Below are 51878 nucleotides of genomic sequence, written 5' to 3'. Positions count from 1 at the left end.
CCTGTTCGCGCATCTATCTAATGCATTCGCACTTTAAACAAAGCCTACCATATTGGTTTGATAACTAAGATTTATTAAATCATAAATGCATACAAAATTATTTATAAACAATGGACTATTAAAATCCCGTCTACATCAACACGCACTGTAGGCGGGAATTTATTCGCGCAATGAACATACCGTCATTCCGGCATATTCTTAGCCGGAGTCCAATGAACTAAACTCCGTCATTCCCGTGGTGTTTTTATCGGGAATCCAGTTCTTTTGTCTTAGTTATACAATTATTCTGAATCTATTTACTTATAATAGTCTAAGCCGTAATACCAGGACGAACCGCATAGACATTTTTAGCCTCTCGTACCTCTGTCAACTCTTGCTGATTAAACAAAACTGGATTCTCGATTAGACACTTCGAGAATGACGACGAGAGTGTGACACCGCCCAACCAAAGTATTCCCCCCGTAGGCGGTAACTTACGCTGCATGGATGCAGCTTATTAGAGAATGCAGGACGCACATTTTCCTGACCCCATCGGCACCGTAAGTGCTTAATCAACTAGTCTTATTTATTAACAGAATGATTAAAACGTTTTATTAAATTTTGACTTGAAGCAGACAGCATTGAAGCTTCTCCACCATTCATTGCTGACAGAATACTATTTCCTAATTGTTTCCCCAATTCAACGCCCCATTGATCAAAAGAATTGATCTGCCAAATAACACCCTGCACAAAAATTTTATGCTCATAAAGCGCCAGCAAAGCGCCTAAGTTTTCGGGCGACATTTCATCAAGTAATAAAGTATTACTTGGCGTATTACCTTTCATTGTTTTATGGGGGGCAAGGCGAGAAATCACGTCACTCATAACACCTGCAGCAGCCAGTTCATCTTCAACTTCTGCCAAGGTTTTACCACGCATCAACGCTTCACTTTGTGCAAAACAATTAGCAATGAGTACTTGATGGTGCGAAGGTAAGTCGCTTGAACCTTTCAAACAAACAATAAAGTCAGTTGGAATAATATCATCACTTTGATGCATCAATTGCATAAAGGCATGTTGCCCGTTCGTTCCTTCCTGACCAAAAACGGTAGGTGCGGTTTTCCAAGCTAGCTTTTCGCCTGAATTCGATACAGATTTACCATTACTCTCCATATCCGTTTGTTGTAAATAACCGGGTAAAGCGCGTAAAGAATGGTCATAAGGTAGTATAGCTAAGCTTGAATACTGTAATGCATTACGATTCCAAATACCTAATAAAGCCATTAATACCGGCATGTTCTGTTCAAATGGTGTATTTTGAAAATGCTGGTCCATCTCATAAGCACCTTGCTTAAGCTTATTGAAATTTTCATTGCCTATGACTAATGCCAACGGTAACCCTACGGCAGACCAAAGAGAAAAGCGTCCACCTACCCAATCCCACATTGGTAGTATATTTTTTTCTAAAACACCAAACTCAGTAGCTTTCACAATATTAGTACTAACGGCAAACCACTGCTTTTCAATAACACAGGGGTCCTCAGAATGTTTAAGCATCCAATTTTTAACTGCCAATGCATTTAACAAGGTTTCTTGAGTGGTAAATGTTTTAGAGATAACAATAACAAGTGTTGTAGCTGTGTTGAGCTTTGCTAACTTATCTTCAATAGCTGCACCATCAACATTAGCAATAACATGAGCATTCAAGCCTGTAGTATGAAAAGGTTTTAAAGCAGAAAGCGCCACTTTAATTCCGTAATAAGAGCCACCAATACCAATGGCAATAATATCAGTGAACTTTTCACCTGAAGCGGACAATAACGCCCCACTACTGATGTCATCAACAATCTCAGCCATGTGTTGCTCAGTGGCGATAACTTCATCAGCGTGAGTACCGAGTATTTTTCGTTTGATTTCATTAGGGCAACGAAGAACGGTATGAAGTACTGCACGTTTTTCTGTGTTGTTAATCATCTCACCTGAGAATTGTGCTTTGATTTTATCTGTTAATTTCGACGTGTTAGCTAACTCAAAAAGCTGACTAAGTTCTTCGTTAGTAATATTTTGTTTAGAGAAATCGAGGTAAAGGCCTACTTTGCTAGTAGAGTAATTGTCAACGCGATCTACATCAGCAGAGAATAAAGAGGTTATTGAGCGAGATTTTGCAGCTTTTGAAAGTTGCGATAAAGAAGACATGTCCATATTGTTACTTTTATTAAATATTAAATAGTTAAAAGTGAAATCCACTCTCTCATAACTAACCAAAAGCTGGATTCCCGATTAACACACCTCGGGAATGACGAATCTAAGGTTATCACTTAAGCCAACGTGACATGGATGTCACTTAGTCGAGAATTCAAGAGCAATTTCCCTGAATCAACAGGCTCGCAACCAAAAACTAGATTCCCGACAAATACACCTCGGGAATGACGAGTCTGAGGTTATCACTAAAGTCTACGTGGTATGGATGTCACTTAGTCGAGAATTCAAGAGCAATTATCCTGAATCCACTTGCTCGCAACCAAAAACTGGATTCCCGATAAATACACCTCGGGAATGACGAATCTAATGTTATCACTTAAGCCAACGTGGCCTGGATGTCACTTAGGCCTTAATCCACAATTTCAGACCTAAAAGATAATAGCTAATGGCTATTAATAACTTCCTGTAAGTAAGCTTTAAAATCATCGCCTAATGCTGGATGACGTAAGCCATATTCAACATTAGCCTTCATGTAACCAAGCTTAGAACCACAATCGTGAGACTTACCAGTCATATGAAATGCTTCTACAGTTTCAAGCTTCATTAGCATAGCAATAGCATCGGTCAATTGAATTTCATCACCTGCGCCCGGAGGAGTAAACTCAAGTAAATCCCAAATTTTCTCTGACAATACATATCGTCCAACAACAGCTAAGTTAGAAGGCGCTTCATCGACTGGAGGTTTCTCCACTACAGCTGTCATCGCTTTTGATTCACCTGCAGCAAGTTGGTGGCCATCACAATCTACCACCCCGTAGTTACTCACCATTTCCATAGGAACAGGTTCAACCATAATCTGACTATGACCGGCGTCATTAAAACGAGCTAACATTGCTGCTAAGTTTTCAGTTTTTAAATTACTCGTCGCATCATCTAAAATAACATCAGGTAAAACCACGACAAACGGCGAATCACCAATAATTGGACGTGCTTTTAAAACAGCATGACCTAGGCCTTTAGCTTCACCTTGACGTACATGCAAGATAGTAACGCCTTTAGGGCAAATAGCCTGAATTTCTTCGAGTAACTGACGTTTGACACGATTTTCTAATGTAGTTTCAAGTTCGAAAGATTTATCAAAATGGTTTTCAATGGCATTTTTAGAAGAGTGCGTCACTAAAACGATTTCTTTAATGCCAGCAGCAACACATTCATTTACTATGTATTGAATCATTGGTTTATCAACAATAGGCAACATTTCTTTAGGAATCGCTTTAGTCGCAGGTAGCATACGCGTACCTAAGCCAGCAACAGGTATTACAGCTTTCATATTCTTCAACTTCCTTTGTATTTTATATTGTATTTCATACTTATGTAGTTACCTCAGGAGCTTGCTATAAACGTTCCTGAGCCATCTACACAGGCACGATTTATTTTATTTTGTAAAAGTCTTTAAACCAAGCAACTAATTCGGCAACACCCTCTTTCACTAAAATTTTAGGGGTATAATTAGTCGCCTTAAATAAATCTTGAGTATCTGCGTAGGTTTGATATACATCCCCAGCCTGCATTTCACGAAAGTTCTTTTTCGCTTCAATGCCTAACTCGTCTTCAATGGCTTTAACAAAGTCCATTAAACTAATTGGTGAGCCGTGCCCAATGTTATATACCGAATAAGGTGCTGAACTCGTTGCTGGGCTACCAGTTTCAACTTTCCATTTTTCATCACGCTCTGGAATAACATCAGCAATGCGCACAACCCCTTCAACAATATCATCTACATGAGTAAAATCACGCCACATATCACCATTATTATTTATGTCGATAGTATCGCCATTCAATATTTTCTTAGTGAAAATATGAGGAGCCATATCAGGGCGCCCCCATGAACCATAAACAGTAAAAAATCGCAAACCTGTGGTTGGAATATTATACAAATGCGAATAGCTATGCGCCATTAATTCATTAGATTTTTTAGTTGCGGCATAAAGTGACACGGGGTGATCGACAGTATCTGATGTTGCAAAAGGTACTTTATTATTTAAACCATACACAGAAGAAGATGATGCGTAGATCAAGTGCTTCACATTATTATGTCTACACCCTTCTAAAATAGTTAAGTGCCCAATCAAGTTACTATCAGCATAAGCCATCGGGTTTTCAATGGAGTAACGCACGCCAGCCTGAGCGGCCAAATGCACAACTTTATCAAACTTATGAGTGCTGAATAAATCAGCCATACCTTCGCGGTCAGCAATATCTATCTTGATAAAGGTAAAACTCGCATGCTCAATTCGACTTAAACGCGCTTGCTTTAAGGTAATCTCGTAATAATCATTTATATTATCGATACCAACGACATCGTGCCCTGCAGCACACAAACGTTCAACGACAGCACTACCAATAAAACCTGCGGCACCTGTTACTAAATACTTCATTTATCTTACCTTTACTAAAGTCTACCAAAACAAACTCCCATCTATAAAAAGTCTGCCTCTATGCATCGCCATCTTCGAAGGCTCTGATCGAAGATCCATTGTTCTACAGCTATGCGCGAATAAAATCCCGCCTACATATCACCAACACCGTAGGCGGGAATTTATTCGCGCATCGCTTATGAGTTTGTTCGAGCTGAACGTGCTAATCACTACCAAATAAATCGCGTGTATACACTTTGCCTACAACATCATTTAATTCATCAACCATGCGGTTAGAAACAATCACATCAGACAGTGCTTTAAATTCAGATAAATCTTTAATCACTTTTGAATGAAAGAATTCATCTTCTTCCATTACCGGTTCATATATTACAACGTCAATACCCTTTGCTTTAATCCGCTTCATAATACCTTGTATTGATGATGCTCTAAAATTATCAGACCCAGATTTCATAATTAAGCGATAAATACCGACAACTTTAGGGCCTTTGGCAATAATTGAGTCGGCAACAAAATCTTTACGTGTGCTATTAGCATCTACAATCGCACTAATAATATTATTTGGTACATCTTTATAGTTTGCGCGTAGTTGCTTGGTATCTTTTGGCAAGCAATAACCGCCATAACCAAATGATGGATTATTGTAATGATTGCCTATACGGGGATCTAAGCTCACGCCTTCAATAATATGGCGAGAATCTAAATCATGAACTTCAGCATAAGTATCAAGTTCATTAAAGTATGATACGCGCATCGCTAAATAGGTATTAGAGAATAATTTAACGGCTTCAGCTTCTGTAGAGCGGATAAACAAAACATCAATATCCTCTTTCCAAGCGCCCTCAACTAACAGCCCTGCAAATGTACGTGCACGATCTGAATCTTCGCCAACAATAACACGTGAAGGATAAAGGTTATCGTGAAGAGCTTTACCTTCGCGTAAAAATTCAGGGGAAAATATCAGTCCATCACACTCTAATTCTTCTCTAATACGCGCAGTATAGCCAACAGGAACTGTTGATTTAATTACCATACAAGCTGAAGGGTTGATAGCCATAACATCTTTAATAACCGATTCAACTGAAGAGGTATTAAAGTAGTTCGTTTCAGGATCGTAATCAGTAGGAGTTGCGATAATTACATAATCAGCGCCTGCGTAAGCCGCTTCTTTATTTAAAGTAGCGGTAAAGTTCAAATCACGATTTGCTAAAAAGTCAGATATCTCGGTATCTTCAATGGGAGACTTCCCTGAATTGAGTAATTCTATTTTTTCAGCAATGATATCAACAGCAACAACTTCATTATGTTGCGCTAACAACATAGCATTTGATAAACCTACGTAACCTGTACCCGCAATAGCAATTTTCATAAAGTCCGTCTCTAATTAATCTTTGGTTACTCTATTATCACTACCTGATCGGGTAATGTTTTGAAGTAACTATGTAAAATAATAGTTAATAGTTAAGTATAAATGATTTGTTCATCAATCTCATTAAGTAGTATCGATATTAATATATTTATTTGATTTGCTGGCACAAAATTTGAGATAACTAAATACATGGAGTAAATCAACTGAATAGCCAGTGAAACACCCCAGGTAACTTGATTAAATATTAGGGGAAGGCCAATTAAACTAATTTCGCATTTTTATACATCAATACTGCATAAGCCATTATGTTAATGCATTTAACCAGTCCCACCAGTCGTCATTCCGGCAAATATAAAAGCATTTGATATTAGATTAAGGACGTTTAAATTAAAAAAACAGACGATTTAATAAGGCTATGTTCCCGCTAAGTGTTGTTGAGCTTTGAACAGGTTGTTTTTATTAGGATTTTCATTTGTATCTAAAAATCTAAACCAACCTAAGTAATTTTCTAAATACTTAGTCGCCACACCATGAAATCTATCCATCCAAGCCTTTAATCGGCTGTGGTATGCATTAACATTCTGAATGTGGAATACCTTTTCAATCACCTGTACACCCGCAGCTACATCTAGCCGTTTGTGAATTAAATCATTGCCTTGTGCAAACTTGATATAAGATCTAAATCCATCAGTGCACAAGACGCTGTCTTTTAATATTTTACCTTCTAGTTCTTTATTGAGTTGCTCTGTAGAGACAGAAAGGATAATAGCCTCATAAGTATGCTTCCCCCTATCTCTTACTGTTAATACAGGCACCCAATCTTCTTTAGAACGTCCTCGTTTTTTTGCTTTCATTCCTCTTTTTCTTGGCTTTCGCTCAAGTGTGCGATTTCCTTTTTCTGAGCGTGCAAATAAGGTTTCATCAGCTTCAAGTAAAGTCGCCTTCATGGTTGCAGACAGTTGAAGAAAACGGTGTCGCCATCTAAACGAGGTTTTTAAGTTAATATCACAATCGGTTGCTGATGCTCTTAGCACCTTGCCATTGATCAAGCATTGTAAGTAATCTAACCACTTTTCTTTATGCTGTAACCGAGCCAAGGGCGTTTTAGTCACGGCATTGAAAGTTTTCGTACAATTTTTACAGCGATACCTTTGCATGGCTGCTGATTTACCATGCCGATTGATCAAACAACTATGACAATGAGGACACTCTGGCTCATCAATCATACGCTGCTCAAGCTCGGCAATGATTGGCTGAATTAAGTTATCACCTTTTAAAAACTTCTCTACATCCTTAGTTTGCTTATCTGTCAGGTGCTCTAACGCTACTAATAGTTTTTTAAATTGTGCTGGTATCATAACAAAACACTCATCAACTGATGTTATATACAGTGTAGCAACAATTTAAGGGAACATAGCCTTTAATAATTGTTCTATGTCATACAGAAAATGATTACTACGTTCTATTAAATGACAGCCTATTAACAAGAAGAAATGAGCAACGCGTGGATGTTGAATTGATGGATAATCGTGATTTATTACGTGAAGATCATAACTCAATTCACTGCCCTGGCAACGACAGTAACGCTAAAAAACTAATATTTAAAGGGGGCACTGGTCAGCAGTTAGGCTTACTAGGCAACCCTAATAATGAAAATATTGTTCCAGATGACCCAGATGGACCGGATAAAAAATAATGGCCAATAAGTGTAACAATGAATAATGAAATGACGGTTACTCTGGGCCGTAGTAGAGCCTACTACAAGGATGCAAGAAGATTTATTCGGTATCATGTGAACTATCGGTTATCCATTATTTGCGAGCTTATCGGGTAAGTGAGTAGCATTTCTGCAACTCACTTACCTAAGCATTAAATGGTGAATTAATGTCAAAGTGTCAATCAACTAAATAGTAAGTTGACGTCTAACTTAGATTCTAATACTAGGTTAACGGGCTTGATAATAAGCTTCTTTTAAACGATTAGCATTTCCATAAACATATTCACTGCTTAATCTATTGTTATTGTAATAAGCACTATCAAGGTTATAAAACCGTTGAGAGGTATCACCACTGCCTGGAGTTAACCTATTATGGCTTTTTCCTACGAGCGTATTGACTGAATACCGCCATTTAGGCTTACCTCTCACCTGGAAGTATTTATTATTATAATCTTTACGTGGGGTTAGTGGTATTGAGAAGCCAAGGCCAATGAATTGGTTAGCTTCTTCATTCTCAACTTTAGTATCTTTGTAAGTCAAGTTAAACGTAACATCGCCAAAAATTCTCTCTAACTTAACCACTACACCTTTATCTTGTTGCCAATATTGTCCTACTTGTACTTCTGCAGATGCGTCGAAGTGTGCGTTGTAATATAGGTACTTAGCAATAACAACATCTCGTTCAGTTGCTTCTGGTTCTTTCCAACAAGCTGGAAATAAAATATTGCAGCCGTCATAATATTCTCTGTCAGGTGTTTCTTGGTTTTCGTATCTTGCTGCGAATAGATTCACTTTATGGCTGCCACCATAACTTTGCCAACGAACTTCATTAGAGTAGTAATCCCAAGTTTCCCTATATCGTCCTACAGATGACATGTTCTTAACCGAATACGGTAATGAAAAGGTCTGATGGAAGCTATATTCTTTTAGTCCCGTTGTTTGTTTATCATCAGAAAAATATTCACCATCTTCGAAGTCTTTAGTTTCAGCTACTTGTTTTGTGTGTTGGGCGGTTACTGCGGCACCAGGCCATAATGGCACTTCAAGGTGGCTAATCAAAGCGGCAGATGCATCAAAAGCGCCAAACTCAGTTCCCACTCTTGTTACTAGGCCTGGCCAAAAGGTAAGACGAGGTTTAAACCAAATACTATTCGCATCATCTAGATCTACAGTGATGTCCCTTCGTTGGCTGCCAAAAGTATCGGTAGATATATCAAGTTTTAATGGCTGATTATCTCTAAGAAATGCATCATATTCGGCTAAATTACCTTTGACTACTAGAATAGGGATTTCTCGCTCTTTGAGCACAAGTTTAAAGTGAGAATAATTATGTTGAATATGTTTGCTGATAATACCCAGAGCTACACCAAGTCCATCTATTTGGTTTCGATTATAAATGTGGTTTTCTAACTCTACGTACACAGTATTATAATCAGCTTCACTTATTGTAATTGATTCAAAGCCTTCTTTAGCCAATAATTTCTGTACTCGTAATCGTTCAACTACACCAGAGTGGTCAACATCAACCGGCTCCGCCTCATCAAAATTGCTGTTTTTATCGTGATAAAGCGATAACTTATTCGTATCGTTTAGATCAAGAGGAATAGTTAACCCTAGACCATAGTAAAAATCATCTTTAAGTTCTTCGTTTGTACTTAAGATAAGCATATCTGCAGTTAATTGAATACCACTACTAAGCCAGCTTTGAGGTGATGATAAATGCAAACCTAATTGGGTGTCGGCTGCATCATATTCTGCATAAAGTTTTACCCATTGGTATGGTTGCCAGGCAATACCCGCAAAAACACCATCAAGCCGTCCTTGTTTTGAATCACTTTGACCCATGCCGAGTGAAACATTAACATCTGCAAAAATATTTTTTGATGCTACGGCATATTTAGCGTCAAAATTGTTGGCCGCACCACCTAAATCTTGAATGCCTACCGCTAGGCTAAACCAATCTTTGGGAATAAAAGGAATGCCTAATTTTATGTTTGCGGATAAATCGGTTATGCCGTTTTTACCACCAAAATTGTAATCGGCCAATCGCCCTGAAATCTCAACATACTCCCACAAACCTACGCCAAAGTTATAATTATCACCCTTGCGATAACCAGCCCATGATTCAATTTGATTACCATATTGTAGGTAAAACTTGCCTTCATCAAATAATGTGGCGGTGGGGGTATTAATTAAGCCACTATAGCCTTGAAAAGACATGGTTGCCTCGGGCTCAGCCGCAACAATAGCGGAAGGGAGTAAAGTTAAGGCAAACAGAATACGGTACTTCATTTAAATAAATCTCTAGTAAGGTAAATAATAAGAATTAAAGTGAAACATTATGAAAGTGTGGCAGAAATACCCCCCATCAATGGCCGTGTTTTATTACACTAGTGATAAATTATGTAATATCAAGTGACTTATTTCATCAATTCATACAAATAAGCTATAAAATCATCTCCTAATTCAGAGTGACGTAAACCTTACTCAACATTGGCTTTTATATAACCTAACTTAGAACCACAGTCATGAGACTTACCCGTCATATGAAATACTTCTAAGGTTTCAAGTTTCATTAACTTCGCAATAGCATCAGTTAATTGAATTTCGTCTCCAGTACCTGGCGGAGTAAACTCAAGTAAATCCCAAATTTTCTCTGATAATACATATCGACCAACAACGACTAAGTTCGAAGGCGCTTTCTCTACCGGAGGTTTTTCTACAACTGCCGTCATCGCTTTTGACTCACCTGCAGCAAGTTGATGACCTTCACAATCAGCAACACCATAATTACTCACCATACCCATTGGCACAGGTTCAACCATAATTTAACTAAAACCGACTTCATGATAGCGAGACAGCATTGCTGCCAAGTTTTCAGTTTTTAAATCACTCGTCGCCTCATCTAATATAACATCAGGTAAAACCACAACAAAAGGTGAGTCACCAATAATTGGACGTGCTTTTAAAACAGCATGTCCTAGGCCTTTCGCTTCACCTTGATGTACATGAAAAATAGTAACACCTTTAGGGAAAACAGCCTATATTTCTTCAAGTAACTGACGTTTTACACGATTTTATAACGTAGTTTCAAGTTCGAAAGATTTATCAAAATGGTTTTCAATGGCACTTTAGAAGAATGCGTCACTAAAACGATTTATTTAATGCCGGCAGTAACACATTCATTCACTATGTATTGAATCATTAGTTAATCAATAATAGGCAACATTTCTTTAGGTATCGCTTTAGTAGCGGACAGCATACCCGTACCTAAGCCTGCAACAGGTATTACAGCTTTCATATGCTGCAACTTCATCTCTATTTATATTTTATAAAAATCTTTAAACCAAGTTACTAACTCGGCAACACCCTCTTTTACTTAAATTTTAGGGGTATAATTTGTCCCCTTAAATAAATTTTGAGTATCTCGTAAGTTTGACTGGACTTAAGTCGAGCATCAGTCTGGTTGTGTCTTAAATCGATATGACATAGGTATCACACTTATTAGATAATGCAGGAGAAATTATCCTGAATCCATTTACTAAAAAAAACCCAGAATAACTCAACTATAATTTAATTAATATAGTAATTATTTAATACGCTAATAAAGTCTTCTAACTCTGTCTTTTCTAAATGATTGATTCCTGCAGCCGCAGTTCGCCCACCACCTGTTTTAAACTGTGTACATACAGCATCAGCACCTTGTTTGTTAGCCAATGGTGCACGAACGCTTACAGTGTAGCCGCCCTGTTTATTATATGAAATTACCGCATGCGCCTTATCTGGAGATTGGTTAGCTAAGTCATTACCAAATACACCGCTTACTCTACGAGACCAAGCAGCGTCTTCTAATAGAACAACTTTAGCAATATTCGAATCAAATAATACTTCTGCCGCATGAGCTAGTTCTATATCTTCGTTATAAGCACTAGCTAACTTGTGATAAACAGAATTGGTCTCATTAATCACATCAAATGGGGAAGTATGAGGAAGTAGCAATTCAAATAATTCAGCTGGAGGGTAATGTAAGTCGCTTACTTCGCTACCATAACCATTATAGTTAATATAAGTTCCTAGAGCTTTTAACTGCATTTTTTGCGCTAACGTTAAGCCTAAAACATCAGCCTCGCTATCTGCTTTTACAAACAAGTTATCGCCGTAAGCCGCTGTAATAGCCCACAAGTGAAATTCTTTATTAAGTAAGTCACTCACAATCAAACTAGTGCAAGTATTAGCATCTAAATCTATATGAGCATCTAAATTAGCCGATTGAGGAATTTCACCTGTCCTGTGATGATCCACATAAAAAACATCAGCACCTATAGCTAAAGCTTGATTCAATGCCTCAGTATTTTTTTCCATCGAAATATCTAACACTCTAACGTTATCACCAGCTTTCGCATCAACTTGCTTTAGTAAAGATATATCACGTTTAACACCCGTGATTTTTATACTTTCAATAGGGTTAGCAAGCTGTAATTGTAGCAAAGCAATAATACCGTCTGCATCACCATTGAATACATCATAATTCATCTATCATTTATCCTTTATCCTTTAAAATTATATTTTGTATTTCTGTTTTTGTTTTTGTTTTTGTTTTTGTTAGTTATGGCTGTAGCTATAGGCCTAAACTGAGCTTGGTTGAAAGCCTTCGGCGCTAATAAAACTCTGGTCAATTAAATAAGCAACAATTTGCTCTGCACATTGCGCTATTGACAGCGAGTCAGTTTTCACATGTATTTGTGGCGCAGTGGGTACGTCATAGGTTGAATCAATACCAGTGAAATCTTTTATCTCACCTGAGCGCGCTTTTTTGTATAGCCCTTTAGGGTCACGTTGCTCACAGATACTAATAGGGGTATCAATAAAGACTTCGATAAATTCACCGTCTTCAAGCTTAGCTTTGGCTAACGCTCTATCACTAGCAAAAGGCGAAATAAAAGCGGTTGAAACAACAAGGCCGGCATCAAGGAATAACTTAGCCACTTCAGAGATACGGCGAATATTTTCAATACGCGCTTCATCACTAAAACCTAAATCGCCATTAAGACCATGTCGTACATTATCACCATCGAGTAAATAACTATGACAACCTAGTTTAAATAACAAGGCATCAACCGCATTGGCAACGGTAGATTTACCTGAGCCGCTTAAACCGGTATACCAAAGTAGTGCTGGTTTTTGTTGTTTTAACTCAGCACGCTGTACCTTGCTGATTTGTTGGTTATGCCAGACAGTATTTTCTGTTTGCATATTAGCGGTTGTTATTTTAGCTTCGGTCATTCTAGATAGGCTCTATAGTGGGTGTCATCAAGGTTGCGCTCATGCTTAAAGTCAACTTATTTTAGTTAATTGAGCGTAAACTGGCACCAAGGTAACAGGAAAATTAAAACGGATAAACAATGGGAATAACCAAAATTACCGTTGTGCTATAAATCAGTGATATGGGTAAACCAAAACGGACAAAGTCTTTCAATTGGTAGTTACCGGCGTTATACACCATCACATTCGTTTGATACCCATAAGGGCTAATAAAACTGCCACTGGCAGCAAAGGCTACTGCCATAACAAACGGTGTTGGGTCAACGCCAAGGCCTAAGGCAATATTATAAGCGATGGGAAACGCTAATGCCGCTGCAGCGCTGTTAGTAATAAGCTCTGTCATTATCAGCGTTAAAACAAAGATAATGATAAAGGCAAGATAAATACTTTGGCCAAATAAATACCCTTCAATATTCTGCGCAAAGATGCCAGCAATACCGGTATTCTCGAAGGCTGAAGCCAAGGTAAGCGCACCTAATACTATCATCCAAATCTCAAGAGGAAAGCGACGTTTTATTTCATTAACTGATAAGGCACCGCTAAAAATGATAAAGGCCAAATAGATAAACAAACAACTAAGCAGTGGTAATGGCGTAAAAACTGACACTAAAATGCTGGCAATAAAGCCCCAAACGGTGGTGTTATCACGCCAACCACTGAGCATATTATCTGCCTGATGGCCTGATAAGATGTAAAAGTTTTTAGATAAGTTAGGTCGGGTGGCAAAATCTTGGCCTACCGCTAAGACGAGGAAATCACCCGGTTGTAGTACGATATCACCTAGCTTACCTGATAAGGCACACCCTTCTCGGCGTACAGCAACAACAGCGGCATCAAAGCGAGCACGAAAGCCGGCTTTCTTTAAGGTTTTGCCCGCGATGGTGGAATCCGCTTTAACCAGCACTTCCGTTAAATTATCACGTAATAAATTCTCTCGCAGTAAATTACCTTGCTCGGCATAGAGGTTTAAGCCATCAAATTGCTGCAATGTTAGTACTTTTGAGATATCTCCACTGAAAATAAGCTTGTCTTTCGCTTGGACACATTCTTCTGGGCAGACAGGGGAAATTAATCGACCTTGACGTACTATTTCAACTAAAAATAAAGAGTCTAAATTTCTCAGACCATTATCTTCAATCGTTTTACCAATTAATGCTGAAGAATGTGCTACTTCAGCTTCAAGCAAGTAGTCATTAGTCGCTAAGTCATCCTCAACTAAATTAGGTAAAGAACGACTGCGCACTAAAATAACAAATAAACATAAAACAAAAGCAGCGAGACCAATTAAGGTGAAATCAAAAAAGCCAAAACCTTGATGACCTTGTTTAATCAATAAGCTGTTTACAATAAGGTTGGTCGAGGTGCCCACTAAGGTTAGCGTCCCCCCTAAAATTGCGGCAAACGATAACGGTAACAGTAACTTTCCGGCATTAATGAGTTTGTTTTTTTTCACCGTATTGATAAGTGTTGCCACCACCGCCGTATTGCTCATTATCGCTGATGCTAACGCAGTACCGAGTAATAAACGTAAGGTGGATTTTACTTTTGAGCCGTTAAATACGCCGGCAGACAAACGCCTTAAAATACTGGTACGTTCAAAAGCGAATGAACACAATACCAGTAAAACAAGGGTAACTAGACCGGGGTTAACAGCATTCATTAAAATGTCATCAACACTGACAAACGACAGCGCTAAACACAACAATACCGTCACAGAAAAAACCCGTTCTGGTACATGGCTGTATTTAACTAAGCTGATAAAAGTGGCAATAAACACACCTATCATCAACCACTGTTCTATCGTCATATTGAATCCATACCTAAAGCTCTTAAAAGCGTGACAAATTTTTTCACAAAATAAAAAGGCTATAAAGCGCTAACTTTACAGCCTCAACGTTCCCCTTAGCGCGAACAGGAGAATGTGCGTCCTGCATTCTCTAATAAGCTGCATCCATGCAGCGTAAGTTCCCGCTTACAAATCATTTAACTCGTAGGCGGGATTTTAATCGCGCTTTGGGCTATTTCGTGATGTCGCGTGCACCCCAGTGCGGGAACTGCTTGCGAACTAGCGCATTTAATTCTAATTCAAACGTTGAATACTCTTGCGTTTGCTCATCAATAGCATGGTTTATCATGCCCGCGCCCACAGTAACATTGCTTAATCTGTCGATGATAATAAAAGCACCCGTGCCTTGATTATCCGAGTAAGCATCAAAATGTAAGGTTTCGCTGGCAACAAAATTAACAATACCAATGTCATTAACCGCTAACTGTGAGCTAGATAAACTTTCCATGGTATTAACGTCATACTTGCTGACGACTTCTTGTGCATGACCTGTGGTCATTTTGCTGCCGTGTTTGATAAAGTACTCACGACCCGGCTCAAGTTCATTTTCATGCATCCATACTACGGTTGCGCTGAACTCTTTTGCTGATACCGGTAAACTGCCTTTTTTAACGATGATTTCGCCGCGGCTGATATCAATTTCATCTTCAAGGGTTAGCGTTACTGCCATACCTTTATCAGCACGTTCTAAATTACCATCATAAGTAACGATTTCTTTTACTACACTTTCTTTGCCAGATGGCAAGGCAACAATAGTATCACCAACCAATACATGACCTGAGGCAATAGTACCGGCAAAACCACGGAAATCGAGATTAGGACGGTTAACATATTGCACTTGAAAACGCAGTTGTGTGAACGTTTCTTGTTTCTTAACATCAATAGTATTAAGCAGCTTCATTAACGTAGCGCCAGGGTACCAAGGCATGTTTTCGCTTTCTTCAACCACATTATCGCCGTTTAGTGCTGATAATGGTACAAAGCGTATGTCAGTAAATTCAAGTGACTCAGCAAAGTCACGATATTCTTTTTTGATTTCTTGGTAGCGTTCCTGAGAATAATCAACCAAATCCATCTTGTTTACTGCAACAACAATGTTCTTGATACCTAATAACGAACAAATAAACGAGTGACGACGGGTTTGTGTTTGCACGCCATAACGTGCATCAATCAAGATAATCGCAATGTCACAGGTTGAAGCACCGGTAGCCATATTACGGGTATATTGCTCATGACCAGGAGTGTCAGCAATAATAAATTTACGTTTATCCGTTGAGAAATAACGATAAGCGACATCAATAGTGATGCCTTGCTCACGCTCTGACTGTAAACCATCAACAAGTAAGGCTAAATCGATAGCTTCACCTGTGGTACCTGATTTTTTAGAGTCTTTTTCAATGGCAGCAAGTTGGTCTTCAAAGATCATCTTTGAATCATGCAATAAACGACCAATTAAGGTACTTTTGCCGTCATCTACACTACCGCACGTTAAAAAACGTACTAATTCTTTGTTTTCATGTTGCTTTAAATAAGCTTGAATATCGTCTTCAATTAACTCTGACTGGTGACTCATAAATTGTTCCTTCCAAAATTGTTCATCAAATAAAAGTGTTATAACGTAAATGTTGGCTTAGCTGTTAATGTTTAAAAGTAACCTTCCATTTTTTTCTTTTCCATTGAACCAGCGCTATCGTGATCTATCACGCGGCCTTGACGTTCAGAGGTTTTCGTTAATAACATTTCTTGAATAATTTCAGGTAAAGTATCAGCCGTTGACTCAACTGCGCCCGTTAATGGGTAACAGCCTAATGTTCTAAAGCGCACACTCTTCATTTGTACTTCTTCATCGTCGCCAATAGGCATACGATCATCATCAACCATGATTAAGGTGCCATCACGTTCAACAACAGGACGTTCTTTCGCCAAATAAAGTGGCACAATTGGAATACTTTCTAGATAGATGTACTGCCAGATATCAAGCTCAGTCCAGTTAGATAATGGAAAAACACGAATGCTTTCGCCTTTATTCACTTTACCATTGTAGATATTCCATAATTCTGGACGCTGGTTTTTTGGATCCCAACGATGGTTTTCATCACGGAATGAATAGACACGCTCTTTGGCACGTGATTTTTCTTCATCGCGACGTGCGCCACCAAAAGCAGCATCAAAACCGTATTTATTTAGTGCTTGTTTTAAGCCCTGAGTTTTCATTACATCAGTGTGCGTCGCACTACCGTGCGTAAATGGACCCATGCCCATTTCAATGCCTTCAGGATTTTGATGTACAAGTAACTCAAAACCATACTCTTTCGCAATTTTGTCACGAAAGGCAATCATCTCTTTAAATTTCCAGTTGGTATCAACATGCAATAAAGGGAAAGGTATTTTACCTGGCGCAAAAGCTTTGCGAGCAAGATGAAGTAATACTGCAGAGTCTTTACCGACAGAATACAACATCACAGGGTTATCAAATTCAGCCGCTACCTCACGAAAAATATGGATAGATTCAGCTTCAAGTTTTTTTAAATGGGTTAAGTTAGTAGTCATTTTAATGGGTACTTTATATAATTTAAAATATGTATAATTAAAAAGTTACTAATAGAAAAATCTAGTTTGGCTAAATCCCTCTAAATAGTATCAAGTAAGGTTTACTAGAAACGACTGAACATTATCTATAATTATACCAAACGGACCTATTTTGCATAAGCGGATTTGATATTCATTAAATGCCCATGGGACATGTGCTAAAATAGTATTTTATTTAAACTAAATTATAAATATAGTTAACTAATTTATGCAAATATCTAAAAGGATATAATATTAGCCTTAAATTAATTTCTCTTTATTATTTTAATTAGAGTAAGCATTATAATATATAGATCCTTAAAAATATTCTGAGTCTCTATATACTCTAAGTAATACCTCTGTTTCATAGGTAAGATTATATCAATATAGGCTTGGTGTGGATCTTCATATTGAGCAATAATACTATTTTCGTCAATCATCATTATTGACGCAAAATCCGTTATTCCAGGCTTTATAGATAAAACTTTTTTCTTAATTTCTTCAGGGTAATAATTTATAAATTCTTGTACTTCTGGCCTTGGACCAACCAAGCTCATTTTTCCAAAAAGTACGTCAATGAGTTGAGGTAATTCATCAATTTTATATTTACGAATAAACTTTCCCGATTGAGTTATTCGTGTATCCCCAGCAATAGTCAGCCGCCCCATTCCTTCTGTACCTACATCCATCGTACGAAACTTATGAATATAAAATGCTTTTCCAAATTGTCCAACTCTTGACTGTCTAAAAAAGATCGGGCCAGGTGAATCTAACTTGATCCATATTGCAATCAAAATAAATACAGGGAATAAACAAATCAGCCCAAAAAATGACAATATACTATCTAATATACGTTTAATCACCTAGTAATACCCTTTTCACTGATTTAACAACTCTATCAACATCTTCAATTGTCATCTTAGTATAGAGAGGTAGAGATACTTCTCGCTCATAAACACCTTGAGCTGTAGGAAACATGCCAGGAGATAAATTATATGTATCACGCCAGTACGGATGTAAGTGCAGGGGGATAAAATGTACCGAACAGCCTATTTGAAGTTCTGACATTTTTTCAATGAATTCGGTTCTGGATATTTTAACCTCTTCCTTAAGGAGAATCGGGTATAAATGCCATGCATGCATATCATTTTTCTCTGGTAGTGCAGGGAGCTTAATTGGCAAACCATCTAGTTTTTGATTATAAAGCTCCGCTAACCTTTGCCGTTTCTCTTGAAATCCGGGGAGCTTTATTAATTGGTGTATCCCTATGGAAGCAGCAATGTCTGGCATGTTATATTTAAAGCCTGGAGCAACCACTTCATAAGCCCAAGAAGGTTTTTTTGAAGAGTACCGATCAAATGCATCTCTGCTAATACCATGTAACCTCATTATTCTACAGCGTTTAGCTAATTCAGGGTCACGAGTTACGAGCATTCCCCCCTCACCTGTAGTCATGGTTTTATTTGCATAGAAACTAAAGACAGTAGCATCACTGGCTAAAGTACCTATTAACTGTCCATTATGAGTTGCAGGTAATGCATGAGCAGCATCTTCAATAACTTTTATACCATATTGTTTTGCTGTAGAAATAATTAAATCCATTTCACAAGATAGGCCTGCAAAATGCACAGGGATAACAGCTTTTGTTTTTTCTGTAATAGCATTAGTAAAAGTGAGGTTCGTTATATTAAATGTATGTTTATCTACATCCACCATAACTGGTGTAGCACCTAAATACCTAACTATTTCAGCAGTAGCCGTGAAGGTATATGTAGGTATAATGACTTCATCACCGGGGCCTACACCTACAGCCTCTAAAGCTAAATGAAGCCCCGAGGTTGCTGAATTTACAGCTATCGCTTCCAGTGAGACACAGCCTAGGAATCTAACAAAGTCCTCCTCAAAACGTTTCGTCTTAGGACCTGTTGTTACCCACCCACTTATTAGGGTGTCAACCACTTCTTTAATTTCTTCCTCACCTATTTCAGGTAATGAGAAAGGTAAAAATTTATTCGACATATAACCTCTATTTAAATTATTCTTTAAAAGACACTGCACATAATTAGCTAGACACATAAAGATTGATCAAATATATGTGTACTAGTAACTTTAATATAGCCCACCTATTAGCTAAGATAATAAGCTATTACATCTACAAAATATCAATAACAAAACTGGAAAACTCATTTGATTGTTTCTTATAGTCGTAGTTCTTCCCTAAAGTGAAGCACTTATTACTCATATTCTTAAGTAATTTGGGGTCTGCTAACAAAGAATCAATTATACCTTCCAACTGGTTGATATTATTTGCATCATAATTAAAACCTACACATTTACTCTCAATAATTTCATTTACCTCTCCTTTTAAAGAGCTCAATACAATAAGTCCATTACATAAATAATCATAAAATTTGAGAGGCATAGACACTGAACTATCCGATGCATAACTGGCTAAACCTATGTGGCACATTGACAATAGGGCATCCAATTTTACAGGATGTAACGAACCATGAAACTTTAGATTACTTAGAGATAAAGATGCTTGATAGACACTCTCTTTTAGTGGCCCACCGCCGGCAATATGAAATACTACCTTTTTATTTTTAAGTTCATAAATAATGGCTAAGTCTATAATTTTTTGGATATCATAGCTTTCACCTAGAGTTCCGGCATAAACTATGTGCACCACTTCATAACATTTCTTTGTAATAGTATCTTTAGTCTCTGTGCCAATATAAGACACTAACTTTGAACTTAAAGATATTTTATTACAAATTTTTTCTTCAAAATCACGAGAGCAAAAAACTACACCATCAGCCTTAAGTAAAGTTTTATTTCTTAAATAATAAAGTGGAGAAAACAAAAAATCTGAAAATGCTTTTATAGGCTTAGGCAGCACAGTAATAAAATGTTCTGGCCATAGATCTAAGACATCTATAACTACCTTTATGTTATTCTTTTTAGCAAAATTAATAATCAAACTAGCGTAAAATAAAGATGGACTAACCAGAATAATAACTATAGGTAGCTCTAAGTTATTTTTGTTAACATACGAAATTAAATTTTTACCAAAAACATACTCGAAATAAATACGGGATAAAGAAATATTTTTCCTATATAACGGGGTTGTAATTATCTCACTTGAGAAAGAGTCAAAAACAATATTCTCGGTTCTAGCTGCTTTAGTTCTGTGCTCAAAGGATGCTATAAACCATCTTACATTGAACCCCTTATCACTAAAGGACTCTGCTAAATTTACATTCCTGTAATTTCTCCACCCCTCATTTGGAAGAGTCCCATAAGGGTTAATTAACCATACATTTTTCATCGAATTCCTCTTGTCTGTTCTTTGATAATAAAATTGCAATACCAGCCCAGAAGCCCGGTATTGTATGCGGCCAGCCCCCAATAACAATAAGTGATATACCTGTTAACATCATAGCAATAGAGAGTTGGCTATTATATTCTCTTGCTTCTACAACATACCGAAAAATTGGAAATATAAAAATTAATATAAAAATCAGTCCCCAATAGCCAAAATCTAATATAATTAAACTTAAATATGCTGATGGTTTGATATTTTCTCCCACACCAACTTTATCAAAAAAACTTGTAGTATTTATATCTACAGGGAGACAACTAACTGCATATTGGAAATTATGGCTCCAAGCACCAAAGCCCGTACTATAATCATAATAACTATCAAACAGTCTACAGTATGGTCCTAAGTTGACTCCTATACGGCTTCCTGAGATTTCATTAATAACAGAAAACATTGATGAAAAATCCAGATTAAACGAATATATTATATTTTTTATACGTTCAGGGGCTATATCATCACCAAACACAATAAATATAGATAAGATGACTCCACTAGCGACTAGAACCTTAACAACCCCTAACACACTATTTCTTTTAACAAAAGTCAAAGACCCATAAATCAATAAAAATACAAGAATAAAAAAATAAAAGGTTACTGCTTTAGTCATTACACCGATAACTAGTAAAGCAGCCATATTACAGCGATAGCTTATCAGTGAAAGTCGACCTAACTCATTAAGAACAACATTTACACACAATAAAAAGAAAAGAACAGGAACCATCATTGCCGGCTCAGGTGAAAAAGAAGTAATCCCTCGCCCCCATGCCGTAAGGGGGTCCGCAGAAATACGGGGGATAATTATTTTAATAATTTCAAATAATTGCAATTTAAAAGCTGAAGACGGGAAGAACTGTTGAAATAAAGAGAATATAAATAGAAAACCTATAGTACCGACCAAAAACCTTCCAAAATTTATTGTTGAATGTATATAGATATAATAGAAAACCATTAGAGGGCAAATAATTGAAACAAGAGATTCGAATATAGGCCCAAATTCGATATCATTAAACAGAGAAACTACAACAAACAATAAGGTAAACGGAAATAATAAAAACAAATAATTAGGTACCCGCCCCCTTAAAATAATAGAAATAAAAATAAGAAGAATATATATCGGTTGTACTTCCGATGATATAGGTAACATCTTTATGAATGGAAAGCACAAAAATAGAAATATCAGACTGTCAATATAATTTACATTTCTATAAGGCATATTTATCGGATCCAATCAAATAAAGCTTTATTTTTATATTTTTTAAAAATTATTTTTATATTCAATAACCCTGTTAAACCTAAAACAGGTATTTTAAATAAGTCTATGAAACCAAAACCTTTAATACGATACTGATTTTCTTTATACAGTTGTATTAATTTTAAGTCATCACTATAAAAGTCAGTATAAATTTTCCTTAGAGCTGTTTTTTTCACTATAAAGAAGCAAAATAAAAAAGCAATAAAAGACATTTTTTTCTGACTTTTATCCCCCCCTCTAAATTTTGGATCCCCCATAACTCCGGTTAATAGCTTTTCATTAATCTTAGCTGTATTAATATCATCATCACATACTACATTGAGGTTTAGACACTTTAATATATTAAAAAGGCACTTAGGATCTTTTTTTACATCTTCATACCTAACATATGTGGCACCATCATCAATAGCTTTTAGCAGGTTAGACGCTCCTCGATTAAAGTCGACGAGCCCATCAGAAAAATCTAATTCACCACCTCTAAATGTAGAATAATATGACCAAACAATATCGTATGGATTACGGATTAACACTAAGGATTTATTTAATTGGTAGTTACTTTTAATAAAGTCCCAATATAATAGGTTCCTCGGTGTTTTATCCAAAAAAACAGTGCCTGATGATTCATTATTTAGTTCATTGTAAATTCGACAAATCACTTCCATTGATAAACTATTAATATCCACAGAGTATTGCTCCACCCCCATCTTACTGGATAAAGTTCCCGCATGAGAAAACGTTAGATCATCACTCCACTGCAATACGAAAGGTAATACCCAAGGTTCAGGCCCAGTATTTAGCTTTAATATGTTATTAGCCATTAAATTTTGCACATAAGTTGAGCCTGAACGAGGCAAACTTAGTAAAAAAAACACATCGGGTCTCATAATACTTCTTCCAGAATACATTTATTGTCACAAATCATTGCATACAAAGGTAATAAATTATTACCTTTGGAGATTATCACTTTGGTTGTTTTACCATTCAAAACACCTATGGCTACGGCCCAGAATAGGAATGTCGAGTCATTGACATATACTACTTTGGCATTTGATAAGACTTTAAAATCTTCAACTTCAGATTTTCCTTCAGCAACAAGCCCCCTACATTCTGGATATAGTCTACCTAATGTATGAACATCATTTGTTACAATCAGCTGTTCACGTTTGTCCGACAAGAAACTATCAACAAGCTCACCACTTTGTAATAGACTATTTTCATGTAAAAAATCGCCCCCTCTAAAATGAAAGACTGAATAGTTATTTGTATCAGGCTGCCAGCTAATTTTATTTATAACTTCAATACAAACCTTCTCTATTGAAGTTATTGAAATTGATTTACTGTGTTGAAAATAACCAAATTCATAACAAAAAATAGAGTAACTACATTCAGGAATATAGTAATCATTACTTTTCTTACCCAATAAAAAAAGCAAAGGAAGACAAATAAGATCCACTACATTTTCATTCCTAATTTTTACGATTGCTTTAATACTTAATATATTTAACCAATCTTTATGCCTAGACCAACCTAATGTTAGTTCCGAAATCTTTTCGGATTTATTAGGATATATAGCAGTGTAATTATTTTCAAAGCAATACGCTAATTGAAATAATTTATTACCCACACCGCCCCCCAACCAAACTTTTTTATTTTTTAAGTTCATAGTTTAATACCCCTACAACCCTTGTTCCACAACCCTCTAAAGACCAACCATTGTTGGTATAAAAACCTGAAACATTGTCATTCGTTGCATCCAAATGACAATAAGCTCTAATACTTTGCATCTGTGTGTATTCCTTTATACTCTGTAACAACAACCCACCATAACCAAGCCCTACATTTTTTTTACAAATACAAATATAAGACAAATAAATATCCTCACCCTTTTTATTATTTGGTGAGGTACCTTTATTTTTTTTTTCTTTATTAAGGATATTAATTAAGCTTTCAAAGGCTAATCTCTTATTTCCCAATAAATCTCTTACAATTTTCAATTTACTTAATAAGTTATTCTTTTTTATATTAAAGACGCTGAATAAGCTAACCTCCTGCCCTAAAGAGGCAAAGCCGACAATCCCCCCTTTTAAACTCAAGGTAAAAACCTTTGACTTATCATGTACACTCACAGAATCCATGTACTCTATAAATACCTCAATTGGAAGCAAACCTGTAAAGTGATTATGAAAACTCTCCTTTACTAAAGTGTAAACCTCCCCTTTGTCACTTTCACTAAGTTCTCGCCAACTCTTGACATCTACTTTTTTTTCACTCATTTACTAGATCCTAAATTAATAAATTACAACGAAATAAACTACCAAGTATGCCTTTATATTAATAAGCCGCATTATTGTTGCAAGTAAAGATTATGATTCAATCAATTTTTTTAGATATATACATGATCACTAATAATGGCAAAATAATTTGCCCCAACAACTGAGCTAAAACAAACGAAAAGGCTGCGCCTTTAAGTGAATAACCATCCACAAAAAAACTCAATAAAATCAAAGCGATAATTACAGAGAATATATTCTTAAGTAAGATAATGCTATTCATTGAGCGAAGTACTAAATTCATGTTTATAAAAACGGAAACAAAGAAAAACATAACACTCATAGAATATATTCCGAAAACATCAACTATCAAATGACTATACTCAACATTACTTTGATAAAACACCCCATATATAATGTCACCATATTTATATAGGAGTAGAGATATAGAAATCCCAAAGAATGAATACAGTATAAATAATCTCTTTATATACGAATGAAAGATCAGTTTGTTTTTTAATTGTGTATTTCTTAATTGCCCTTGAACAGCTGAATTCAGTAACACAGGGATTATGGCAAAAGTATTACATAATTGAGCAATTGTTATATATAAGCCTATAGAATATAAGTTAACTTCACCCTTAATAAATAATATATCTATTTGATTAAAAACTATTACTATGCTGCTTGCTAATGCAATAGGCAGCATTTTTCTAGCTAAAGAGAAATCAAACCACGAATAAAACTGAAATTTCAACCTAGGTAACGATATATAATAGATAACTAAAATTAATATAGCTTCAATACTTGTAATTATACCTATAGCTTCCAAGCCAACGCCCAACTCTAAAGCTATAAATTTACAACCAAAACCAGAAAGTAGTAAAAGTACTTTTATTTTGACATAACTTTTTGATTTACCGTGGAAGTTTAGCCTATACTCAAAAGTTTCTGATAAAGGTAAAGCCAACAACCCTATCAAATATACTAAAAAAGGTTGTTCATACATGATCGCAATAAAAATGGTAGCGGATAAAACAAAACACAGCACCCAAAGCTTAGTTACAAATATTTTACCTATTTTTTGTTTACACGGTACTCCTCGTTTACCAATAATTTCAGAGTTTCCTGATTGTGAAAACCCAAATGACACCCCAACGCTTAATAAGTTTACGACAATTAAACTAAAAGCATATTCACCAAATTTTTCATATGAATAACTAGCAACTAATAAAACATTAATTAAGAGCATGAATAGTGCTCTTAAAAATTTTTCAATTATATTCCATATAAAATTACCTATCACAGGTTTTACAACCATCGTCCCTCCCTGTAAATCCGATATAATGTATTAATATTCTGTGAATAGTATCCAGCTATGCTTGAAAGACCATATACACATATTAGAAATAAGAATGCATATCTAACATCTATTTGTTGATTATATCCATCGAACCGACTAAGTTTACGATGGAGTATTATATAAACTGGCTTGACTTATTATTACTAGACGAGCACTAGTGTTCCACAAAACTTATTTATTTTCGTAACGATGATTGATTTAGTAAGAACCAATCATAAGTTTTTTCCAAACCTTTTGTTAAACTAATTTCATGGTACCAACCTAAGTTAGATAAACGATCTACATTCATTAATTTACGAGGCGCACCATCAGGTTTACTCGCATCAAATTTTATTTCACCATCAAAACCTACGACTTTTGCCACTGTTTGAACTAGCTCTTTAATCGTGCAATCGGTACCAGTGCCAACATTGATATGGCTTAACATGGGTTCGGTATGCGCATCATAAGTAGACTTATCTAAGTTCATTACATGTATAGAAGCGTCTGCCATATCATCGACATATAAAAACTCACGCATAGGTTTGCCACTACCCCATGCAATAACTTCTTTATCACCATTTAATTTTGCTTCATGAAAACGACGTAATAAGGCTGGAATTACATGGCTATTTTCTGGATGAAAATTATCAAAAGCACCATACAGATTGGTCGGCATCACACTGCGGTAATCTCTTCCATACTGGCGATTATAACTCTCACAAAGCTTGATTCCTGCGATTTTAGCCACCGCATACGGTTCGTTAGTTTCTTCTAACGTACCAGTCAGCAATGCAGATTCCTGCATTGGTTGCTCTGCTAATTTAGGGTAAATACATGAAGAACCTAAAAAGAGTAATTGCTGAATATTTGCTAAATGCGCACTATGGATAATATTGCATTGAATCATTAGGTTTTCATAAATAAAATCTGCAGGATAAGTATTATTAGCAACAATCCCCCCTACTTTAGCCGCGGCTAAATACACTTGTTCAATTTTTTCAGTTTGAAAAAAATCAACTACTGCTTGCTGATTAGTTAAGTCTAATTCAGCCCGTGTACGAGTAATTAACTCTACATCGTCAGCTTTACTTAGCTGACGAATGATAGCTGAACCTACCATTCCATTATGACCAGCAATGAATATTCGTTTAAGTGTATTAGTCATTCTTAACTTTCCGTTGTTACAGCAAGGTTGTAACCGTGTTCTTTTAAAATTGCATGTTGCTTGGCTTTATTTAAGTCATTTTCAACCATTTCGGCACACATCTCTTCAACTGTAATCTGTGGAACCCAACCAAGCTTCTCTTTTGCTTTAGTCGGATCACCTAATAACGTTTCAACTTCTGCAGGACGGAAGTAACGAGGGTCAACCTTAACAATCACATCACCTACGCTTAATGCTGGTGAATTATCACCCGTAATAGCAGTTACAGTGGCGATTTCATCAAGTCCGTCACCCGTAAATTCAAGTTCAATACCTGCTTCTTTTGCTGATAAGGTAACAAATTCACGAACGGAAATTTGTTTTCCCGTTGCAATTACAAAGTCATCAGCAACATCTTGTTGTAACATCATCCATTGCATACGAACGTAATCTTTAGCATGACCCCAGTCACGCAGAGCGTCCATATTACCTAGAAATAAACACCTCTCTAGTCCTTGTGAAATATTAGCAATTGCTCGGGTAATCTTACGTGTTACGAATGTTTCACCACGACGTGGTGATTCGTGATTAAATAAAATACCGTTACACGCATACATACCATATGATTCACGGTAGTTAACGACTATCCAATAGGCGTACATTTTTGCAACGGCATAAGGTGAACGTGGGTGAAATGGTGTTGTTTCTTTTTGAGGGATCTCTTGCACTTCACCATACAACTCAGAAGTAGAAGCTTGATAGAATTTTGTTTTCTTTTCTAGGCCTAAGAAGCGAATTGCTTCTAGCAAACGTAAAGTACCCATCGCATCAACATCAGCCGTATATTCTGGGCATTCAAATGAAACAGCAACATGAGATTGAGCGCCTAAGTTATATACTTCATCAGGCTGAACATCTTTGATAATACGAGTTAAATTTGACGAGTCAGTTAAATCCCCGTAATGCAGGAAAAACTTTTGATTATTTTCATGATTATCCTGGTAGATATGATCAACGCGCTCTGTATTTAATGATGAAGCACGACGTTTGATCCCATGAACTTCATAACCTTTATCTAATAATAATTCCGCAAGATAAGATCCATCTTGACCAGTTATTCCTGTAATTAATGCTACTTTATTTTTTGACATTTCTAAATTCCTTACTCAACTTTAAGATATTGCTACTTAACGGACAAAACTTAAAGTTAATGTTTAATTTTTAATTTTTAATTTTTAATTTTAGCCAATTACATTACATGCTTGAATATTCTTCAAACTTGTAATAACACATTCATTGGCCTTTAAATAAGTTTCAGCTTCAGCATAGCAGCGTAATTCTGGCGCATTACCTGATGGTCGTAGATGGACAATACGATTATCTGCTAACGTAATTCTTAATCCGTCTGTATCATCTATATTTTTAATTTCTGCATTTGAAAAGCCTATTTGAGCTAACAGTTTTTTAGGATCTTGTTTGCCCTGTGCAATTATTGTTTGGCTTTTTTCAGTAACAAAGTTTTGAATGCGATCACTGTGGGTATAACGTTTTGGCAATGCATCAACTAATGTTGAGATCAGACCTTTATTTGCGGCAGATAGTAGCATAATGGCTGGTAATATTGCATCTCGTGTTGGTAATGCCTTTAATGCTTTGCCATTGAGCTGCAGATCACTACCCAACAGAAAGCCGCCATTAGCTTCAAAGCCAGCTACGGATTTAAATTTTTTGTTTAAATTTGAAAATTCTGCAATGACATAAGGTGAGCCTATTTTTGTACGCTCGACATGGCAAAATTTGTTACTTAATTCAACTGCTGTATTACAGCTCACTGGGATTGCTAACGCTTCAATATTTAACGCTGCGCCAGTTAACAAGCCAAGAATATCACCACGAAGCCAATTGCCATTTTCGTCTGACATTAATGGGCGGTCGCCATCGCCATCCGTTGAAAATACAGCATCTAGGTTAAATTCTTTAGACCAATTAATCGCTTTTTGTTTGTCTTGCTCTGACACTGCTTCAGTATCGATAGGTACAAAGTGATCAGTACGCTCTAAAGAGATAACTTCCGCACCAAGGGTTTCAAAAATGCGGAAGTATAAATCGCGCCCTGCACTTGAATGCTCATAAATACCAATGCGTTTACCTGTTAAAAAAGGTGTGGTAAATAAAGAGGTATAACGGGTGATGTATTCTTCTGCTGCGCGGTTATTTACTATTAGTTCAGCTGATTCGGCAAGTGATGTAAATTCAACTTGCTCAGTAATAATAACGTTCTCATCAGCTTTGCTGATTTCACCATCAGGTCGGTAAAACTTAAGTCCATTACGATCAAAAGGTATATGGCTACCGGTGACCATAATGGCTGGGATTTTATCTTCTTGTGCGACATAAGCTAACGCGGGTGTTGGTACTACGCCATAATAAATAACGTTAAGGTTCAGTTGTTTTAGCCCAATAGCACAGGCTTGCGCCATCGCATAACTGCTTGGGCGATTGTCTATAGCGATAGCAACCGTTTTAAAGCTGAAGTTGCGTTTCATACCCGCAATGAATGCAACAGCAAAGGCTGAACATACATCAGGAGTAAATTGGGTCACTAATCCGCGAGCACCACTTGTGCCAAAAGAAACACCGCTTTGTGCGATAACCGTAGCGCTTACTAAATTTGACTTGTTTGACATAATCAATGCTTATACTCGACCATAACGGTCTTCAAAACGTACAATATCATCTTCGCCTAAATATGAGCCTGATTGCACTTCAATCATCTCTAGGGGTACTTTACCTGGGTTTTCTAAGGCGTGAACAATGCCTATTGGGATATAAGTTGATTCATTTTCTGTGACTAAAAATATTTTTTCGCCATTGGTAACGCTTGCTGTGCCTGATACAACAATCCAATGCTCTGCTCTGTGATGATGCATCTGACTAGATAATTTTTCACCTGGGTTTACGGTTATACGTTTCACTTGATAGCGTTCGCCATTATCAATGGAATCGTATTTACCCCATGGGCGGTACACTTCTCGGTGAACTTTAAATTCACTGCGTTTTTCAGCTTTGAGTTTTTCAACGATTTTCTTAACATCTTGTACTTTATCTTTACACGCCACCAACAAAGCATCTTTGGTATCAACGATAACCACATTATCTAATCCGACAGTGGCTATAAGTCGCTCGCCACCATGAATTAAGCTGTTGGTTGTGTCTTGTAAAATGGTATCACCGAAGGTTGCATTACCCTCTTCATCTTTCTCATTGACTTCCCATAAAGCAGACCAAGCGCCAATATCATTCCAGCCGGCATCTAATGGCACGACTACCGCATCGGTGGTATTTTCCATTACAGCATAATCAACAGACTCATCAGGACATAGTGCAAACGCTTCGGCGTCTAATCGAACAAAATCGTTATCATGCGTGGTATGCTCTAATGCTTTTTTACATGCGTTAAATATTTCAGGACGATATTTTTGTAGCTCTTGTAAGTAACGGCTTGCTTTGATTAAAAACATGCCGCTATTCCAGTAATACTCACCACTTTCTACATAGTTTGCCGCTGTCTGCGGATCAGGCTTTTCTACAAAGGCGTTTACATCATAGCCACTTGAGTCTGACACTGAGTTGCCACGCTTAATATAACCGTAACCAGTATGGGCTTGTGTCGGTACAATACCGAACGTTACCAGTTTACCTGCTTGGGCAAGAGGGAGCGCATTTTTAACCGCATCAGTAAAGGCGTCGGTATTTTGAATAACGTGATCTGCAGCTAACACAAGTAATAATGGATCATTGTCATCTACAGTTACTTCAGCTGCCAACGCAATGGCAGGGGCCGTATTGCGACCTACTGGCTCTAGGATTATTGAGCCCGTTATATCCAACTCGCGTAACTGCTCGGCAACGATAAAGCGATGTTCTTCGTTACAAATAACCAAAGGTGCATTCACTTCAAGGTTAGACAAACGTTGTATCGTTGTCTGCAGCATGGTTAGCTCACCGGTTAAGGCAAGAAACTGCTTGGGGTATAACGAGCGACTAAGTGGCCACAAGCGAGAGCCTGAGCCACCGGCCATAATAACAGGAGTGATCATCTATATTCCTAACTTTAAATTTGTAATCAAGTTATCAGCTTGCTTATCTTTTTGAAAATACCACTTGGTATGAATATGGACATCGTCATGAGCTAACAACGCCATTTCAGAAAACCAGCGATAGTCGTTATGTTGCGCTACGGGTAATAAAGCGATATCACCAGCAAAAATGACTTCATAGGCTAACACTACGTAATGCGTTGTGAAAGGCTCTTCAGAAAAGTTATCTTCATAAAAATGCTGATAGACGCCTTTAAAGCAGCTAGACGTTTTATCCATGCCTAACTCTATTTTGAGTAAACGCGTATAGGCTTGTTCAATGGGTTCATCTTTTAAGACTCTACCACCAGGCACAAACCATGCACCTTGTGCAGGTCGATTTAGGCGTTTTCCTAATAAAATGTTACCTTGGGTATCTCGCACCAGTAAATCGATCGAGACTAATGGCGTTGACGCAACAATGGTTTTAAAGGTATTTTCGGCTAACATCCGTATTATTTCATTCCTATTCATCAATAAAATATTGAATTAATTCAACATCTAAACTATTGTTTAATTTATGCCTGAGACAAAAACCGTCATCATTGAGACGCTATTTTATGTTCGAAACTCATCCGTATTTATTTAATAATCGACTACTTACAAGGACTTAAGCCGAAACTCTCTTTCCCTGCCAATAGGTCCGCATATTAAGTTTTATCGTTTTAAAAAGCGCGAATAAATTCCCGCCTACAAAACAATTCGGAAATGACATCAGTGACTTCCTGGATTCTCGATCAGACACTTCGGTAATGACAATATAAAACAAACAGGAATGACATAAGGTCTTCCTGGATTCTCGATCTGACACTTCGAGAATGACGGACTCAGCCCCAAGCGCGAATAAATTCCCGCCTACAGGTTACTTATCTGATTTATATTCGTAGTTGTAGTAACCGTAATAGCCGTAGGCGTTGCTGGCTTTTTTGACCACACCATTAAATACCACACCTTTTACATCTATGCCATTTTGTTCAAAGCGTTGACGGGCGTAATCAATTTCTTTTATATCATTTTGGCCAAAGCGGGTAACCAATAACATAGTACCTGCATGACCACCGACAATAGCAGGATCGGTTACCGCTAAAATTGGTGGCGTATCGATGATGATGATATCGTATTTAGCTTTTATTGCTGTAATTAAGTTACTGAAATTTGCATGCATAAGTAACTCTGAAGGGTTTGGTGGTACTTGCCCGCGAGTGATAATCTCTAAACCGTCAACCGTGCTTTTTTTGGTTACTTCTTCAAGTGTTTTTTGTCCTGATAAGTAATCGGATAAACCATTCTCTGCCGTTAAGCCAAACTTCTTTTGTAAATAGCCTTTACGCATATCCGCATCAATGACTAATACTTTCTGGCCACTTTGCGCTAATACAGCACCTAAGTTAGCTGAAACAAAGGATTTACCAACTCCGGGTGATGGGCCTGAAATGGCGATAACATTATTTTTTGCTTCCATCATGGCAAAATGTAAGCTGGTTCGTAAACTACGTAGGGCTTCTATAGAAAGATCTGCTGGGTTGTCTACCGCCAATACATCAACACTATGTTGTGCTTTACGCTTTTTACTCTGAAGAATGCCGGTTAGTTTATCTTGATGCATAGAGTGTGGCACGCTAGCATAAACAGGTAAACCTATCGCTTCTATCTCACTTGGGTCTTCAACGCCTTTATGTAGCGCTTTTTGCACGAGTACAATGGCTATCGCTAACATGCCACCTAGCATAGTTGCCATGACTACAATGAGTGCTTTTTTTGGTTTTACCGGTTTGGTCGTATTAACCTCAGCAACATCAATGATACGTACATTACCGACCGTACCGGCACGGACGATATCTAATTCTTGTACTTTACCTAACAACATCATGTAGATTTCATTACCCACTTCAACGTCACGGGTTAAGCCTAATAATTTTTGCTGCGTTTCAGGTAAGTTAGTAATTTTTGTCGCTAAGGCATCACGTTGTTTTTGCACTGCAGATATTTGTTCGACAATACCTTGGTAATTAGGATGGTTACGTTTGAATTTGCGTGACATGGCTAATCGCGTTAAGTCTAATTCTTGTAACTTGGTATCAAGCTCTACGATTTGCTCTAATACGCCTTGTGTTTCTAAGGTAATGTTGACTGATTGTTGATTTTTTTGGTATTCATTAAATAGCGCTTCAGAGTGCTCTAGTTGTTTTTTTATTGCTGGCAGTTGTACTTCTAAAAAATCGAGTGATTTTTTAGCTTCTGCTGAATTTCGATCAACATTTCTACGGACATATATTTCAGCGGCTTTGTTTAATACGTTTTCAGCATAAGCAGGCGTTTGATGTTGTAAGCTTAAATTAACAATACCCGAATCTTTACCTTTTTCACTAGCACCAATGGCTGCTTGTAAATCAACAATGGTATTTAAACGATCTTTACGCATAACCGTAAATTCAGTGCCTGCTCTTGCCGTTAATTCTTTAAGGGTAATACTGAAAATGCCATTAGTGAGTTCTTCGCCTACTTTACCTTCTAAAATCACTACGTCATCAGCCGATATAAGTTTGAAAGCGTTATTTTCACCCGTTCGAACTATGTATTCTTGGTTAATAGCGTATTTAGGTACATCAAAACGGAAGACATCAATTTTTTCACCACCCCAAGCGTAACTTGATGCACCAAAACTGGCTTGGGCCACATCACCTGTTTTAATTGGGTTGAATTTTCTAAAGCTACGACCACCAATTACAGGGAATAATTTTGGCTTGGCAACAATATCTAATTTCAAGGCATCAACGGCTTCGCCAATCACTGAGCGAGATTTTAATAATTCAATTTCTGTTATTGATTTAGAGCTACTTTCAAACATGCCGGCCATGTCGTCTAAACCGGGTACTGAGCCACCACTTTCTTCAACTTGAATCATCGCCGTTGCTTTATATATCGGCGTAGAAAAAATGGCGATAGCAACACCTACTACCATAAAGACAGCGGTAACAATACAGATGAAGAATTTACGATCGAGTAATGCACCAAATAGCGCCATTAAATCAATTTCATTCGCTGGTGCAGCATTATTTGCCTGCTGATTACGTATTGTTGGTTGAGCTATCGTTTCATTCACTGACATATTTAGAGTAACTTTTAATAAATTAATTTTTGTTCAAACTTATCGTTCTTAGTTTGTTATTATTTTTTACTTTTTGGAACGATAAGCTTAAAGGTATTTTGTCCAAGCTGAACATGCTTTATCAATCAATTGATAAACATGGTCAAACGCTTCATGGCTTTGACGGTAAGGATCGGGTATTTCAGTATCATCAATCCATTTACCTAATAAGAAGGTTTTGCCTCTTGCTTGCGGGTACTGCCCTAACAAGTCCGTTAGATGACGTTGTTCCATCACTAAGATTAAATCATTTTCAGCAATGAGTGCTGAACTTAACTGTCTACCTTTATGAGCACTCATATCAATATTATTAGTTAACGCGATACTGGTTGCTGTTGCTTCAGCACCTTTACCGACTAATGCCGTTAACCCTGCTGAAGATACTTTTACTTTACTATCTTTTAGCTTGTCTTTTAAAAGGTATTCACCGGTAGGGCTTCGACAAATATTACCCGCACAAACGACTAAAATGGAATTAAACATAGCCATTAGAAGAAAGCCCCTTGATTCTTAATGGTCGATATATTTTCAAGTGCCGTAATGGTAGGTACAAGTTGGCTGATTAAACGATTCCAGCGTGCAATAGGTGCGGTAGTTACATAAACAATATCACGTGGCTGTAATTTGAATTGGTCTGCTAATACCAGTGCCACTACATTTTGTGCATACAGTTGATACACATCAGCAATAACACCGTCTTTATTAGCTGGGCGTTTACGTAAAACGAAAACACCATTCGCATTAGCTGTTTGTTCGTTTAAACCGCCAACATCACTTAATGCTTCAGCAAGGCTTAAACCATAACGATTTATTTCAATACTGCCTGCTTTACTTACATCACCGAGTACAAATACTTTTTGGTTATCGGTGCGGTTAACATGAATTATGTCGCCATGTTTTAATAGACGGTTTTGCGATATATCGCCTCGAGTATAAAAATCATCAAGTCTGATATTTTCGGTTTGATTATCACGGGTAAAACTTACCGTACGCCAATCGGCTCTTTCACTTAATCCGCCAGCTTGGTTAAGGGCATCAATTAAGGTTAATGGAATTTCGGTAACGCGCAATACACCAGGATTTTTTACTTCACCGGTTACATAGGCTTTTTGACTATTAAAGCCCACTATTTTGACATCTAGTTGAGGGTTTTCGATTACTTCACTTAATTTTGTCACTAAAGTATCATGAAGTTCTCTAATGGTTTTACCTGCAGCAGGAATATTGGCTGCATAAGCATAAGTAATGGTGCCATCAGGTTGTATTCTAAAGCCATCAAACTGAGCAGTACGTTGAACGGCAGCAGGAATGGTTAATTCTGGATGGTCCCATACCGCAATAGACAATGAATCGCCGATACCGAGAACGTAATCGTAACCTTCGGTGATCATTGGGCTATGTTTTTTAGTTTGGGAGTGTACTTGTTGGCTTTCTTTTAATTGCGAGATAAGTGCAGAGTCAATAACCGAGATATTTATGTTTGATAAGTCTTGCTCTAGCGTAGAAGTTTCAGGTTCTACATCTACCCCTTCCATATGACTACCAGGGATCATACTACAACCACTCAGTATCAATAATGATACTGAGACAACCAATTCTTTAGAGTATTTTAACATTGTGTAGTTCTTCAATCCTTCGCTAATTTGATCAACTGCCGTGTCGTTTTAATGTTTTTGATGTTCTGTGCAAAATAACACTTTAACAATTCGTCCAGTTCTCACTTTACTTTTATAGTTTTTATTTAGTAGTAAATCTTCTTGTATACTGTATTCAGCAATACTTTGAATCTAAACGACACAAGGGAATTCTCAATTTATGAAGCCTAAATAGTTAAAGCCATATAAGCGCAGAATAGTAACGCAAGTTACCAACACTTGTCTAGCTTGATTGTGTAATGACAATGTAGGTTCTTCTTTTGTGGCATATACGGTTGAAATTCACTCTATAGCACTACTAAACCACGGGAATGACGACTGAGGGATCGTTATTCCGGTTGTCACTTAAGCTGGAATCCATAGATGCAGGGCTGTCAAAGAACTAGATTCAGGATAATGTGCATCCTGCATTCTTTAATAAGCAGCATCGAGTAAAAAGAACAAACCAAAAACTGGATTCCCGATTAAGTGACCACGGGAATGACGGCTGAGATGTAGGAGCGCAGAAAATATTAATAATGGTAGCGGCAGGATATAACAGTGATATGAGTGTCATTAACTGCATATACGAGACGATTTGACTCATCTACACGCCTAGACCAAAAACCTGATAAATTTTCTTTTAGAGGCTCAGGTTTTCCGATTCCCTCAAATGGAGACCGCTTAGTGTCAGTAATTAATTTATTAACTCTTCTAAACGTCTTTTGCTCTTTCTTAAGACCTTGCCCTTGCCAATAGACATAGCCAGCCCATGCATCATCAGTCCAAGCTAACAACCTAGTCATTTAATGTTTCTCGCTCAATCACTTGAGCTGATTTAAATTGCTCAATAGAACGTGCTAAATGAGCTGCGTTAGCTGGTGACTTTAATAAATGAACTGTTTCCATCAAGCTATTGTAATGATCCATAGACATGACGACAGCATCTTCAGCATCTCTACGTGTAATGATTGTATAATCAGCGTCGTTTACGACATGATCAAGTACAGATTTAAGCCCATTTCTTGCTTCAGTAAAAGATACAATTCTCATAGTACTCTCCTCGATAGTTGTACAGTTAATAGGACAAGTCTAACTAAAAAGTATGATTTGTACAACATTAGGTACAAGTAAATTAAAATGGCATTATCGAATAAGTGCATCCAGGATACGTCAAGAGAAGAGAACAGGGGAATAACTTTCTCTTGTTATTATTTAACTAAAACTTATTTCTAAATTTTTCAGCCATAATACCAAGTTTGAACATCATTTCTCTCGACCTTGCTTGTTCATGCGCATCAGGTGTTAGTATTGTCATTAGAAGGTAACAATTTTCATTTAATGAGCCTTGGCAATAGACTAGGTGAATATCACTGGTTTGATAGAACTGAAGCTTTCTTAGGGCTAATGGTTTGTCTTCACTGCCTAAGTGGATGTGACGAACTTCTTCAGACAAAACTACTGGTAAGGTATCAGGGTGGTCATAAAGTACATCACGGCCAAAATGATCCGGGGCGTTACCTGTAAACTTATAACTCTTGAAATCATCAACCAACCTATCTAACTCTTTGTCAGTCAATATTTGACGAATGATACTACTTTTAAAAACTCTCATCACTCTGAAAAATCGCCTAATTCATCTTCTGATGCAGCAAGTAATAGTTCAGCCCCATGTTTTACAATTTGAGTTAGTCGAGCATTTGAAGGTCTAAAGCGAGATGTTTTAGACTGTAATTCAATAAGCTCTACCATTTGCTCATAAAGTTCGGCACTTACCATATAACCTGCAGTTTTGTTATTCGATAACACAGCAACAGGCTCATCCAGAAAATAATCACATGGCTTTTTCCTTAGCTCTGTTACCGAGACTGTTTTTTCAGCTAATATAGATTGAACTGCCATAAATCACCTTGCTATTCGAAATAATAAATAACGTACTTAATTGAGTACTTTATTAATTATACTCTTCGTTAGCATAAAATCAAATTATACAAATAATTCGGATAAAACTTTTTAATATATCCGTTAATAAATGGTGAGTATTGAGATTAATAGAATGCTATTGATAGATATTTAATTCGTTATTTCAGAGTTAAATAATCGAATAAAACAACTGAATTCAGGGTAAAGGTAACCTGTTTGGTTTGGTTTGGTTTGGTTTGGTTTGGTATTCGAAAGTAAATGGATTCCGGCTTAAGTGACAACCGGAATGACGTTGGTTGGCTAGTATCACACTTTCGCCGTCATTCCCGAAATGTCTGATCGGGAATCCAGTTTTTAGTTTTATTGTGCCGATAGATTCAAGATAATTGCTCATGCATTATTTAATAAGTGGCATCTATAAAAAAAAACAAAGCAAAATCTGGATTCCCGATTAAGTGACCACGGGAATGACGGCTGAGGAGATGGAACATACTGATTAACTGAAGAATTGAGGTAGTGTATTTCCGCAAACCACCGAAGCAATTTACATGCCTATGTAGTTAACTCAAGAGCTTACTGTAAACGTCATCTTCGAAGTCTCTGATCGAAGATCCATCACTTTTTAGACTCTGGATTCAGGATAATGTGCGTCCTGCATTATCTAATAAGGTACTTCCTGTACCGTCCGATTAATACACTACGGGAATGACAACTGAAAGGATGTAGCATGTAAATAATAGCGAAATCGTTTTAATTGGGATCCACAAACCAATTTATCGTCATTCCGGTTGTCACTTAAGCCGGAATCCATAGATGCAAGGGCTGCAATAGAACAGGATTCACGATTAAGTGACTATGTGGGGTAAATGTACTTCTACTTGTAAGCCACCTTCAGGGTGGTTATTTAAGGTAATTTGACCCTGATGACCATCGCTAATCTCTCGGCAAATGCTTAAACCAATACCGCTGCCATCTGCTTTCGTTGAATAGTAAGGTAAGAAGGCTTTTGGTAATACTTCTACTGGCATTCCGGTTCCATAATCTCTTACGGTTAGAGTTAATATCCCCTGCTGACTAATTACGTTCACAGCACAAGGTTTTTCTTGGCATGCTTGTTGAGCATTTTTAAGTAGGTTTATTAGCAGCTGTTCAATCTGACTTTCATCACCTGGGAATATCAAGCTAGTTTGCTGGCAACTCAGGGTGAAGTGATACAACTCTTGTAATTGTTTCAGAGTTTTTATTAAATCAAACGGCTGCTTTTTCGGTTGAGATAACCGCGCCAGCTGACTGTAACTTTGAATAAATTCTGCTAATTTATTTATCCGCTTAGAAATAGTCGCGAACACTCTAATGAGTTGTGGTTCATTTAAACGTTCTGCCAGTATATTACCGCTATGACACATAGAACTAATCGGGGCGATAGAGTTATTCAGTTCGTGATTAATAACCCGTATTACTTTCTTCCATGTTTGTAACTCTTGTTGATGCATAGCTTGAGTGATGGGTTTAAGTAAGGTTAATTGATGGCGACTGCCATGTAACTTTAATTGGTGACGAGATAAATGCCAACTCTGCTCTGTTTTAGCGCTATCTTTTACCTCGGCATCATTACTTCCATAATTAACGCCAGCTAACAGTAATTGAATAATGGCATTGTCTTTATCATTGTGTGGGATTAGTTCAGGTAGTTTCTCGTCTAATAACGTTGCCCAAGACATGCCCAGCATGCTTTTTTGATTAAAAAAGTACTCCGCAGCACGATTAGCAAAGATAATAGTATCTCTGTGATTAACTAACACAGTCACCACATCAGACGCATTAACCACTTTATCTAACAATAACTCACGCTGATAGAGCGACTGCTTTTCTAGCCTTAGTTTGTCGGTCACTTGATTAAAGAGTGCTAATACTTCAGATTGACTCTGACTTTTATTCGCACCATTATCTGCCAAGCTAATTGAGAAGTCACCGTCTTGTAGGTTACGTAACCCATGTAATAACGTTTGTAATATTTGGTGGGTTTGTCGATGGTAATATTGATAGCGCATAACCGCTAAAAAAATCAGCAGTATTGAACTTATAGCGAATAACCAAGGTGAGCTAGGCAATAGAAGCAAAAAGCTAATGATAAAAGCAATATTGATGAAAATGAGTTGTACGATTAACATAGTTACTCTACTAACTTAAAAACTGGATCTTCGACAAGTGCACTCGAAGATGACGACTCTCTGTAGGCGGGAACTTACGCTGCATGGATGCTGCTTATTAGAGAATGCAGGACGCACATTCTCCTGTTCGCGCTTTCTTACTTCGGGAATTTATTCCCGCTTTATTACAAAACCTGCGCGATTAAAATCCCGCCTACATTAACACGCATCACACCTACATCGCTTTAGTAAATACAAACGTCAAGAGCTGGATCTTCGATAGGAGCACTCGAAGATGACGACGCCCCTGTAGGCGGGAACTTGTTCGCGCTTTCTTGCTTCGGGAATTTATTCGCGCTGTATTACAAAACCTGCGCGATTAAAATCCCGCCTACATTAACACGCATCACGCCTACACAGTTTTAGTAAATACAAACGTCAAGAGCTGGATCTTCGATAAGAGCACTCGAAGATGACGACGCCCCTGTAGGCGGGAACTTACGCTGCATGGATGCTGCTTATTAGAGAATGCAGGACGCACATTCTCCTGTTCGCGCTTTCTTGCTTCGGGAATTTATTTGCGCTTTATTGCAAAACCTGCGCGATTAAAATCCCGCCTACATTAACACGCATCACGCCTGCACAGTTTTAATAAATGCAAACGTCAAGAGCTGGATCTTCGACAAGTGCACTCGAAGATGACGACGCCCCTGTAGGCGGGAACTTGTTCGCGCTTTATTACTTCGGGAGTTCATTCGCGCTTTATTACAAAACCTGCGCGATTAAAATCCGCCTACACATCAATTTGATATTTTTCTATACGACGGTATAACGCTTGTCGGCTTAATCCCAACTCAGCGGCGGTATGTTTAATAACACCATTGTGCTTAATCAATACCTGCTCAATGTGTTGCTTTTCATCCACTGCTGACTCGGATTCAGATTGACCCGAAGCCAATTGAAAATCACTTGCTGTTAAGATATTGTTATTAGCAAAAACTAACGCGCGCTTACAGGCATTCTCTAATTCACGGACATTTCCCGGCCATGGGTGGCCAGTTAACACGTCTATAGCTTGATCACTTAGTGAGTAGTCACTACCGATGAAATATAGTGCTAACGGGACAATATCTGCTTTTCGCTGTGCTAAGTCAGGTAAGTTTAGCTCGATAACATTTAATCGATAATATAAGTCTTCTCGAAATGTGCCTTGTCGCACAGCTAAGCGTAAATCTGCATTGGTAGCACTGAGTACTCTCACATCTACTTTTAATGTGGTGTTAGAGCCTAAGCGTTCAAATTCACCAGTTTGCAATACCCTGAGTAATTTCATTTGCCCAGACAAGGGTAAGTTGGCAATTTCATCTAAAAACAAAGTACCGTTGTCCGCCGCTTCAAAACGTCCAATCCGGGCCTGATTCGCACCAGTAAACGCTCCTTTTTCAGCACCAAATAGCTCAGCTTCCATCAATTCATGAGGTAAGGCGCCCATATTCACTTTTATAAAGGCATGATTATGACGTGGTGATTGTTGATGAATAAAGTCAGCAAGTTTTTCTTTACCTGCACCGTTAGCTCCGGTAATTAAAACATTGACGTTGGCAACGGCTACTTTCGTCGCTTGAGATATCAGGGAATGCATTTCTTGGCTTTGATAGATGAAATCATCCGCCGGCTTTTGATTTTTATTATTACCTTGATTACTCTTACTTTGGCTGGTTTCAACGTTTTGGCTATATTCTTCTACCAACGCTAGCAGTTTGACATCGTCCCAAGGTTTTTGCAGGTAGTCAGTAGCGCCGCCCTTCACTAAAGATATAGCCGTCTCAAGTTGAGTCCATGCTGTCATTAAGATTATCGGTAAATCTTTGTTGAGTGCTTTTAAGGCATTAAAGAGTGACGTCCCTTCCTTACCTGAAGTGATACCTTGGGCAAAATTCATATCTTGAATAACTAAGTCAACACGTTGGTGAGATACCGCCAATAACGCTGCTTTTTCATTTTCAGCTGTTAAAACTGTGTAGCCATGCAAGCTTAACAATAACTCAAGGGCTTCAAGTATATCGGGGTTATCATCAACAACTAATATTTGCGGCATTTTGTTCCTTTAAAGTAACCTTGCTAAATATCCTAGTTTATCATCATACCAGCTACACCACCGTCATTCCCGAGTTGTCTGATCGGGAATCCAGAATGCACTTTATCTTGAATCCAAAAATAAAAAACTAGATCTTCGACAAGAAACCTCGAAGATGACGACTGCCCCGTAGGGGGAAATTCATTCGTGCTTTATTACAAAACCTACGTGATTAAAATCACGCCTACACAGTTCGTGTTGCAATGACAGGCGAGATATTACTGGTATGGTAAGCAGGAAACCAAGTTGCAACAGTACCTGAAATAAATATTACCGCTGTAGCCAATACAAACAACATCATATCAGGTTTACTTAAGCTAATATGTTGGCTGAGCAAAATATTAAAACCAATGGCGACGAATACTCCCAACAAACAACCAATGCTATAAACCAACCAGTTTTCAGTTAACACATACAGTAATATATCTTTTTTACGCGCACCTAAAGCACGACGAATACCTATAAATTTCTTTTGTCGTGAAATATGAAACTGAGAATAAGCATAACTACTGATAGCAGTAACAAATAGCATTAAGCCACACAATAATAGGAACAAGTCAGATAAACCTTGGTCATCACGATAAAAGCTTTTTAAGTGCTCCGACATAGTAAATATATCAAAAATATCACGCTCAGCTTGTACTGCTAAAATAGTATCAGTCACTTGATTACGTACATTCGCCATTTGACCCGGTTCAACATTGAGTACGTAGAATCGACCAATAAAAATATATTTCATCATAGTGTTCATAAATAAGCCGTATTGCTTATCACGCGGTAGTGTTGGATCAAGCATGATATCTTTAATCACACCAACAATAATACCATTATTGGTTTCACGTCCTACAGCAGACTCGTCACCATAAAGGCCTTTCTTTAGTGACTCAGTAATAACAATATTATTTTTTGCTTCACTGTCAAAATCTAGCTCATCACTTTCATTTAAAAAGCGCCCTTCTACTATTGTAAACCCCATGGCTTCCGCTAAATTTTCATCTGCTAAAGTATATTTTACATCTTGTAAATATTTATCAGTTTTCTCCTGTTCAGGGTTGTCTATATCATGTGTATTACTCAACATGCCCCGCCCTCGGATCGGTAATTGGTTTGTTATAGAAACACTATTCACCCCAGGCAATTGATTTAATTTAGCTAAATCTTCATTTACTATAGAACGATAATAGTCTAAATCACGATAACTACCTGACGTTGGGTGAGTAGAGACGATTAAAATATTCTCATCATCTAACCCCGTTGGTTGCGACATCTTTTCGCGCGTATCAAAGGCTAAAATAGCGCTATTCACCAATAATCCGAGTGTGATAGCGAGTTGTAATATCAGCAATCCTGTGGTGAATTTACGTAATAATAAGGACTTAATTAATCCCTTTATGTTCAATGTAGTAAAATTCATGCGTATTCCTTATTTTAATTCGGCTGAAATAGTGTAACGATTAGCACGATATAACGGATATAAAGCACTAAAAACCGCAGTAACTAACGCTAATAACACACCTAATAATAGTAACTTAGGCTCTAAAACGGCTAAATTTTCTAAGTCAGGTAAAAACTTGGTTGATAGTTTTAGGAAGAGCCAACTAAGTAATAAAGATAACAGACCAGCAATAACACCTAACAATGCACTTTCTGTGATCCCTTGCACCAGTATATGCTTATTACTAGCGCCAATAGCACGGCGTAAACCCACTTCAAATTTTGCCGAATGAAAACGTGACAACAACAAACTGCTGGCATTGAAGACGCATACACAAAGGAATAATACTGAGGCTAAAGTGAAAGCTAGTACTTTTTGGTCAACAATATTCTGTTCTAACAGCCACGCATTCACATCACGTAATTCATTACGAATGGCTAAAGGATGTTCACCTACCTCTTTCAACGATTGGCTGTAATTATCTAAATAGTATTGAAAGGCTTGTTTTTGTGCCGAGTTTTCTAACTCGACCCAAGCTTGTAAATAGAAAACATCGCGATCACGAGTAAATTTTACCCCTTTGTAACTCACTGTCGAAGAACTACGTGCATGAATTGACCAACCTAAATCTATCGATGTTTCTAAAGGAGCATAAATGTCATCGGTTAAGTTAAAGGCGCGCCCTTCGGTAGCGTGGTAAAATAAAGGACGTAAATTCCATGGTTTTAATACACCAACAATAGTTAACAATTCACCATCTAGCTCTAGCACTTTACCAACACTGTTTTCACCGGAAAAAATCTTTTGGTTTAATTCATGACCAATCACTACTTCCATACCTGAGCTTTTTATAAAACCGCTACCGTAAGCAAAAGGAGCATTGGTTAAGGCAAAAAAACCAGGGGTGGTAGCACGGACACTTGAATCAAAACGTTTCAAGCTTAGTGAAGCAGAATCTCGTGCATAAACACCTGAGGCATAAAAAACGGCACTATTTTTGGGAATATCAGAAGCGACTATTTTCATCGCCTCACGATAACGTAATATATGAAAAGGTTCAGCTTGGGGATCATCATTAGGCCATGTGTTCATACTTACATGAAACAGTTCTTCGCTTTTTTCAGGAATAGGATCACTTGCCATTGAATTTACCAAGGCTAAGTTGGCACAAAGCAACCCAACACCAATCGACAAAGTTAGCACGACTAAAAAGTATAACGAGGGTGCGCGCTTAAAGCTCTGCATCGCTAGCGATAGGTTATAAGTAAACATGCTGTTGCTACGCATCAGCCATCTCCTCATTTACCGCAGCAGAGATAGTTTTCCCTGAGCTATCAACAGGTTTTTCTAGTGGTGCATAAATTTTAAAGTCTGCAAGCTGGCCATCAATCACTTGCACATTGCGATTCACTTCGCGTGCTTGGTCTGGATCATGAGTTACCATAATTATAGTTGCGCCACCTTTGTTAAGGTCATGCAATATTTCCATCACTTGACGCGCCATTAATGAATCAAGGTTACCTGTCGGTTCATCCGCTAATAATATTTTCGGTTCACCTGCAAGTGCTCTAGCGATGGCGACGCGCTGTTGCTGTCCCCCGGACAATTGACTTGGTAGATATTTAAGTCTTGACACTAAACCTACTTTTTCAAGTGCTTCTTCAACGCGACGTTTGCGTTCACTTGCACTGAAACCACGATAACGCAGTGGCATATCAACATTATCAAAAATACTGTAATCAGGTATAAGGTTATAGTTTTGGAAGATAAAGCCTATTTTTTCATTTCTTAATCGTGATAATTCATCGTCTTTTAGACCCTGTACACTAACGCCGTCTAGTTCATATTGGCCACGATCGAAGTTATCTAATAATCCCGCGACATTAAGGAAAGTAGATTTCCCAGAGCCAGAAGGTCCCGTTACCGCAACAAACTCTCCTGCTTTTACATTTAAGGAGAAGTCTCTTAGTGCATGTGTTTGAATGGTGTCACTTTGATATATTCTAGAAATGTTGTTCATATTAAGCATGGTATTTTCCTTAAGCTTTAGTTGAAGTTTTATTCGCTAAGCGAGACTTCTTTAATTTATTTAGTTATTTAGTTATTTAGTTATTTATGACTGTTATGGTCGTCATAGCGACTAACCACCTAGATAAACCTGTTCTGCATTATTAAAGTCTTGGTAATCCGAAGTAATAACTTGCTGACCAGCCTCAAGGCCTGAGGTTATTTCGATATACTCAACGCTGCTTGTTCCTGTGGTGATCGCTATTTTGTTGGCATAATTATCTTCTACAAGTTTGAAGATAAACTTACCACCTAACGACCCCATAAAAGCACCGCGCTTAACCATAAGTACGTCTTCTTTTTTCTCAAATTCTATCCGAGCATTAATTCGCTGGTTCTGTCTTAACTGAATGTTATTTGAATTTTTAATTTTAGCTCTTACGATTACTTGATTACCTTTAACCTCAGGTGAAATAGCAATTATTTCGCCACGTATTGAAACCCCTGAAATTTTCATTGAAACTTCAAGGCCAATACCTAAGTCATCCGCGTAAAACTCTGGCACACTCAATTCGGCTTCATATTCAGACAAATCGACAATGGTCATAATCGGTGTGTTCGCTGCAATAGTGTTTTTTTGCGCCACCAACCAGTTACCAACAACACCACTTACTGGTGCTTTAATAGCGAGAGCATCATAACGACGTGATAATTCTTCTAGGATAAGTTTTTCTTTTTGAACTAAAAATTCTCTATGCTTCTTTTCAAAGCGTAATCGCTCTATCGCAAACGATACGCGTTTTTTAGCATGTTCAAATAAACGTGTTGCATCTGACACGGCATCTTGGCTTTTCAACCAATCAACTTCACTGATAATTTGTTTAGCATATGATATTTCTGCACGCTGAAATTCACGCTTCGCAACATTCAACCTTGATTGTGCTGTATTCATATTACTTTCAAGATCAAGCTGCGCTTCTTTATCCGCTAAGACGCCACGGTTAGCATTAATGCTTAACTGCTCTAATGTAGATTGTTGCAACTTAATAAGTGAGTCTAATTCAGGGCTAACTAAGCGAGCGACGATTTGATTTTTTTCAACCGCCTCGCCGGGTTTAGCTAACAGGGTAATTTTGCCAATTTCAGTATTATAAAGTTGTGGAGCATTTGCCGCGACGGCTTTACCCGAAACAACAACATCACGAATGAGATCACCTCTAATCACGGTATCTACTTTAATGCTTTTACTATCAACGCTCGGTATCGAAGAATACCACTGGGATAACGTCGGAAAAGCAATATAAGACAGACCAAATAGCAACGATATACTCAGCATTATTTTCTTTACTGCTATTTTTTTGGTATTTTCTACCAGCTTATCCTGCCCACTTGTGCCTTCAATCATGACTTTCTTCTTAATTATCTAACCATGATCTAGTGTTGCAGAATCAATGCCAGAAAATTCACTTTCTTAATCAACTGTAATTAAAGGAGTTATTTCACATTGGGTATGATTGAGTGTCCGAACGGACACTGGATATGTCCGTTACTGTCCGTATGAAAAAATACGGACAGTAACGGAGAAACATGATGACATGTCGATGTTGTAGGCAAGGAGTAAACTGTTTACGTCATCTTCGAAGTGTCTGATCGAAGATCCATTGTCTTGTAGTTTGGATGCCAGCTAAAACTCACTATTAGATGAGTTTTACAAAGTCAGCTATATAAAGCAGAGCGTTACCAGTTTTGTCTGTTACGGAAATCTTTCGCTTTTTCATCTGGGTGGGTTTCATTGTAAGTTTTAATTGATCTGTTTTTACCAAGTAAAATCTTAACTTGATAATAAGACTCTCGAGCAAGTGCTAACCCGGGTTTACTCCACCAACTTTTATTATATAGCTTTTTGGTCGCGGCAATCGAATCAGGTGACTGCTGACAGATCCGTTGCGCCAGTTTTAATGCTCTTTCATAAGGCTCTGCATCTATATGGGTAACTAAGCCCTTTTCAAGTGCCTTAGACCCATCAATAATTTCACCTGTCATGGCAAGTTCTTTTGCGATATCTAAATTAAGTAGTTCCTTTAACGCCAGTGTTCCCCCCATATCAGGGATTAAGCCCCACCGAGATTCCATAATAGAAAATGAAGCGTCTGGTGTCGCTATTCTAAAATCGCCTCCTAAAGCGATTTGTAAACCGCCTCCCCAACAGCGACCATGAATAACCATAATGACAGGGGCAGCTATATCACGCCATCCTGTTGAAACATATTGAGCCAGATTAGCATTCCAAGGTAGCCACTTAAAAAGCAATGCCAGTGGTGCCTTTGTTGAAGCCATTACCGATTTAATATCAAGACCAGTACAAAAATCCATGCCCTTGCCTTCAACAATCACAGCACGTATTGAACGATCATGCTTTAAGTCCTTGATTGTCTTTCTGATAGCATAAAACATCGATATATCTAAAGCGTTATGCTTTTCAGCCCGATTAAGCATTACATGAGCAATATTATTGGTTATGGTAACTTCTATTCGTTTATTAATATTGGTTGGGTTCATATAAGCGACCTTAACTTTACTTAATGGATTGTGGTTCGTACACCGTGGTATGACCAGTACAATAAACTATGCGCTCAACCCTGTCGATTAGAAAAATACGATCAAAAAAATAAATTACTCTACACCAATAATAATATCTAAAAATATCTAACTATGTACTACGCTTATATGGCTTGTAGTTATACAAAAATACAAGAATAAACCTGCTATTCGTGACATGAATTAGCTTGTATAAATTACACGCATCATCTAATATCAAGAAAATACAACAGACTTTGTGTAATACACGGAATTCTTAGTAATAATCGACACTTCTTTATATACTTTATAGGGTAATTTAAAATGAAAACAATAGTTCGCACAGCATTAGCTGCTAGTATCGCTTTGGCTTTAACCGCTTGTCACAATGATTCAAAAACTACCACACCAGATCCAGACCCAATTCCAGTAGTACCAACAGAATTAGATATTTCTGGTGGAGCAGTTAAAGGTGTTTTAGCTTTAGCTACGGTTAATGTTTATGCTGCAAGCGATACGGAAAAAACCACTGTACTTGCTACAGCACAAACTGATGCAAGTGGCGATTATACAGTGAAGGTCGTTGATGATACAGGTGCTGCTATTACGGGTGCATTCATCGTTGAAGTTGTTGCAGATACTGACACAACGATGATATGCGATGCTACACTCTGTGGAGAGATTACATTTGGTAACCCTATTGCAACTGATACACTACTAGGTTTAACCTTGTCTACTGTTGCTTATTCAGACGGTTCAGCAATTGACGCCGATGTGAATTCATTAACTACAATGGCAACCGATTCTATTTTAGCCTCAGCTAGTATTGCTGGTTCTCCACTGGATTTAGCAACAATTACAGCCGAAGATTTCTTAGCAATCCAAGAGGATGCTTCTGAAATTGTTGGTGCTGTTTTAGGTGTAGATCTTTCAGAAACAAACCTATTTTCTTTAAATATTGTTGATGCATCAAACACAAGCGAAGTATCTACGGAAGATGAAACGCTTGCAACATTGACACTTATTAATGCATCTTTATCAAGTTTAGAAGTTGCAGATGGTTCATCTTTAGCAGATGAAATTAACGAATACTTAGCTGCTGTTGAAGAAGTTACAGTTGCTATACTAGCTGACCCTGAAGCAGACTTAGGTAGTGGTGATACTGCTGCAGCCCTAGCGACTATCAACGAAACTCAAGCACAAATTGCTGATGAAATAGATGCAATTGCGGCTGAAATAGTAGCTGATACTGGTATTGCTATTCCTGTAGCTGAAGTTCCTACTGAACTTGATGAAGACGCTCTTGGTGATATTGTTGGTGACATTATCGACGGAACTGGCGGTACTGGTGGTACTGGTGGTGAAGGCTAATCTATTAATATTTTAATAGATTAATAAAACCCGCCTATTTGGCGGGTTTTTTTTCATTAAAACTTTCATTCTTTCCACTTATTTACTAATTCACTTGCTAGGATTTATTTAAATGAAGCGCTGTATTCGTTTTGGCTTTGCTACCTGCTATTACTGTTACTGCTGAGCCTGAGGCAACTATGTCTTTTCAAGGCTACAGTGGTTTAATAAACACCCCAACGGCTACTTTATTTGATGAAGGTAAATTTTATTTTCAATATGGTAATCAAGTTGAAACAAGAGATGGCTATAGAAATGGTGATAATTATAACTTTGGCGTAGGTTTGTGGGAGTATGTTGAAGTTTCAGGCCGGTTAGCTGAATACCAAGATACTGATGGTGGCAATGGTTTAACCGACTTATCTGCAAACATTAAAATCGGCATTCCGTTTATTCCCAAGGATTGGTTTAGCTTAGCGGTTGGCATGCAAGATGTCGGTGGTGCTGCCAACTTCTTTGACGCTAAGTATGCTGTAGCATCAAAAAACCTATTTGAAGACATTAATATTTCCCTCGGTATGGGACAAAGTGATTCAAATCAAGGACGTCTTGATGGTGTTTTTGCTGGTATTGCCTGGCAACCCTACCAATGGGTGAAACTCTCTGCAGAATACGATGCTGCCGACACACAATTAGGCTTGCATTTATCTTCTCCTAAAAGCTGGTTAAGTAGTGGCATTCAATTAACGACTGACATACTTATCTCAAGTACCAATGAAGAACTTAAAGATGATTTTTACTATGGCCTAGGATTAACTATCCCTCTAGATGTTAACGACACGAATAATTCATCACTGTATCGCGAAAATAACATCAGTATGGATGACATCAAACCGACCGATGCTAACCGCTCAGGTGTAGTTGAACGACTACAAGTACAAGAATTACTAGCGAAAGAGGGCTTTGAGTCAATTAAAATTGGTGAGGCTGACCAAAATACCGTGTACTTAGAATTAGAAAATCATGTTTATAACCGCAACCAGATAGATGGTTTAGGTGTTGTTCTGGGTATTCTCAGCAAACATATTCAACAGAACTACTCCCACTTTAAGTTAGTACTTAAAGAGCGCGAGGTCCCTATTCTAGTCGTTAAAGGTAATTTAGCCGAATATGATGGGTTTCTTCGAGATAATCAACCATTAAAACTTGATATATCTACCGATACTTTTGCTAGCCAGCGAAGAGATACTACCGCAGATCTACAAGATTCGAATAGTATTTGGTTTAAACCTCGTCTTACTTTTTGGCCTGGACTAGTAACAAGAGTTGGTACTGAATTTGGCGTTTTTGATGCCTCTGTAGCGTTGATTAGCCATCTTGAGGTACCGTTATGGCCTGGTGCCGCAGTAACCGCCCAACACACAAAACAAATAGCTGAAACAAAAGACTTCGAAGATGGTGAATATTTTGCTGATGATAAACAAACAACTGGGCTAAAAGAATATAGCTTCCATCAGACCTTTTCATTACCCTATTCGGTTAAGAATATGTCATCTGTAGGAAGGTATAGAGAGACTTGGGATTACTACTCTAATGAAGTTCGCTGGCAAAGTTATGGTGGCAGTCATAAAGTCAATCTATTTGCAGCAAGATACGAAAACCAAGAAACACCTGAAAGAGAATATTATGACGGTTGCAATATTTTATTTCCAGCTTGTTGGAAAGAACCTGAGGCAACTGAACGAGATGTTGTTATTGCTAAGTACCTATATTACAACGCACACTTCGACGCATCTGCAGAAGTACAAGTAGGACAATATTGGCAACAAGATAAAGGTGTAGTGGTTAAATTAGAAAGAATGTTTGGTGACGTTACGCTTAACCTTACATACAAAGATACTAAAGTTGATAATGAAGAAGCTAATCAATTCGTTGGTCTTGGCTTCTCAATACCGCTAACGCCACGTAAAGATTACAATAATAAATACTTCCAAGTACGAGGTAAGCCTAAGTGGCGATATTCCGTGAATACATTGGTAGGAAAAGACCATAACAGGTTAACACCCGGCAGTGGTGACACCACTCAGAGGTTTTATAACCTTGATAGTGCTTTTTATAATAATAACCGTTTAAGTAGTGCGTATATTTACGACAATGCTGATCGTTTAAAAGAAGCTTATTATCACGCGCGTTAACTAAAAAACTAGCTGCCTATTTTAGATCTATACAAGATTTAGAATAGGCAGACAACCACTCCGCAGAATACCCCTTATTGTTAGAAGAAAATCACACTCCCATCCTTTTGCACTTTATTAATCATTAAACATGAACCTATTACTCTTATACTAACGTGCCCTTATAAACACTCCATAACAGCCCTTCTAGTGAATAATGTGTATAAGTTGCATCAGAATAACTATGTGCCCTTCGATTCAATTTCCTTGCTCTTTCGAAGCAATCAGGAAAGAGGGGGCAGCATCAGGTACACAATATGTAGGTGGATTATTTTCTAAAGAAAGTATTCGCGCTTTTACTAAATATCAG

General features: G+C 37.5%; 41 protein-coding genes and 1 pseudogene. 3 read left to right on the top strand and 39 right to left on the bottom strand.

Going from position 1 to position 51878, the window contains the following annotated elements:
- Nucleotides 1–561: 561 nt before the first annotated feature.
- The 5 genes from pgi to CXF85_RS08445 form a co-directional block, all read right to left on the bottom strand.
- On the bottom strand, nt 562–2181 hold the full coding sequence (gene pgi / locus CXF85_RS08465; protein ID WP_101228099.1) for a glucose-6-phosphate isomerase: 1620 nt from the start codon (nt 2179–2181) through the stop codon (nt 562–564).
- A 442-nt stretch (nt 2182–2623) separates the two neighbouring features.
- Nucleotides 2624–3511, bottom strand: coding sequence for a UTP--glucose-1-phosphate uridylyltransferase GalU (gene galU / locus CXF85_RS08460; RefSeq protein ID WP_101228098.1), 888 nt, complete (start codon nt 3509–3511; stop codon nt 2624–2626).
- Between the two features lie 100 nt (nt 3512–3611).
- The gene (locus tag CXF85_RS08455; RefSeq protein WP_101228097.1) at nt 3612–4619 is read right to left on the bottom strand and encodes an NAD-dependent epimerase; all 1008 of its coding nucleotides are present in this window, start codon (nt 4617–4619) and stop codon (nt 3612–3614) included.
- A 202-nt stretch (nt 4620–4821) separates the two neighbouring features.
- The gene (locus CXF85_RS08450; protein WP_101228096.1) at nt 4822–5988 is read right to left on the bottom strand and encodes a nucleotide sugar dehydrogenase; all 1167 of its coding nucleotides are present in this window, start codon (nt 5986–5988) and stop codon (nt 4822–4824) included.
- 413 nt (nt 5989–6401) lie between these two features.
- Nucleotides 6402–7346, bottom strand: a complete 945-nt coding sequence (locus CXF85_RS08445) for an IS1595 family transposase (RefSeq protein ID WP_157829048.1) — start codon at nt 7344–7346, stop codon at nt 6402–6404.
- A 146-nt stretch (nt 7347–7492) separates the two neighbouring features.
- On the opposite strand from CXF85_RS08445, the gene CXF85_RS08440 reads away from it, so the two are divergent.
- On the top strand, nt 7493–7684 hold the full coding sequence (locus CXF85_RS08440; RefSeq protein ID WP_101228095.1) for a hypothetical protein: 192 nt from the start codon (nt 7493–7495) through the stop codon (nt 7682–7684).
- Between the two features lie 249 nt (nt 7685–7933).
- Here CXF85_RS08440 and CXF85_RS08435 read toward each other — a convergent pair whose 3' ends face one another.
- From CXF85_RS08435 to CXF85_RS08270, 34 genes and pseudogenes are all read right to left on the bottom strand, one after another.
- Nucleotides 7934–9997 carry a YjbH domain-containing protein gene (locus CXF85_RS08435; RefSeq protein WP_101228094.1) on the bottom strand — a complete coding sequence of 688 codons (2064 nt, stop codon included), beginning with the start codon at nt 9995–9997 and terminating at the stop codon, nt 7934–7936.
- A gap of 191 nt (nt 9998–10188) precedes the next feature.
- Nucleotides 10189–11006: pseudogene (galU, locus tag CXF85_RS08430) on the bottom strand (UTP--glucose-1-phosphate uridylyltransferase GalU).
- Nucleotides 11007–11278: 272 nt separating this feature from the next.
- A complete protein-coding gene (locus tag CXF85_RS08425) occupies nt 11279–12238 on the bottom strand; it encodes an acetyltransferase (RefSeq protein ID WP_101228093.1) in 960 nt (319 codons plus the stop codon).
- Nucleotides 12239–12331: 93 nt separating this feature from the next.
- A complete protein-coding gene (gene cysC / locus CXF85_RS08420) occupies nt 12332–12988 on the bottom strand; it encodes an adenylyl-sulfate kinase (protein ID WP_198555564.1) in 657 nt (218 codons plus the stop codon).
- A 103-nt stretch (nt 12989–13091) separates the two neighbouring features.
- The gene (locus CXF85_RS08415) at nt 13092–14834 is read right to left on the bottom strand and encodes an SLC13 family permease (RefSeq protein WP_101228092.1); all 1743 of its coding nucleotides are present in this window, start codon (nt 14832–14834) and stop codon (nt 13092–13094) included.
- A gap of 211 nt (nt 14835–15045) precedes the next feature.
- Complete coding sequence (cysN, locus tag CXF85_RS08410; protein ID WP_101228091.1) at nt 15046–16446, bottom strand: sulfate adenylyltransferase subunit CysN; 1401 nt, start codon at nt 16444–16446, stop codon at nt 15046–15048.
- A gap of 71 nt (nt 16447–16517) precedes the next feature.
- Nucleotides 16518–17423, bottom strand: coding sequence for a sulfate adenylyltransferase subunit CysD (gene cysD / locus CXF85_RS08405; protein ID WP_101228090.1), 906 nt, complete (start codon nt 17421–17423; stop codon nt 16518–16520).
- A gap of 284 nt (nt 17424–17707) precedes the next feature.
- A complete protein-coding gene (locus CXF85_RS08400; RefSeq protein WP_101228089.1) occupies nt 17708–18304 on the bottom strand; it encodes a sugar transferase in 597 nt (198 codons plus the stop codon).
- The gene (locus tag CXF85_RS08395) at nt 18297–19460 is read right to left on the bottom strand and encodes a DegT/DnrJ/EryC1/StrS family aminotransferase (protein ID WP_101228088.1); all 1164 of its coding nucleotides are present in this window, start codon (nt 19458–19460) and stop codon (nt 18297–18299) included. The genes CXF85_RS08400 and CXF85_RS08395 overlap by 8 nt, the downstream gene beginning before the upstream one ends.
- 133 nt (nt 19461–19593) lie before the next feature.
- On the bottom strand, nt 19594–20769 hold the full coding sequence (locus CXF85_RS08390; RefSeq protein WP_101228087.1) for a glycosyltransferase: 1176 nt from the start codon (nt 20767–20769) through the stop codon (nt 19594–19596).
- Nucleotides 20747–21721, bottom strand: a complete 975-nt coding sequence (locus CXF85_RS08385) for a hypothetical protein (RefSeq protein WP_157829047.1) — start codon at nt 21719–21721, stop codon at nt 20747–20749. Before CXF85_RS08385 ends, CXF85_RS08390 begins: the two co-directional genes overlap by 23 nt.
- A gap of 317 nt (nt 21722–22038) precedes the next feature.
- Nucleotides 22039–22947: a sulfotransferase gene (locus CXF85_RS08380; RefSeq protein WP_157829046.1), complete on the bottom strand. Its 909-nt coding sequence runs from the start codon at nt 22945–22947 to the stop codon at nt 22039–22041.
- Between the two features lie 8 nt (nt 22948–22955).
- Nucleotides 22956–23738 (bottom strand): hypothetical protein, encoded by a 783-nt coding sequence (locus CXF85_RS08375; RefSeq protein ID WP_101228084.1) that lies wholly within the window; start codon nt 23736–23738, stop codon nt 22956–22958.
- A complete protein-coding gene (locus tag CXF85_RS08370) occupies nt 23722–24348 on the bottom strand; it encodes a hypothetical protein (RefSeq protein WP_101228083.1) in 627 nt (208 codons plus the stop codon). The genes CXF85_RS08375 and CXF85_RS08370 overlap by 17 nt, the downstream gene beginning before the upstream one ends.
- Nucleotides 24349–24445: 97 nt before the next feature.
- Nucleotides 24446–25666 carry a hypothetical protein gene (locus tag CXF85_RS08365; RefSeq protein WP_101228082.1) on the bottom strand — a complete coding sequence of 407 codons (1221 nt, stop codon included), beginning with the start codon at nt 25664–25666 and terminating at the stop codon, nt 24446–24448.
- Nucleotides 25667–25883: 217 nt separating this feature from the next.
- The gene (gene fcl, locus CXF85_RS08360; protein WP_101228081.1) at nt 25884–26855 is read right to left on the bottom strand and encodes a GDP-L-fucose synthase; all 972 of its coding nucleotides are present in this window, start codon (nt 26853–26855) and stop codon (nt 25884–25886) included.
- Between the two features lie 2 nt (nt 26856–26857).
- Entirely contained in the window at nt 26858–27985 is a 1128-nt protein-coding gene (gene gmd, locus CXF85_RS08355) for a GDP-mannose 4,6-dehydratase (RefSeq protein ID WP_101228080.1), read from the bottom strand.
- Nucleotides 27986–28075: 90 nt separating this feature from the next.
- Nucleotides 28076–29521: a phosphomannomutase gene (locus tag CXF85_RS08350; protein WP_101228079.1), complete on the bottom strand. Its 1446-nt coding sequence runs from the start codon at nt 29519–29521 to the stop codon at nt 28076–28078.
- A 9-nt stretch (nt 29522–29530) separates the two neighbouring features.
- Nucleotides 29531–30934, bottom strand: a complete 1404-nt coding sequence (locus CXF85_RS08345) for a mannose-1-phosphate guanylyltransferase/mannose-6-phosphate isomerase (RefSeq protein ID WP_101228078.1) — start codon at nt 30932–30934, stop codon at nt 29531–29533.
- Nucleotides 30935–31423, bottom strand: coding sequence for a GDP-mannose mannosyl hydrolase (locus tag CXF85_RS08340; protein ID WP_101228077.1), 489 nt, complete (start codon nt 31421–31423; stop codon nt 30935–30937).
- 412 nt (nt 31424–31835) lie between these two features.
- Entirely contained in the window at nt 31836–34082 is a 2247-nt protein-coding gene (locus CXF85_RS08335) for a polysaccharide biosynthesis tyrosine autokinase (RefSeq protein WP_101228076.1), read from the bottom strand.
- Nucleotides 34083–34169: 87 nt separating this feature from the next.
- Nucleotides 34170–34604 (bottom strand): low molecular weight protein-tyrosine-phosphatase, encoded by a 435-nt coding sequence (locus CXF85_RS08330; RefSeq protein WP_198555568.1) that lies wholly within the window; start codon nt 34602–34604, stop codon nt 34170–34172.
- A 5-nt stretch (nt 34605–34609) separates the two neighbouring features.
- On the bottom strand, nt 34610–35737 hold the full coding sequence (locus CXF85_RS08325; RefSeq protein ID WP_101228074.1) for a polysaccharide export protein: 1128 nt from the start codon (nt 35735–35737) through the stop codon (nt 34610–34612).
- A gap of 551 nt (nt 35738–36288) precedes the next feature.
- Complete coding sequence (locus CXF85_RS08320; protein WP_101228073.1) at nt 36289–36561, bottom strand: Txe/YoeB family addiction module toxin; 273 nt, start codon at nt 36559–36561, stop codon at nt 36289–36291.
- The gene (locus CXF85_RS08315; RefSeq protein ID WP_101228072.1) at nt 36554–36808 is read right to left on the bottom strand and encodes a type II toxin-antitoxin system Phd/YefM family antitoxin; all 255 of its coding nucleotides are present in this window, start codon (nt 36806–36808) and stop codon (nt 36554–36556) included. Before CXF85_RS08315 ends, CXF85_RS08320 begins: the two co-directional genes overlap by 8 nt.
- Before the next feature lie 166 nt (nt 36809–36974).
- On the bottom strand, nt 36975–37370 hold the full coding sequence (locus CXF85_RS08310; protein WP_198555562.1) for a type II toxin-antitoxin system YafO family toxin: 396 nt from the start codon (nt 37368–37370) through the stop codon (nt 36975–36977).
- Complete coding sequence (gene yafN, locus CXF85_RS08305) at nt 37370–37657, bottom strand: type I toxin-antitoxin system antitoxin YafN (RefSeq protein WP_101228070.1); 288 nt, start codon at nt 37655–37657, stop codon at nt 37370–37372. The genes CXF85_RS08310 and yafN overlap by 1 nt, the downstream gene beginning before the upstream one ends.
- Before the next feature lie 866 nt (nt 37658–38523).
- The gene (locus CXF85_RS08300) at nt 38524–39849 is read right to left on the bottom strand and encodes a sensor histidine kinase (RefSeq protein ID WP_101228069.1); all 1326 of its coding nucleotides are present in this window, start codon (nt 39847–39849) and stop codon (nt 38524–38526) included.
- A gap of 772 nt (nt 39850–40621) precedes the next feature.
- Complete coding sequence (locus tag CXF85_RS08295; RefSeq protein WP_101228068.1) at nt 40622–41926, bottom strand: sigma-54-dependent transcriptional regulator; 1305 nt, start codon at nt 41924–41926, stop codon at nt 40622–40624.
- A gap of 223 nt (nt 41927–42149) precedes the next feature.
- Entirely contained in the window at nt 42150–43379 is a 1230-nt protein-coding gene (locus CXF85_RS08290; RefSeq protein WP_101228067.1) for an ABC transporter permease, read from the bottom strand.
- A 9-nt stretch (nt 43380–43388) separates the two neighbouring features.
- The gene (locus CXF85_RS08285; protein WP_101228066.1) at nt 43389–44687 is read right to left on the bottom strand and encodes an ABC transporter permease; all 1299 of its coding nucleotides are present in this window, start codon (nt 44685–44687) and stop codon (nt 43389–43391) included.
- Nucleotides 44680–45429 carry an ABC transporter ATP-binding protein gene (locus CXF85_RS08280; protein ID WP_101228065.1) on the bottom strand — a complete coding sequence of 250 codons (750 nt, stop codon included), beginning with the start codon at nt 45427–45429 and terminating at the stop codon, nt 44680–44682. Before CXF85_RS08280 ends, CXF85_RS08285 begins: the two co-directional genes overlap by 8 nt.
- Before the next feature lie 111 nt (nt 45430–45540).
- Nucleotides 45541–46812 carry an efflux RND transporter periplasmic adaptor subunit gene (locus tag CXF85_RS08275; protein WP_101228064.1) on the bottom strand — a complete coding sequence of 424 codons (1272 nt, stop codon included), beginning with the start codon at nt 46810–46812 and terminating at the stop codon, nt 45541–45543.
- A gap of 332 nt (nt 46813–47144) precedes the next feature.
- The gene (locus CXF85_RS08270; protein ID WP_101228063.1) at nt 47145–47966 is read right to left on the bottom strand and encodes a crotonase/enoyl-CoA hydratase family protein; all 822 of its coding nucleotides are present in this window, start codon (nt 47964–47966) and stop codon (nt 47145–47147) included.
- Between the two features lie 342 nt (nt 47967–48308).
- Between CXF85_RS08270 and CXF85_RS08265 the strand changes: the two genes are divergently transcribed.
- Nucleotides 48309–49355: a hypothetical protein gene (locus tag CXF85_RS08265; protein ID WP_101228062.1), complete on the top strand. Its 1047-nt coding sequence runs from the start codon at nt 48309–48311 to the stop codon at nt 49353–49355.
- Nucleotides 49356–49486: 131 nt separating this feature from the next.
- Nucleotides 49487–51529, top strand: coding sequence for a YjbH domain-containing protein (locus CXF85_RS08260; RefSeq protein WP_232771131.1), 2043 nt, complete (start codon nt 49487–49489; stop codon nt 51527–51529).
- Nucleotides 51530–51878: the final 349 nt, after the last annotated feature.

This window comes from Colwellia sp. 75C3, from assembly GCF_002836255.1.
Taxonomy (GTDB): Bacteria; Pseudomonadota; Gammaproteobacteria; order Enterobacterales; family Alteromonadaceae; genus Colwellia.
Note: the sequence above shows the minus strand (reverse complement) of the source record. Positions and strands in the feature narration are given on the sequence as shown.

What these genes read in the sequence shown, in the direction of transcription:
- pgi (WP_101228099.1), bottom strand. Translation starts at nt 2,181, where the DNA reads ATGGACATGTCTTCTTTATCGCAACTTTCAAAAGCTGCAAAATCTCGC.
- galU (WP_101228098.1), bottom strand. Translation starts at nt 3,511, where the DNA reads ATGAAAGCTGTAATACCTGTTGCTGGCTTAGGTACGCGTATGCTACCT.
- CXF85_RS08455 (WP_101228097.1), bottom strand. Translation starts at nt 4,619, where the DNA reads ATGAAGTATTTAGTAACAGGTGCCGCAGGTTTTATTGGTAGTGCTGTC.
- CXF85_RS08450 (WP_101228096.1), bottom strand. Translation starts at nt 5,988, where the DNA reads ATGAAAATTGCTATTGCGGGTACAGGTTACGTAGGTTTATCAAATGCT.
- CXF85_RS08445 (WP_157829048.1), bottom strand. Translation starts at nt 7,346, where the DNA reads ATGATACCAGCACAATTTAAAAAACTATTAGTAGCGTTAGAGCACCTG.
- CXF85_RS08435 (WP_101228094.1), bottom strand. Translation starts at nt 9,997, where the DNA reads ATGAAGTACCGTATTCTGTTTGCCTTAACTTTACTCCCTTCCGCTATT.
- CXF85_RS08425 (WP_101228093.1), bottom strand. Translation starts at nt 12,238, where the DNA reads ATGAATTATGATGTATTCAATGGTGATGCAGACGGTATTATTGCTTTG.
- cysC (WP_198555564.1), bottom strand. Translation starts at nt 12,988, where the DNA reads ATGACCGAAGCTAAAATAACAACCGCTAATATGCAAACAGAAAATACT.
- CXF85_RS08415 (WP_101228092.1), bottom strand. Translation starts at nt 14,834, where the DNA reads ATGACGATAGAACAGTGGTTGATGATAGGTGTGTTTATTGCCACTTTT.
- cysN (WP_101228091.1), bottom strand. Translation starts at nt 16,446, where the DNA reads ATGAGTCACCAGTCAGAGTTAATTGAAGACGATATTCAAGCTTATTTA.
- cysD (WP_101228090.1), bottom strand. Translation starts at nt 17,423, where the DNA reads ATGACTACTAACTTAACCCATTTAAAAAAACTTGAAGCTGAATCTATC.
- CXF85_RS08395 (WP_101228088.1), bottom strand. Translation starts at nt 19,460, where the DNA reads ATGTCGAATAAATTTTTACCTTTCTCATTACCTGAAATAGGTGAGGAA.
- CXF85_RS08390 (WP_101228087.1), bottom strand. Translation starts at nt 20,769, where the DNA reads ATGAAAAATGTATGGTTAATTAACCCTTATGGGACTCTTCCAAATGAG.
- CXF85_RS08375 (WP_101228084.1), bottom strand. Translation starts at nt 23,738, where the DNA reads ATGAACTTAAAAAATAAAAAAGTTTGGTTGGGGGGCGGTGTGGGTAAT.
- CXF85_RS08370 (WP_101228083.1), bottom strand. Translation starts at nt 24,348, where the DNA reads ATGAGTGAAAAAAAAGTAGATGTCAAGAGTTGGCGAGAACTTAGTGAA.
- CXF85_RS08365 (WP_101228082.1), bottom strand. Translation starts at nt 25,666, where the DNA reads ATGGTTGTAAAACCTGTGATAGGTAATTTTATATGGAATATAATTGAA.
- fcl (WP_101228081.1), bottom strand. Translation starts at nt 26,855, where the DNA reads ATGACTAATACACTTAAACGAATATTCATTGCTGGTCATAATGGAATG.
- gmd (WP_101228080.1), bottom strand. Translation starts at nt 27,985, where the DNA reads ATGTCAAAAAATAAAGTAGCATTAATTACAGGAATAACTGGTCAAGAT.
- CXF85_RS08350 (WP_101228079.1), bottom strand. Translation starts at nt 29,521, where the DNA reads ATGTCAAACAAGTCAAATTTAGTAAGCGCTACGGTTATCGCACAAAGC.
- CXF85_RS08345 (WP_101228078.1), bottom strand. Translation starts at nt 30,934, where the DNA reads ATGATCACTCCTGTTATTATGGCCGGTGGCTCAGGCTCTCGCTTGTGG.
- CXF85_RS08340 (WP_101228077.1), bottom strand. Translation starts at nt 31,423, where the DNA reads ATGTTAGCCGAAAATACCTTTAAAACCATTGTTGCGTCAACGCCATTA.
- CXF85_RS08335 (WP_101228076.1), bottom strand. Translation starts at nt 34,082, where the DNA reads ATGTCAGTGAATGAAACGATAGCTCAACCAACAATACGTAATCAGCAG.
- CXF85_RS08330 (WP_198555568.1), bottom strand. Translation starts at nt 34,604, where the DNA reads ATGTTTAATTCCATTTTAGTCGTTTGTGCGGGTAATATTTGTCGAAGC.
- CXF85_RS08325 (WP_101228074.1), bottom strand. Translation starts at nt 35,737, where the DNA reads ATGTTAAAATACTCTAAAGAATTGGTTGTCTCAGTATCATTATTGATA.
- CXF85_RS08320 (WP_101228073.1), bottom strand. Translation starts at nt 36,561, where the DNA reads ATGACTAGGTTGTTAGCTTGGACTGATGATGCATGGGCTGGCTATGTC.
- CXF85_RS08315 (WP_101228072.1), bottom strand. Translation starts at nt 36,808, where the DNA reads ATGAGAATTGTATCTTTTACTGAAGCAAGAAATGGGCTTAAATCTGTA.
- CXF85_RS08310 (WP_198555562.1), bottom strand. Translation starts at nt 37,370, where the DNA reads ATGAGAGTTTTTAAAAGTAGTATCATTCGTCAAATATTGACTGACAAA.
- yafN (WP_101228070.1), bottom strand. Translation starts at nt 37,657, where the DNA reads ATGGCAGTTCAATCTATATTAGCTGAAAAAACAGTCTCGGTAACAGAG.
- CXF85_RS08300 (WP_101228069.1), bottom strand. Translation starts at nt 39,849, where the DNA reads ATGTTAATCGTACAACTCATTTTCATCAATATTGCTTTTATCATTAGC.
- CXF85_RS08295 (WP_101228068.1), bottom strand. Translation starts at nt 41,926, where the DNA reads ATGCCGCAAATATTAGTTGTTGATGATAACCCCGATATACTTGAAGCC.
- CXF85_RS08290 (WP_101228067.1), bottom strand. Translation starts at nt 43,379, where the DNA reads ATGAATTTTACTACATTGAACATAAAGGGATTAATTAAGTCCTTATTA.
- CXF85_RS08285 (WP_101228066.1), bottom strand. Translation starts at nt 44,687, where the DNA reads ATGCGTAGCAACAGCATGTTTACTTATAACCTATCGCTAGCGATGCAG.
- CXF85_RS08280 (WP_101228065.1), bottom strand. Translation starts at nt 45,429, where the DNA reads ATGCTTAATATGAACAACATTTCTAGAATATATCAAAGTGACACCATT.
- CXF85_RS08275 (WP_101228064.1), bottom strand. Translation starts at nt 46,812, where the DNA reads ATGATTGAAGGCACAAGTGGGCAGGATAAGCTGGTAGAAAATACCAAA.
- CXF85_RS08270 (WP_101228063.1), bottom strand. Translation starts at nt 47,966, where the DNA reads ATGAACCCAACCAATATTAATAAACGAATAGAAGTTACCATAACCAAT.
- CXF85_RS08265 (WP_101228062.1), top strand. Translation starts at nt 48,309, where the DNA reads ATGAAAACAATAGTTCGCACAGCATTAGCTGCTAGTATCGCTTTGGCT.